Annotated in this window: 53 protein-coding genes, 5 tRNA genes and 1 pseudogene (2 of these 59 cut by a window edge); 31 read left to right on the top strand and 28 right to left on the bottom strand. The window is 52.8% G+C overall.

The window, feature by feature from the left end:
* The 6 genes from rlmKL to rmf form a co-directional block, all read left to right on the top strand.
* Positions 1-1,356 carry the 3' portion of a bifunctional 23S rRNA (guanine(2069)-N(7))-methyltransferase RlmK/23S rRNA (guanine(2445)-N(2))-methyltransferase RlmL gene (gene rlmKL, locus FHW71_RS07940; RefSeq protein ID WP_061717099.1) on the top strand. Its footprint begins 762 nt before the window's first position, so only the last 1,356 of its 2,118 coding nucleotides appear in the window; the start codon falls outside the window, past its left edge; its stop codon occupies positions 1,354-1,356.
* 5 nt (positions 1,357-1,361) lie between these two features.
* A complete protein-coding gene (locus FHW71_RS07935; RefSeq protein ID WP_179451348.1) occupies positions 1,362-3,272 on the top strand; it encodes an ABC transporter ATP-binding protein in 1,911 nt (636 codons plus the stop codon).
* 15 nt (positions 3,273-3,287) lie between these two features.
* Positions 3,288-4,571 carry a membrane integrity-associated transporter subunit PqiA gene (gene pqiA / locus FHW71_RS07930; RefSeq protein ID WP_061717095.1) on the top strand — a complete coding sequence of 428 codons (1,284 nt, stop codon included), beginning with the start codon at positions 3,288-3,290 and terminating at the stop codon, positions 4,569-4,571.
* Positions 4,543-6,186: an intermembrane transport protein PqiB gene (gene pqiB / locus FHW71_RS07925; RefSeq protein ID WP_008101450.1), complete on the top strand. Its 1,644-nt coding sequence runs from the start codon at positions 4,543-4,545 to the stop codon at positions 6,184-6,186. Before pqiA ends, pqiB begins: the two co-directional genes overlap by 29 nt.
* Positions 6,183-6,749 (top strand): membrane integrity-associated transporter subunit PqiC, encoded by a 567-nt coding sequence (gene pqiC / locus FHW71_RS07920; RefSeq protein ID WP_179451346.1) that lies wholly within the window; start codon positions 6,183-6,185, stop codon positions 6,747-6,749. The genes pqiB and pqiC overlap by 4 nt, the downstream gene beginning before the upstream one ends.
* A 271-nt stretch (positions 6,750-7,020) precedes the next feature.
* A complete protein-coding gene (rmf, locus tag FHW71_RS07915) occupies positions 7,021-7,188 on the top strand; it encodes a ribosome modulation factor (RefSeq protein ID WP_071531634.1) in 168 nt (55 codons plus the stop codon).
* A 66-nt stretch (positions 7,189-7,254) separates the two neighbouring features.
* On the opposite strand, the gene fabA is transcribed toward rmf, so the two are convergent.
* Positions 7,255-7,773, bottom strand: coding sequence for a bifunctional 3-hydroxydecanoyl-ACP dehydratase/trans-2-decenoyl-ACP isomerase (gene fabA, locus FHW71_RS07910; RefSeq protein ID WP_007887361.1), 519 nt, complete (start codon positions 7,771-7,773; stop codon positions 7,255-7,257).
* 67 nt (positions 7,774-7,840) lie between these two features.
* A complete protein-coding gene (locus FHW71_RS07905) occupies positions 7,841-9,703 on the bottom strand; it encodes a Lon protease family protein (protein WP_154192151.1) in 1,863 nt (620 codons plus the stop codon).
* Positions 9,704-9,756: 53 nt separating this feature from the next.
* On the opposite strand from FHW71_RS07905, the gene matP reads away from it, so the two are divergent.
* Complete coding sequence (gene matP, locus FHW71_RS07900; RefSeq protein ID WP_008101445.1) at positions 9,757-10,224, top strand: macrodomain Ter protein MatP; 468 nt, start codon at positions 9,757-9,759, stop codon at positions 10,222-10,224.
* A 73-nt stretch (positions 10,225-10,297) separates the two neighbouring features.
* Here matP and ompA read toward each other — a convergent pair whose 3' ends face one another.
* Positions 10,298-11,368, bottom strand: a complete 1,071-nt coding sequence (gene ompA / locus FHW71_RS07895; RefSeq protein ID WP_008101442.1) for a porin OmpA — start codon at positions 11,366-11,368, stop codon at positions 10,298-10,300.
* A 350-nt stretch (positions 11,369-11,718) separates the two neighbouring features.
* Positions 11,719-12,210, bottom strand: a complete 492-nt coding sequence (gene sulA, locus FHW71_RS07890; protein WP_008101440.1) for an SOS-induced cell division inhibitor SulA — start codon at positions 12,208-12,210, stop codon at positions 11,719-11,721.
* 222 nt (positions 12,211-12,432) lie between these two features.
* On the opposite strand from sulA, the gene FHW71_RS07885 reads away from it, so the two are divergent.
* Positions 12,433-13,059: a TfoX/Sxy family DNA transformation protein gene (locus FHW71_RS07885; RefSeq protein ID WP_179451790.1), complete on the top strand. Its 627-nt coding sequence runs from the start codon at positions 12,433-12,435 to the stop codon at positions 13,057-13,059.
* On the opposite strand, the gene yccS is transcribed toward FHW71_RS07885, so the two are convergent.
* Both yccS and FHW71_RS07875 read right to left on the bottom strand, forming a co-directional pair.
* On the bottom strand, positions 13,056-15,194 hold the full coding sequence (gene yccS, locus FHW71_RS07880; protein ID WP_179451343.1) for a YccS family putative transporter: 2,139 nt from the start codon (positions 15,192-15,194) through the stop codon (positions 13,056-13,058). The two genes, FHW71_RS07885 and yccS, sit on opposite strands and share 4 nt — an antisense overlap.
* Positions 15,195-15,203: 9 nt before the next feature.
* The gene (locus tag FHW71_RS07875) at positions 15,204-15,647 is read right to left on the bottom strand and encodes a YccF domain-containing protein (RefSeq protein ID WP_008101434.1); all 444 of its coding nucleotides are present in this window, start codon (positions 15,645-15,647) and stop codon (positions 15,204-15,206) included.
* 123 nt (positions 15,648-15,770) lie between these two features.
* On the opposite strand from FHW71_RS07875, the gene helD reads away from it, so the two are divergent.
* Positions 15,771-17,825 carry a DNA helicase IV gene (gene helD, locus FHW71_RS07870; protein ID WP_179451341.1) on the top strand — a complete coding sequence of 685 codons (2,055 nt, stop codon included), beginning with the start codon at positions 15,771-15,773 and terminating at the stop codon, positions 17,823-17,825.
* 3 nt (positions 17,826-17,828) lie between these two features.
* Here helD and FHW71_RS07865 read toward each other — a convergent pair whose 3' ends face one another.
* Positions 17,829-18,290 carry a methylglyoxal synthase gene (locus tag FHW71_RS07865; RefSeq protein WP_008101429.1) on the bottom strand — a complete coding sequence of 154 codons (462 nt, stop codon included), beginning with the start codon at positions 18,288-18,290 and terminating at the stop codon, positions 17,829-17,831.
* 68 nt (positions 18,291-18,358) lie between these two features.
* On the bottom strand, positions 18,359-18,985 hold the full coding sequence (locus FHW71_RS07860) for a DUF2057 family protein (RefSeq protein WP_154192157.1): 627 nt from the start codon (positions 18,983-18,985) through the stop codon (positions 18,359-18,361).
* A 177-nt stretch (positions 18,986-19,162) separates the two neighbouring features.
* Here FHW71_RS07860 and FHW71_RS07855 point away from each other — a divergent pair, with 177 nt between their 5' ends.
* On the top strand, positions 19,163-19,576 hold the full coding sequence (locus FHW71_RS07855; protein WP_179451339.1) for a CoA-binding protein: 414 nt from the start codon (positions 19,163-19,165) through the stop codon (positions 19,574-19,576).
* A gap of 32 nt (positions 19,577-19,608) precedes the next feature.
* On the opposite strand, the gene hspQ is transcribed toward FHW71_RS07855, so the two are convergent.
* Both hspQ and rlmI read right to left on the bottom strand, forming a co-directional pair.
* The gene (hspQ, locus tag FHW71_RS07850) at positions 19,609-19,926 is read right to left on the bottom strand and encodes a heat shock protein HspQ (protein ID WP_008101422.1); all 318 of its coding nucleotides are present in this window, start codon (positions 19,924-19,926) and stop codon (positions 19,609-19,611) included.
* Between the two features lie 59 nt (positions 19,927-19,985).
* Positions 19,986-21,176 carry a 23S rRNA (cytosine(1962)-C(5))-methyltransferase RlmI gene (gene rlmI / locus FHW71_RS07845; RefSeq protein WP_179451337.1) on the bottom strand — a complete coding sequence of 397 codons (1,191 nt, stop codon included), beginning with the start codon at positions 21,174-21,176 and terminating at the stop codon, positions 19,986-19,988.
* An 85-nt stretch (positions 21,177-21,261) separates the two neighbouring features.
* On the opposite strand from rlmI, the gene yccX reads away from it, so the two are divergent.
* Complete coding sequence (gene yccX, locus FHW71_RS07840; RefSeq protein WP_008101418.1) at positions 21,262-21,540, top strand: acylphosphatase; 279 nt, start codon at positions 21,262-21,264, stop codon at positions 21,538-21,540.
* On the opposite strand, the gene tusE is transcribed toward yccX, so the two are convergent.
* Together tusE and yccA are read right to left on the bottom strand one after the other, a co-directional pair.
* A complete protein-coding gene (gene tusE, locus FHW71_RS07835) occupies positions 21,541-21,873 on the bottom strand; it encodes a sulfurtransferase TusE (protein WP_154181459.1) in 333 nt (110 codons plus the stop codon).
* Between the two features lie 92 nt (positions 21,874-21,965).
* Positions 21,966-22,619 (bottom strand): FtsH protease modulator YccA, encoded by a 654-nt coding sequence (gene yccA, locus FHW71_RS07830; protein ID WP_008101414.1) that lies wholly within the window; start codon positions 22,617-22,619, stop codon positions 21,966-21,968.
* Positions 22,620-22,841: 222 nt separating this feature from the next.
* On the opposite strand from yccA, the gene FHW71_RS07825 reads away from it, so the two are divergent.
* From FHW71_RS07825 to agp, 3 genes are all read left to right on the top strand, one after another.
* Positions 22,842-22,929: transfer RNA gene (locus FHW71_RS07825), tRNA-Ser, on the top strand.
* A gap of 36 nt (positions 22,930-22,965) precedes the next feature.
* Positions 22,966-23,053: transfer RNA gene (locus tag FHW71_RS07820), tRNA-Ser, on the top strand.
* A gap of 257 nt (positions 23,054-23,310) precedes the next feature.
* Positions 23,311-24,927, top strand: a complete 1,617-nt coding sequence (gene agp / locus FHW71_RS07815; RefSeq protein ID WP_179451335.1) for a bifunctional glucose-1-phosphatase/inositol phosphatase — start codon at positions 23,311-23,313, stop codon at positions 24,925-24,927.
* Positions 24,928-24,981: 54 nt separating this feature from the next.
* Here the strand turns inward: agp and FHW71_RS07810 are convergent, their stop codons facing one another.
* The 3 genes from FHW71_RS07810 to wrbA are packed head-to-tail and all read right to left on the bottom strand — an operon-like array spanning position 24,982 to position 27,263.
* Positions 24,982-26,355 carry an NAD-dependent succinate-semialdehyde dehydrogenase gene (locus FHW71_RS07810; RefSeq protein WP_008109425.1) on the bottom strand — a complete coding sequence of 458 codons (1,374 nt, stop codon included), beginning with the start codon at positions 26,353-26,355 and terminating at the stop codon, positions 24,982-24,984.
* A 56-nt stretch (positions 26,356-26,411) separates the two neighbouring features.
* Positions 26,412-26,642, bottom strand: coding sequence for a YccJ family protein (locus FHW71_RS07805; protein ID WP_007887329.1), 231 nt, complete (start codon positions 26,640-26,642; stop codon positions 26,412-26,414).
* Positions 26,643-26,663: 21 nt separating this feature from the next.
* Positions 26,664-27,263 carry an NAD(P)H:quinone oxidoreductase gene (wrbA, locus tag FHW71_RS07800; protein WP_179451332.1) on the bottom strand — a complete coding sequence of 200 codons (600 nt, stop codon included), beginning with the start codon at positions 27,261-27,263 and terminating at the stop codon, positions 26,664-26,666.
* Between the two features lie 297 nt (positions 27,264-27,560).
* On the opposite strand from wrbA, the gene FHW71_RS07795 reads away from it, so the two are divergent.
* Together FHW71_RS07795 and FHW71_RS07790 are read left to right on the top strand one after the other, a co-directional pair.
* Positions 27,561-27,725, top strand: coding sequence for a general stress protein (locus FHW71_RS07795; RefSeq protein ID WP_061717065.1), 165 nt, complete (start codon positions 27,561-27,563; stop codon positions 27,723-27,725).
* Between the two features lie 109 nt (positions 27,726-27,834).
* On the top strand, positions 27,835-28,749 hold the full coding sequence (locus FHW71_RS07790; RefSeq protein WP_008109428.1) for a DMT family transporter: 915 nt from the start codon (positions 27,835-27,837) through the stop codon (positions 28,747-28,749).
* Here FHW71_RS07790 and rutG read toward each other — a convergent pair.
* From rutG to rutA, 6 genes are read right to left on the bottom strand one after another with little or no spacing between them, the layout of a single operon-like run.
* Positions 28,746-30,071, bottom strand: coding sequence for a pyrimidine utilization transport protein G (gene rutG, locus FHW71_RS07785; protein WP_179451330.1), 1,326 nt, complete (start codon positions 30,069-30,071; stop codon positions 28,746-28,748). The genes FHW71_RS07790 and rutG overlap by 4 nt on opposite strands.
* Before the next feature lie 45 nt (positions 30,072-30,116).
* A complete protein-coding gene (rutF, locus tag FHW71_RS07780; RefSeq protein ID WP_061717059.1) occupies positions 30,117-30,638 on the bottom strand; it encodes an NADH-dependent FMN reductase RutF in 522 nt (173 codons plus the stop codon).
* Between the two features lie 15 nt (positions 30,639-30,653).
* Positions 30,654-31,457 carry a pyrimidine utilization protein D gene (gene rutD, locus FHW71_RS07775; protein ID WP_179451328.1) on the bottom strand — a complete coding sequence of 268 codons (804 nt, stop codon included), beginning with the start codon at positions 31,455-31,457 and terminating at the stop codon, positions 30,654-30,656.
* Positions 31,457-31,852: a pyrimidine utilization protein C gene (gene rutC / locus FHW71_RS07770; protein WP_008109435.1), complete on the bottom strand. Its 396-nt coding sequence runs from the start codon at positions 31,850-31,852 to the stop codon at positions 31,457-31,459. The genes rutD and rutC overlap by 1 nt, the downstream gene beginning before the upstream one ends.
* A gap of 42 nt (positions 31,853-31,894) precedes the next feature.
* On the bottom strand, positions 31,895-32,605 hold the full coding sequence (gene rutB / locus FHW71_RS07765; protein ID WP_179451326.1) for a pyrimidine utilization protein B: 711 nt from the start codon (positions 32,603-32,605) through the stop codon (positions 31,895-31,897).
* The gene (rutA, locus tag FHW71_RS07760; RefSeq protein WP_179451324.1) at positions 32,605-33,696 is read right to left on the bottom strand and encodes a pyrimidine utilization protein A; all 1,092 of its coding nucleotides are present in this window, start codon (positions 33,694-33,696) and stop codon (positions 32,605-32,607) included. Before rutA ends, rutB begins: the two co-directional genes overlap by 1 nt.
* Positions 33,697-34,003: 307 nt before the next feature.
* Between rutA and rutR the strand changes: the two genes are divergently transcribed.
* Positions 34,004-34,639, top strand: a complete 636-nt coding sequence (rutR, locus tag FHW71_RS07755; protein WP_036649823.1) for an HTH-type transcriptional regulator RutR — start codon at positions 34,004-34,006, stop codon at positions 34,637-34,639.
* Positions 34,640-34,662: 23 nt separating this feature from the next.
* On the top strand, positions 34,663-35,637 hold the full coding sequence (locus tag FHW71_RS07750; protein WP_179451321.1) for a metal-dependent hydrolase: 975 nt from the start codon (positions 34,663-34,665) through the stop codon (positions 35,635-35,637).
* Between the two features lie 320 nt (positions 35,638-35,957).
* Here the strand turns inward: FHW71_RS07750 and cycA are convergent, their stop codons facing one another.
* Positions 35,958-37,349 carry a D-serine/D-alanine/glycine transporter gene (gene cycA, locus FHW71_RS07745; RefSeq protein ID WP_008102329.1) on the bottom strand — a complete coding sequence of 464 codons (1,392 nt, stop codon included), beginning with the start codon at positions 37,347-37,349 and terminating at the stop codon, positions 35,958-35,960.
* 408 nt (positions 37,350-37,757) lie between these two features.
* Here cycA and FHW71_RS07740 point away from each other — a divergent pair, with 408 nt between their 5' ends.
* Positions 37,758-38,456: an extensin family protein gene (locus FHW71_RS07740; protein WP_061717047.1), complete on the top strand. Its 699-nt coding sequence runs from the start codon at positions 37,758-37,760 to the stop codon at positions 38,454-38,456.
* On the opposite strand, the gene FHW71_RS07735 is transcribed toward FHW71_RS07740, so the two are convergent.
* The gene (locus FHW71_RS07735; RefSeq protein WP_008102325.1) at positions 38,457-39,131 is read right to left on the bottom strand and encodes a DUF4396 domain-containing protein; all 675 of its coding nucleotides are present in this window, start codon (positions 39,129-39,131) and stop codon (positions 38,457-38,459) included.
* Positions 39,132-39,696: 565 nt separating this feature from the next.
* On the opposite strand from FHW71_RS07735, the gene sdiA reads away from it, so the two are divergent.
* Both sdiA and FHW71_RS07725 read left to right on the top strand, forming a co-directional pair.
* Positions 39,697-40,419, top strand: coding sequence for a transcriptional regulator SdiA (gene sdiA, locus FHW71_RS07730; protein ID WP_179451319.1), 723 nt, complete (start codon positions 39,697-39,699; stop codon positions 40,417-40,419).
* Positions 40,420-40,540: 121 nt separating this feature from the next.
* On the top strand, positions 40,541-41,152 hold the full coding sequence (locus tag FHW71_RS07725) for an acyl-homoserine-lactone synthase (protein WP_179451789.1): 612 nt from the start codon (positions 40,541-40,543) through the stop codon (positions 41,150-41,152).
* A gap of 32 nt (positions 41,153-41,184) precedes the next feature.
* Here FHW71_RS07725 and FHW71_RS07720 read toward each other — a convergent pair whose 3' ends face one another.
* Positions 41,185-41,412 (bottom strand): DUF2594 family protein, encoded by a 228-nt coding sequence (locus FHW71_RS07720; protein WP_007887303.1) that lies wholly within the window; start codon positions 41,410-41,412, stop codon positions 41,185-41,187.
* Positions 41,413-41,843: 431 nt separating this feature from the next.
* Here FHW71_RS07720 and uvrY point away from each other — a divergent pair, with 431 nt between their 5' ends.
* From uvrY to FHW71_RS07680, 8 genes and pseudogenes are all read left to right on the top strand, one after another.
* Positions 41,844-42,503: a UvrY/SirA/GacA family response regulator transcription factor gene (uvrY, locus tag FHW71_RS07715; RefSeq protein WP_008102320.1), complete on the top strand. Its 660-nt coding sequence runs from the start codon at positions 41,844-41,846 to the stop codon at positions 42,501-42,503.
* Positions 42,496-44,328, top strand: a complete 1,833-nt coding sequence (uvrC, locus tag FHW71_RS07710) for an excinuclease ABC subunit UvrC (protein ID WP_179451317.1) — start codon at positions 42,496-42,498, stop codon at positions 44,326-44,328. Before uvrY ends, uvrC begins: the two co-directional genes overlap by 8 nt.
* A gap of 68 nt (positions 44,329-44,396) precedes the next feature.
* Positions 44,397-44,945 (top strand): CDP-diacylglycerol--glycerol-3-phosphate 3-phosphatidyltransferase, encoded by a 549-nt coding sequence (gene pgsA, locus FHW71_RS07705; RefSeq protein WP_008102316.1) that lies wholly within the window; start codon positions 44,397-44,399, stop codon positions 44,943-44,945.
* A 204-nt stretch (positions 44,946-45,149) separates the two neighbouring features.
* Positions 45,150-45,225: transfer RNA gene (locus FHW71_RS07700), tRNA-Gly, on the top strand.
* A gap of 42 nt (positions 45,226-45,267) precedes the next feature.
* Positions 45,268-45,341: transfer RNA gene (locus FHW71_RS07695), tRNA-Cys, on the top strand.
* An 11-nt stretch (positions 45,342-45,352) separates the two neighbouring features.
* Positions 45,353-45,438, top strand: a tRNA-Leu gene (locus FHW71_RS07690).
* A 318-nt stretch (positions 45,439-45,756) separates the two neighbouring features.
* Positions 45,757-48,006: pseudogene (locus FHW71_RS07685) on the top strand (M23 family metallopeptidase).
* On the top strand, positions 48,006-48,659 hold the full coding sequence (locus FHW71_RS07680) for a hypothetical protein (RefSeq protein WP_179451315.1): 654 nt from the start codon (positions 48,006-48,008) through the stop codon (positions 48,657-48,659). Before FHW71_RS07685 ends, FHW71_RS07680 begins: the two are co-directional and overlap by 1 nt.
* 150 nt (positions 48,660-48,809) lie before the next feature.
* On the opposite strand, the gene FHW71_RS07675 is transcribed toward FHW71_RS07680, so the two are convergent.
* The 4 genes from FHW71_RS07675 to FHW71_RS07660 form a co-directional block, all read right to left on the bottom strand.
* Entirely contained in the window at positions 48,810-50,396 is a 1,587-nt protein-coding gene (locus FHW71_RS07675) for a DUF262 domain-containing protein (protein WP_179451313.1), read from the bottom strand.
* A gap of 1,411 nt (positions 50,397-51,807) precedes the next feature.
* Complete coding sequence (locus tag FHW71_RS07670; RefSeq protein WP_008102314.1) at positions 51,808-51,978, bottom strand: hypothetical protein; 171 nt, start codon at positions 51,976-51,978, stop codon at positions 51,808-51,810.
* Between the two features lie 166 nt (positions 51,979-52,144).
* Positions 52,145-53,644, bottom strand: coding sequence for a SulP family inorganic anion transporter (locus FHW71_RS07665; protein ID WP_179451311.1), 1,500 nt, complete (start codon positions 53,642-53,644; stop codon positions 52,145-52,147).
* Between the two features lie 151 nt (positions 53,645-53,795).
* Positions 53,796-54,053, bottom strand: a complete 258-nt coding sequence (locus FHW71_RS07660; RefSeq protein ID WP_179451309.1) for a biofilm/acid-resistance regulator YmgB/AriR — start codon at positions 54,051-54,053, stop codon at positions 53,796-53,798.
* 484 nt (positions 54,054-54,537) lie between these two features.
* On the opposite strand from FHW71_RS07660, the gene FHW71_RS07655 reads away from it, so the two are divergent.
* Positions 54,538-54,969, top strand: a complete 432-nt coding sequence (locus tag FHW71_RS07655) for a MarR family transcriptional regulator (protein WP_008102308.1) — start codon at positions 54,538-54,540, stop codon at positions 54,967-54,969.
* A 2-nt stretch (positions 54,970-54,971) separates the two neighbouring features.
* On the top strand, positions 54,972-56,480 hold the 5' portion of the coding sequence (locus FHW71_RS07650) for an MFS transporter (RefSeq protein ID WP_008102306.1). Its footprint extends 159 nt past the window's final position; only the first 1,509 of its 1,668 coding nucleotides appear in the window; it begins with the start codon at positions 54,972-54,974; the stop codon falls past the right edge of the window.

The following is a 56,480-nucleotide window of genomic DNA, read 5'->3' as shown; positions in this document are numbered from 1 at the left end:
ACCGCCCGTTTCTTTGGCTACGATAATGACAGCCGCGTGCTGGAATCGGCGCGCGCCAACGCCCGTCGTGCAGGCGTGTTCGAGCTGTTCACCTTCGCGCAGCAGGATGTGATCAAGCTGAAGAACCCGCTGGCGGGCAAAGAGATTACTGGCACGGTATTGAGCAACCCGCCGTACGGTGAGCGTCTGGAAAGCGAACCGGCGCTGATTGCGCTGCACAGCCAGTTGGGCCGCATCATGAAGCAGAATTTCGGCGGCTGGAATCTGTCGCTGTTCAGCGCCTCGCCAGAGTTGCTGAGCTGCTTGCAACTGCGTGCCGATCGCCAGTTCAAAGCCAAAAACGGCCCGCTCGAGTGCGTACAGAAAAACTATCAGCTGGCTGCGACCAGCGCAGAAGGCGGCGCGCAGATCGCGGAAGATTTTGCTAACCGCCTGCGCAAAAACCTGAAGAAGCTGGATAAATGGGCGCGTCAGTCGAATATCGACTGCTATCGCCTGTATGACGCCGATCTGCCTGAGTACAACGTGGCGGTCGATCGTTACGCTGATTGGGTGGTGATTCAGGAGTATGCGCCGCCGAAAACCGTGGACGCCAACAAAGCGCGTCAGCGTCTGTTCGATGTGATCAGCGCCACGCTGAGCGTGCTGGAGATCCCGGCGAATCGTCTGGTGATGAAAACCCGCGAGCGTCAGAAAGGTAAAAGCCAGTATCAAAAGCTGGGCGAGAAGGGCGATTTCTTCGAAGTGCAGGAATTTGATGCGCGCCTGCTGGTGAATCTCACCGATTATCTGGATACTGGTTTGTTCCTCGATCACCGTATCGCGCGCCAGATGCTCGGCAAGATGAGTGCAGGCAAAGATTTCCTCAACCTGTTTGCCTATACCGGCACCGCCAGCGTGCACGCCGGTTTGGGTGGCGCGAAAACCACCACCACCGTAGATATGTCGCGTACCTATCTCGAGTGGGCCGAGCGCAACTTGCGTCTTAACGGTTTAACCGGCCGTCAGCACCGCCTGATGCATGCGGATTGCCTGAGCTGGCTGCGCGAGAGTGATGAGCAGTTCGATTTGATCTTTATTGATCCACCGACGTTCTCTAACTCAAAGCGCATGGAAGACGATTTCGACGTGCAGCGCGATCACATGATGCTGATGCAGAACCTGAAACGTCTGCTGCGTCGCGGTGGCACCATTATGTTCTCCAACAATAAGCGCGGCTTCAAAATGGATCTCGACGGCTTAGAACGTCTGGGTCTGCAGGCGCAGGAAATTACCCAAAAAACGCTGTCGCAGGATTTCGCGCGCAACCGTCAAATTCACAACTGCTGGCTGGTTAGCCACGCCGGTAAGGAATAAGTTTTATGTCACTGATCAGTATCCATGGCGCTTACCTCTCGTTCAGCGATGCGCCGCTGTTGGATAACACCGAACTGCATATCGAAGAGGGCGAACGCGTCTGTCTGGTTGGCCGTAATGGCGCCGGTAAATCGACGCTGATGAAAATCATCAACGGCGAACAGCCGCTGGATGATGGCCGCATCATTTATGAGCAGGATTTGGTGGTGGCGCGTCTGCAACAGGATCCGCCACGCAACATTACCGGTTCCGTATACGACTTCGTTGCCGAAGGCGTGGCCGAGCAGGCTGAGCATCTTAAGGCTTATCACGCGATTTCCCATCTGGTGATGGAAGATCCAAGCGAGAAGAACCTCAACGAGATGGGCCGTCTGCAAACCATTCTTGACCATCAAAACCTATGGCAGCTGGATAGCCGTATCAACGACGTGCTGCTGCAGATTGGTCTGGATGCGGATACCGAACTCTCTTCGCTTTCCGGCGGCTGGCTGCGTAAAGCGGCATTGGGCCGCGCGTTGGTGAGCAACCCGCGCGTGCTGATGCTTGACGAACCAACGAACCACCTCGATATCGAAACCATCGACTGGCTGGAAACGTTCCTTAAGACTTTTAGCGGCAGCATCGTGTTCATCTCGCATGACCGTTCATTTATCCGCAACATGGCAACGCGTATTGTCGATCTCGATCGCGGCAAGCTGGTTTCCTGGCCGGGCAACTACGATCTGTTCCTGACCGGTAAAGAAGAAGCGCTGCGCGTCGAAGAGATGCAAAACGCCGAGTTCGACCGCAAGCTGGCGCAGGAAGAAGTGTGGATCCGTCAGGGCATCAAAGCGCGCCGCACGCGTAACGAAGGCCGCGTACGTGCCTTGAAAGCGCTGCGTAACGAGCGCTCTGCACGCCGTGAAGTGATGGGCAAAGCCAATATGCAGGTCGGCGAAGCGGCACGTTCCGGCAAAATCGTGTTTGAGATGGAAGATGTCAATTACAGCGTGGGTGGCAAAACCCTGGTGAAAGACCTCTCTACTCAGGTACAGCGCGGTGACAAAATCGCCCTGATTGGCCCGAACGGTTGCGGTAAAACCACCTTGCTGCGTTTGATGCTGGATCAGCTGAAAGCCGACAGCGGCCGCGTACACTGCGGTACCAAGCTGGAAATCGCTTACTTCGATCAGCACCGCGCCGAGCTGGATCCGGATCGTACCGTGATGGATAACCTCGCAGAAGGTAAGCAGGAAGTGATGGTTAACGGCAAACCGCGCCATGTGCTCGGTTACCTGCAGGACTTCTTGTTCCATCCGAAACGCGCCATGACGCCAGTGCGCGCCTTGTCCGGCGGTGAGCGTAACCGCCTGCTGCTGGCGCGTTTGTTCCTCAAGCCAAGCAACCTGCTGATTCTCGATGAACCAACCAACGACCTCGACGTCGAAACGTTGGAACTGCTGGAAGAGCTGGTGGATGGTTATCAGGGCACCGTGATGCTGGTGAGCCACGATCGTCAATTTGTCGACAACACCGTGACGGAGTGCTGGATCTTCGAAGGCAACGGCGAAATCGGTACCTTTGTTGGTGGCTATCACGATGCACAGCAGCAGCGCGCCGCTTATAAGCAGGGTAAAGCCACTCAGGCCAAATCGGCTGCACCGACGAAAACTGCAGAGAAAAGTGACGCCGCCAAACGTCCAGCCAACAAGCTAAGCTATAACCTGGCACGTGAGCTGGAACAGCTGCCGCAAAAACTGGAACAGTTGGAAACCCGCATCGGTGAGTTGCAGGCAAAAATGAGTCATCCGGACTTCTTCAGCCAGCCACACGATAAAACCCAGCCGGTTCTGGATGCGTTAGCGCAAACCGAACAGGAACTGGAAGTGGCATTTGAACGTTGGGAAGAGCTGGAAGCGCTGAAAAACGGCGCGTAATCCGAAGGAGTCAGCATGTGTGCAGCGGATCAAGCGCATCAGTGGAGTCTTTGTCCACAGTGTGATTTAACAGTAAAGCTGCCCGCTGTACCGGTCGGCAGCCGTGCGCGTTGCCCGCGTTGTCACACCACGCTGCAAGCCAACTGGCAGGAGCCGCGTCGACGTCCGACCGGCTACGCCCTTTCGGCGCTGTTTATGCTGGTGCTAGCCAATCTGTTTCCTTTCATCAATATGCACGTCGCGGGATTGAGCAGCCAGATATCGCTGCTCGAAATCCCGCAGGTGATGGATCGTGAAGATTACCGCAGCCTGGCAACGCTGTTTCTGCTGTTCGTGCAGGGCATTCCCGCCTTCTGCATGATCACCATTATCCTGCTGGTCAATAACGTTCGCATGCCGCATAACCTGCGGCTTGGGTTGGCGCGCGTGCTGTTTCAGCTGCGTAGCTGGGGCATGGCGGAAATCTTTATGGCCGGCGTGCTGGTCAGTTTCGTTAAGCTGATGGCGTACGGTGAAATTGGACTCGGCAGCAGCTTCTGGCCGTGGTGTCTGTTCTGCGTGCTGCATCTGCGGGCGTTTCAATGTGTTGATCGCCGCTGGGTATGGCAACGTATCGATCCGTTACCGCCGCTGCCGAAAGTGCCGCTGGCCGGTGTTAGCGGCTTAAAGCAGGGTTTGCGTAGCTGTCCTTGTTGCACCGCTATTCTGCCCGCCGACCAACTGGCGTGTCCGCGTTGTGGTGTGAAGGCGCATGCGCGCCGCAAGAACAGTCTGCAATGGACGCTGGCGCTGCTGATCACCTCGGTGATGCTCTACATTCCCTCCAATATCATGCCGATCATGGTGACCGAAACGCTCGGATCGCAATATCCCTCGAACATTATGGCCGGGGTGATTTTGCTGTGGAGCGACGGTTCGTGGCCGGTAGCGCTGGTGATCTTCGTCGCCAGCATCATGGTGCCTTCGCTGAAAATGCTGGCGATTGCCTGGCTGTGCTGGCACGGCAGCGGACGCGGCGGGCGCGATGATGAAAAGATGCACGTGATTTATGAGGTGGTTGAGTTCGTTGGCCGCTGGTCAATGATTGATGTGTTTGTCATCGCCGTTCTCTCTGCGCTGGTGCGGATGGGAAGGCTGATGAGTGTGTATCCTGCGCCGGGTGCGCTGCTGTTTGCCATGGTGGTGATTCTCACGATGTTCGCCGCCATGACCTTTGATCCGCGCCTGCTGTGGGATCGACAACGAGAAACTGAACGTAAGGAGCCGCGTCTTGACGGACAACCATCACGGGACTGCTAAGGTCGACCAGATTAAACGCTGGTCACCGGTCTGGATTGTACCCATCGTCACGCTGTTAATCGGCGGATGGATTCTTTTTTATCACTTCAGCCATCAGGGCCCGGAAGTCACGCTGATTACCGAGAATGCTGAAGGCATTGAAGCCGGTAAAACCACCATTAAAAGCCGCAGCGTTAACGTCGGCGTGGTGGAAAGCGCGGTTCTGACCGACGATCTACATCACGTAGAGATTAAAGCGCGTCTTAATTCCGGCATGGAAAAGTTGCTGCAAGGCGATAGCGCATTCTGGGTGGTAAAACCGCAAATTGGCCGCGAAGGTATTTCCGGTTTAGGTACCTTGTTGTCGGGTGCTTACATCGAACTGCAGCCGGGCGCGAAGGGCGATAAGCCAGAGAGATACCAACTGCTGGATGCGCCTCCGTTAGCGCCGCCGGATGCCAAAGGCATTCGTGTCACGCTTGACAGTAAAAAAGCGGGACAGTTGAATCCGGGCGATCCGGTGCTGTTCCGTGGTTATCGTGTCGGCTCGGTAGAAACCAGCACCTTTGATACCGATAAACGCATGATGGCTTACCAGCTGTTTATCTCGGCGCCTTATGATCGCCTGATCACCACCAATGTGCGCTTCTGGAAAGACAGCGGCATTGCGGTGGATATGTCGGCATCTGGCATGCGCGTAGAGATGGGATCGCTCACTACGCTGTTCAGCGGTGGCGTCAGTTTTGACGTGCCGGATGGCGCTGAATTGGGCCGTGCTGCGGAGAACAAAGCGGAATACCATCTGTACGACGATCAGCGCAGCATCCAGGATTCGCTCTACAGCGCTCACACCGATTTCCTGCTGTTCTTCACCGATTCGATTCGTGGATTGCAGGTTGGCGCACCGGTTGAGTTCCGTGGCATTCGTCTGGGTACGGTTTCACAAGTGCCTTACATGATTCCAGGCGTGAACCAGGCGCTGAATACTGACTATCGTGTGCCAGTGCTGATCCGCATTGAGCCGGATCGTTTTGTTAATCGTCTGGGCGGGGATTTCAATCTTGAGCAGCATCTACAGGAAGGCAAAAAACGCGGTCTGCGTGCGACGCTGAAGACCGGCAATCTGCTGTCTGGCGCGCTGTTTATCGACCTTGATTTCTATGACAACGCACCGGCATATAAAGGCCCGAATGAAGTGGCTGGCCTGGAAGTGATTCCAACCGTCAGCGGCGGCCTGGCGCAGATTCAGCAGAAATTGATGGCGGCGCTGGATAAGATCAACGGCTTGCCACTCAATCCTGTGCTGAACGAAGCCACCGGTACCTTGAAAGAGAGTCAGCGCACGCTGCAGCAACTACAGAAGACGCTGGATAACCTCAATCAGGTCACGGCGAATCCGGCGATGAAAACGCTGCCTTCAGATATGCAGCAAACCCTGCGCGAACTGAATCGTAGTATGAAAGGGCTGCAGCCAGGTTCGCCGGCTTACAGCAAGCTGGTGGGCGATATGCAGCGGCTTGATCAGGTTTTACGTGAACTGCAGCCGGTGCTGAAAACGCTGAATAGCAAAAGTAACGCGCTGGTGTTTGAAGCCAAGCCGGGCCAGGATCCACAGCCAAAGAGGGCGAAACAGTGAAAAAAGGGCTAATTATCGGGGCGCTGTTGCTGCTGTCAGGCTGCAGCAGCACCATTGAAAATACCTATTATCAGCTGCCGGCGGGCAATAATGTGGCGCGCGTTGAAAGTGCCGCGGGCACTGGACAGCCGATGATTTGGGTCGAGCAGGTGACGGTGCCGGATTATATGGCGGGCAATGGCCTGGTGTATCAGACCAGCGATGTGAAGTACGTGATTGCGGCCAATAACCTGTGGGCCAGTCCGCTTGATCAACAGCTGCAGCAAACGCTGATCAGTAATCTCAGCAAAGCGCTGCCTGGTCGTTTGGTTGCTGGTGCTCCGCTGGGCGATAGCCACGACACGCTCTCCGTCAATGTCACCGGTTTCCAGGGACGTTACGATGGGCAAGTGGTGGTAAGTGGCGAATGGTTACTGCAGCATCAAGGGCGCCTAATCAAACATGGCTTTAATCTGACGCTGCCGCAAACTGAAGATGGCTATGATGCGTTGGTGCGTACTCTGGCTCTCGGCTGGCAGCAAACGGCGCAACAAATCGCAAATAGTGTCGTTTCGCTAAATTAAGATTTGTTCGATGCTTATGCTAAGTCCTTGATTTGCTGTAGTGTGATCGCAGTCAAATCAGGGGCTTTTTTTATTGCCTAATCAGCCAGATAGACATTCCACTGACAATTCTACATGGCACTTTAACGTCAAAAACATGACATTGGCGTGAATTTTGCGCATTGACCTTTCTTCTGCATCGGGTTAGAACATTACTGTGGTTGAACATTATATCGCCACTCTTTCTTTCCACCCAGATTCCACCAGACCTGAAAAATGAGGGAAACGAGGCATGAAGAGACAGAAGAGAGACCGCCTGGAACGAGCACATTCACGAGGCTACCAAGCCGGGATTACAGGGCGTTCAAAAGAGATATGCCCTTATCAATTGATCGATGCACGGTCTCACTGGTTGGGAGGTTGGCGTCAAGCCATGGAGGACAGGTCAGCGGTGGCCTAGCACTGCTGGATGTCTATCATTATGGAAGAAACCTCCGCTGCGTGCGGAGGTTTTCGTTTGGAAGCATTAGAAAGCGGAAGTGTCTTTGAACAGACCCACTTTCAAATCAGTCGCAGAGTAAATCAGGTTCCCGTCAACGAAGACTTCACCATCTGCCACGCCCATCACCAGTTTACGGTTGATCACTCGCTTGAAGTGAATTTTGTAGGTCACTTTCTTCGCGGTAGGCAGGACTTGTCCAGTGAACTTCACTTCACCCACGCCCAATGCGCGGCCTTTACCTTCTGCGCCCAGCCAGCCGAGGTAGAAACCAACCAGCTGCCACATCGCATCAAGGCCAAGACAACCCGGCATCACCGGATCGCCAATGAAGTGGCAGTCAAAGAACCACAGGTCAGGGCGGATATCCAGTTCGGCTTCTACGAAACCTTTATCGAATTTACCGCCGTCTTCGGTCATTTTGACCACGCGGTCCATCATCAACATGTTGTTGGATGGAAGCGGCGGTCCATTTTCGCCAAACAGTTCGCCGCGACCCGAGGCAACCAGGTCTTCTTTACTATAGGATTCGCGTTTATCTACCATGTTCTCAATATGCCTTCTTTTAGTGAAGCCCGAATATTAGCGAACAGTTGTACGCTGAGCAATCTTATCAGCTGTGGTTGAACCAGTTGAGCCAACGTAATGGCCATGGACGCAGGCGAGCTTCCTGCTGGTTCAACTGGGTAATGCGTTCCTGAATGGTGCTAAGCAATGATTCGCCGCTTTCACTCTGCCAGGCAATGCCGGTCAGCAGCGGCAGCGCTTCATCGACGCTCTCAATGGCCCAGAGATGGAATTGGCCAGCTTTAACCGCTTCCACTACATCCTGATTCAGACTGAGATGGCGCGCGTTACTGGCTGGGAAAATCACACCTTGCTTGCCGGTCAGTTCACGTGAGTTACAGATGTGGAAGAAGCCTTCAATTTTTTCGTTCAGGCCACCGACGGGCTGAACGTTACCAAACTGATCCACTGAACCGGTCACCGCAATCTGCTGGTTAACCGGCTGATTAGCCAGCGCACTGATTAACGCACACAGCTCGGCCAGCGAGGCGCTGTCGCCATCCACTTCGGAATAGGATTGTTCAAACACCAGTGAAGCCGAGAAGGGCAGCTGTTGCTCCAGTTCCAGCTCGGCAATCAGGTAGGCTTGCATAATCATCATGCCTTTCGCATGAATGTTGCCACCCAATTCGGCTTTACGCTCCACATCGGTGAACTCGCCATCGCCCGGATGAACCACACAGGTAATGCGCGAAGGTTCGCCCCACGGACGCGGATGACCAGGGAACTCAACCACCGAAAGGCCATTGATTTGGCCGACCACTTCGCCTTCGGTCTCAATCATGATCTGATTAAGCAGGATTTCATCGCGCATGCGATCGGCGAGGAAGCCTTCACGCCACTGGCGTGCTTCCAGCGCTTCTTTTAACGCTTCGCCATTGATGCTGTCGCCATGCAACGCCGTTTCCTGCAGTTGACGACGAAGCCAGCGCGGGCAAAGCGGTAAGGTGTCTTGATCACCGGTCATGCGTGCCGCTTCGGTGATCAACAATGGCCAGAAATCCGCTTCAGGTTGCGCTAATCCAGCCTGTTCCGCCTGAGTCAGCGTCCACTGACACCATGACGTCATGTCGTCTTCGTCGAGAATCTGTAAGCTCTCTTCAAATTCGCTATACAGCGCCATCTCATGAACTTCGACGTCCATTTCCTGGAAGGCGGCCAGTGCATCACGATCGCCACACAGAACCAGACGCAGTTGCAGCGGTAGCGAGGGAATGGCGACGGGCAGCGGTTGACGCTCATCCTGTGAATACCAATCGAAGCGACCTTGCTCAATGCACTTGCGTAGACGTAGCCACAACAGCGGCTGTGCCAGCAAAGTATTGACCGCAAGTATTAACGTGCCGCCATTGGCACGATGCAGTAAGCCTGGTTCAGGCTGCACACGGTCTTTATATTGACGTACACATCCGAACAGTTGCTCAGCTTCAATCCAGTCGGCGAAATGCACGCCGCCCTGGCTGGTGAACGGACGATTGATATCGGTGGGCGCGAGTAGGCTAACGTTGTCGCCCATCACATGATAGTCACCACCGTAGAGAGCAATCTCATCCGGCTGGAAACGCTGCGCTGCATCGGCGATGCAGGCCAGGTAATCGCTATTTTCCTGACTGCGCAATAACAGCAGTGGAAAACCCAGGGTTTGATGATGTAAATGCGCCAGCGCATTCAGCAGACGCGGCTGAACCGCGGCAAGACTATCGCAATCTTCCAGTGAGACGTTCGAGAAAATGGATTGGTAGCGGTCGCTATCCGGCTGCAGGGCTTGCCACGTAATTTGAGTGCTGGTCAAAATATTCGCATTAGTCTGATTTAGGAAAAGTGCGATTATACAGGAATCAACCCGGTTAATCACGGCGGAGTTCCGGCCCGGATTGTGACGGCTGCAACATGTTTTTCCTTGCTGCATCCAGGAAAAAAGCTGTTATTCTTAGTTTGTTACGTGATCACGATGAGATTCCGATGAAATACCAGCAACTCGAAAATCTTGAAAGTGGATGGAAGTGGAAATACCTGGTGAAAAAGCATCGGGAGGGTGAACTGATCACCCGTCATCTTGAGCTTAGCGCGGCGCAAGCTGCGGTTGATACGCTGCTATCGATGGAAAATAGCCCGGTTGAGGTTAACGAGTGGATCGCCCAGCACATTCATCCTGATTTGGAGAATCGTCTCAAGCAGACGATACGTGCGCGCCGTAAGCGTCACTTTAATGCCGAGCATCAACATACGCGTAAGAAATCGATCGATCTGGAATATCTGGTGTGGCAGCGACTAGCGGGATTGGCGCAGCGTCGCAGTAATACGCTGTCAGAAACCATCGTCCAGTTGATTGAAGATGCCGAACGCAAAGAGAAGTATGCCAGCCAGATGTCTACGCTGAAGCAAGATCTGCAGGCGATCCTTGGGAATGGTGGCTCGGAAAAAGAGTAGAATTCTTTTCGTTCTCATTACATTCAGCCATAAAAAAACCCCGCCTTAGCGGGGTTTTTTACTGCGTGATAACTTAAGCCTGTGGCTGAGTTACAACGTCTTTGATACCTTTCACGTCGATTTCAACGCGACGGTCTGGCGCCAGGCAGTCGATCAGGGCATTGCGGCCTTTCACGCTGTCACAGGTGTTGCCAGTAACTGGGTTAGATTTGCCCATACCGCGTGCAGAGATCTTGTTAGAAGGGATACCTTTAGATACCAGGTAATCAACTACAGACTGAGCGCGTTTCTCAGACAGTTTCTGGTTGTACTGCTCTGAACCGATGCGATCGGTGAAGCCCAGTACTACAACAGAACCGTCTTTCGGATCCATTGAGCTCAGCTGGCTGTACAGCTGATCCAGAGCCTGCTGACCTTCTGGCTTCAGAGTTGCCTTATTGAAGGTGAACAGAACGTCAGACTTCAGAGTGAAACGCTTGGTTTCAACAACTGGTGCTGGAGCTGGAGCCGGAGCTACAACTGGCGCTGCATCTTCTTCCTGACCGAAACGGTAAGAAACGCCGACGCTCAGCATGCTGTTGTCTGGACGCGCACCAACGGTACCTGCGTCACCGATGTTGTTAACCCACTGATAGTCCAGGCGAGTCGCCCAGTTTTTGGTCAGTGCGTATTCAACACCAACAGCAGCCAGCGGAGAAACGCCGGTGTCGTGGTCGCTGATGCGGCCAGTAGTTGGGTTGGTCTGAGTAGAGTCAGCACGCCATACCATACCACCCAGACGGGTGTAGACATCGAAGTCTTCGGTGATTGGGTAGCTCAGTTTAGCAGCCAGCTGAACGCCTTGTGCTTTGAACGCGCCATTGGTCACGCTGCCTTTGTTAGGCATACGGCCTAACCAGTCGTAGCCCAGTTCGAAGCCCAGGTACGGATTAGCCTGGTAACCCATGAATGCACCAGCACCCAGCTGAGATTCGTGAGTTGGACCGTTGTTGTTCTCGTAACCGTTACCGTAGTAACCAGTATCGTGATACTGAGACCAGCCCAGTTTAGCACCGGTGTACCAGGTGTTATCTTTAGGTGCGGCCTGCGCTACGGTAGCGAAGCCAGCCAGTGCCACTGCAATTGCGATAGCTGTCTTTTTCATTTTTGCGCCTCGTTATCATCCAAATAGGCAATGAGCAAAAAGGTTGCTCTTTGTGTTAATCCTTCGCCGGGTCTAAACGCTCGCTTTTGACTCTACCGAAAAAACGGAGGTTATTGAGCACCCTGGCGAGCTAAAGTCTACAACGAGATTGGAAACTTACAAGTATGATGTGACGCCGGGCAGCAAAAAAACAGCGATTTATACACACATTTTAACAAATCACATGGCTAAATCTTCGGTATTAGAAAACAAAAAAGCGTCTAAGCCATTGTCATAGCTGGCGGGAAAAGAATCAGTAGCTTAGATGCAACTTATGCAAAAAAAATGCTGAGAAAATTCCTGGAATTTACTTAATGAAACAATTCAGACGGAATTTTTGCTGAGTTAGGTTGTCTGGAAGGGGCATATTGACGTCCCTGCGGACGCAAAATCAGACCGAGTGCTTCACCTTCCGCCGCTGCCTGTTCCAATTCTAAACGCTCTTCATCACTCAATTCGTACGGAATCCAGGCAAGAACGACGCTGTAATTACCCGTACGTAATGCTTTCACCATACTTTCCACGGTGTTAAAACGTTCAGATTCGGTGATATGCATACTCTTTTCTAACGGCAATCCCGACTGCTGCATCCAGTTACGATTCAGCTTATGCGCTGGAGTGAGCCACAGCTGCCAGCGTGATTGCTCGCTCAGCTGTTTTAGTACCGGCAGCAGCATAAGTTGCATCATTCCAGGTTGTTCGCTGGAACGCAGTTCAGTTATTCCACCCAGCGAAGGTTGCGCTAAGCTGGATGAAGCGAAACGATTTGAACGGTCAGCAGAGCCAGAGAAATGAGTACGCATAATTTAATCACTCAGTAATGAACTGTATGGATGTACAGTAATGGCTTCCTGGATAAAGATCAACCTCAATTTCTGAAAACGCCTCGCAATTTCTGCACAAGATCCCGCCCGCCTGCTTTTATTCATTGAACAGCTAAATCGTTTTTTTTATCTTCTAACCAGATGAATCTGCGAGCTTTTATAGGAAATTTCCCGCGCATGGAATCCATTGAAGGGGGCGTTATGAAGAGATATAACCCGGTAGTTGAGCAATCGAAAGCGCAGTTGGCAGCATTAGGTAAAATTGAATCGCGCACACAATTTGGTGGTTATGCACTGACTGTTGAGAAGGTAATTTTTGCGTATATCAATGAGGATGCACTCTATCTTCGAGCCAGCGAGGCGCTTCACGTCTATAACACACAGCGTTCACTGGAACCGCTGGTGTACCGTAAGCGTGGCGTGCCGGTGACACTGAGCTACTTCAAAGTGGATACGCAATTGTGGCAAAACCCTGAACAGTTATTGCAGCTGTCAGCATGTTCTCTGCGTGCCGCACAGGACGAAGCGGCTACCAGACTTGTCTCGCTGCGTCTGAAAGATCTGCCGAATTTAAGCCTGCGATTGGAGCTGATGCTGCATAAGGTGGGGATCAGTTCGGTGCAATTGCTGTGTGAAACAGGGTCGCGACAAAGCTGGCTGAAACTACGCGCGGTGAATAAGCACATTGGGTTAAAAACGCTGTTGGCGCTGGAAGGTGCAATATCAGGACATCATGAAGCGGCGTTACCTAGCGCAATCAGGCAAGAGCTTTATACCTGGTATCTAAAAATGCTCCGCCAGCACGCGGCGGAGCATCAACCGCTTTAATCGTTAACGAGGGTACGGCGTAGACGGGCGATTTCAGGCAGCAGCGCGACTAACAAGCCCAATTGCTGAATCACTAGTGGTGCGCGTGTATCCGGGCTGTTTTTCATCTCGCTCATGCGCTGCATTAGCGCCTGCTGCATCTCAGTGGCTTGAACATCCGTAACCCGGTCGATCTGCAGCACATCCTCAATGAAGCAGACGGCGTCATCCAGTAAGGTAAGCAAGGTGCTATCCGCGAGATGTTCGCGGTGCGCTCCCAATGCGGAGATATAGCTGAGGAAGGAGTGGTTCAGGCACAGCAGTCGAAACGCATTCTCACGTAGCGGTTGTTGTAGCTTGAGTTCACCACTGATGTTTGACACCACTGACGCTAGCTCGGCATCGGCGTTATGCGCATCGCGACGTGCCACGCGATAAGCAAGACGATTGTCCTTGCCTTGATGGTATTGCTCCATAATCGCATCCAGATAGCGGCAGTTCGCATTCAGTGTACGATCGGCAACAGCGGTGATTTTGCGAAAACGCCAGTCTGGCCAGACAAAGGCCACGGCCAGCCACGCCAGTCCGCAGCCCAGTAAGGTATCCACCACGCGCGGCAGCGCCACTTCAAAACCTTCGCCGAGCAAATTGAAGCACAGTAGAACCAGCAAAGTGATAAACAAGGTGGCTTGCGCATACTGAATCTGGCGGAAGGCGAAGAACAGCACGCCGCTCAGTACAATCAGCACCAGCTGGCCTTCAATCGAGGGCACCAGCCACAATACCGGCAGGCCGATAGCGATGCCGGCTAAGGTGCCGCCAATACGCAATGCCAGGCGTCGTCGGGTGGCGTTGTAGTTGGGCTGGCAGACAAACAGGCTGGTCAGCAAGATCCAGTAACCGCGATCGACGCCGGTGATTTTAATGAAGGCGTAGCCAACGCACAGCACCAGCGACATACGCACCGCATGGCGGAACAGGGCAGATTGCGGGCTAAGATGGCGACTGAGCCGCAAGCGGATATCCGCCCAGCCGCTGAGTCCTTCCCGTGACAGATGATGATCGCTCTGCGGGGACGGTTCGGCCAGCATCTGTTCTGATTCAATCGACGCCAGTTGCGCATCAATAGCACGCAGATTACGCAGCAGCCAAAACAGCGCGTGAATGTGTGGATCCTGCGGCTCATTCTGCTGAAGACGTTGCAGTGCGGTTTCCAGACGTTCGAAGGTGCGTTCAAAATGGCTGTCGTGATGCCACGACTGACGCAGCAAAATGGTCTCCGCCAGCTGCCGACAGGCACGCGCTTGCATATTCATCAGGCGCTGGAAACGGAACAGCACTTCGTTGTAACGCCAGTTATCACGCAGCAAATGGTATTGTAGATGCGAGGAGCTGGCGCGCTCATGAATATCCTGCGCGACAAAATAGTAGTGCAGGCTGCGACGCGTGCTACGTGAACCGCGGTCGCCGCGCAAACGACTTTGAATGGTGCTTTTGGTGAGATTCAGCTGTGCCACCAACTGGCTGTTAACCATCGCCGTGGCAACCAGCGTGGCGTCATCCTGATCGCCGCCATCGGGATCAAACAGGTTCGCTTTGGCTTCCAGATAACGCGCCAGCTGGGAAAAACTGCCTGCCAGCTGCTCCTGTACCGGGCGCACCGGGAACATCAAATGACCGATAAAGGTCAGTAAGTTGTACCAAAGGGCACCGATCAATAGCAGCGCGGGCTGCATCCACCATTGTGGGAATAAGCCGATGCCCAGCATGGTGTAAACCGCAATCAGCAGCGCACCGAAGGCGATGGTGGCATAACGCTGTCCCAACGCACCGAGCAAAATAAAGCCCCAGCTGGAAAGCGCCAGGCCCAAACCGAATGCCCACGGATGGGGGAACAACAGTTCCACCGACACCGAAGCAATACAGAAACACACCAGCGTGATCAACAGATTGCGCACACGCCCAATCCAGCGATCGTCGAGATCCGCCAGCGCCGCAGCGACTACACCCAGCGTCAGCGGAATGGTCCACTCGATTTGGTGCAGCCACCACGGCACCGCCGCGCATCCGGTTAAGGCAAAGAAGATGCGCAGCAAATAGCGCAGGCTGCTGTTAAACAGATAACGTCGCCAGCCTGGCAAGGCGTCATGAATCATTGAACGGCCTCAGTAGCGGCGACGCGCATTGGCTTCACGCGCGGCCTGGGCTTCTTCAACGGAGACCACGCGACGGCCCACCGGCCACAGCGCAATTGCGGCGATTTTGAAGTTGGCGATGCCAACTGGAATGCCGATGATAGTCAGACACTGCACGATACCAGCCGAGATATGCGCCAGGCACAGCCACCAGCCAAACAGAATCAGCCAGAAGATGTTGAGGAAGGTGCCGCCAGTATTCATCACATGGCTTTTGCTGTCGGGGCGCAGCACATCGACATGCACCGCTTCGTTGCCAAAAGGCAGCAGAGACAGCTTGGTGATTTCCCAGCAGGAACGCGTCAACGGCAGCGTGAAAATCAGTACGATGCTCACCAGCGTGGCGAACAGCCAGCTGAGGGTGGTGAAGAAGCCGCCGAGAATGAAATTAAGAATATTAAGTACGGTACGCATAAACGTGATTTTCCTTTTGCAATCCGCAATATGTGGCGCCAAGTTTAGCTCTTTTTAAGGCTGGAGCGCCAAGAGTCTGACAGGTAAACTGCGCGATATCGAATTCCACATGACGGTGCGGACATGGAACTGAAAGCAACATCAATGGGTAAACGTCTGGCACAGCATCCCTATAATCGGGTGCGCTTGCTGGCCGCCGGCGTGGAAGTCAGTGGCGATCGCCATGAATATCTGATTCCGTTTAACCAGTTGCTCAACATTGCCTGCAAGCGCGGCATGGTGTGGGGCGAACTGGAGTTTCTGCTGCCAGATGAGAAAGTGGTGCGCCTGCATGGCACCGAATGGCAGGAAACGCAGCGTTTTTTCCACTACTTGCAGCACGCCTGGCAGCAGTGGAGCCAGGAGATGAGCGAGGTGAGCGCCGAGGTACTCGCCGCGCTGGAGCAGGAAATCCTCGCCTTTACGCAGCAGGATCGCTGGTTGAAACGCAGTGAGCTGAGCGCGGTGAAAGAGAGCATTACGCGCCAGTTTTCTGCCTTGCCGTTGCCCCTCGCGCGTATTGCCGAGTTTGAAAACTGCCGTGAACGCTGGGAATTCTGCCAGCAATGGCTGGAGCAGGGTGAAACGGCCATTCGCCAACGCAATCGTGAATGGACCAGCAAGATCCTCAGCGATTATCACGAATTCTTCTCCAGGGTTGAAACCACGCCGCTCAATCCATCGCAATGTGAAGCTGTAGTGAATGGCGAAGATGCGCTGCTGGTGCTGGCAGGTGCTGGCAGCGGCAAAACCTCGGTGCTGGTGGCGCGCGCGGGTTGGCTGCTGAAACGCAAACTGGCGCAACCGGATCAAATTCTGCTGCTGGCGTTTGGTCGTCAGGCGGCAGAAGAGATGAATGACCGCATTCAAACGCGTCTTGGCGAGAGCGCGATTCAGGCGCGTACCTTCCATGCGCTGGCGCTGCATATCATCCGCGAAGGCAGTAACAAACAACCGGTTATCAGCAAACTGGAGAGTGACAGCAAGGCGCGGCGACAGCTGCTGATTGAGACGTGGCGCGAGCAGTGCAACAGCAAAAAAGCGCAGGCCAGCGGCTGGCGTCAGTGGTTGCAGGATGAGTTGGAGTGGGAAATCCCCGAAGGTCCGTTTTGGCAGGATGACAAACTGGCGCAGCGAATCGCATCGCGCATGGAGCGCTGGCTGGGTCTGATGCGCATGCACGGCGGCGCGCAGGCGGCAATGATCGCGGATGTGGCAGAAGCGCAGCGCGATAACTTCAGCAAACGCGTCAAACTGATGGCGCCGCTGCTTAAAGCGTGGAAAAGCGCGCTGAAAGAGGAAGGCGCGGTCGATTTCTCCGGGCTGATTCATCAGGCGATTGCCATTCTGGAGAAAGGACGCTTTATCAGTCCGTGGAAGCATATTCTGGTCGATGAATTCCAGGATATCTCACCGCAGCGAGCCGCACTGCTGACGGCGCTGCGTCAGCAAAACAAGCGAACCAGCCTTTACGCGGTGGGCGATGACTGGCAGGCAATCTATCGCTTCAGCGGTGCCGAAATGAGTCTGACCACTGCGTTCCATCACTATTTCGGTGATGGCGATCGCTGCGTGCTGGATACCACCTATCGCTTTAACGATCGCATTGGTGAGATTGCCAATCGCTTCGTGCAGCAAAACCCGCATCAGCTGCGCAAGCCGCTAAATAGCTTGAGCAAGGGCAATAAAAAATCGGTGACTTTGCTGCCGCAGGAGCAACTGGAAGCGCTGTTCGATAAACTGAGCGGCTATGCCAAACCCGATGAGCGCGTGCTGCTGCTGGCGCGTTACCACCATTTGCGCCCCGCAATCCTCGATAAAGCCAAAACGCGCTGGCCAAAGTTAAAGCTGGATTTTATGACGATTCATGCCAGCAAAGGCCAACAGGCGGATTTCGTCATTGTGTTGGGGCTGCATCAGGGACGCGACGGTTTTCCGGCAGAAGCGCGTGAATCCATCATGGAAGAGGGTTTGCTGCCGCAGCCGGAAGATTTCCCGGATGCGGAGGAGCGGCGGCTGGCGTATGTGGCGATGACGCGCGCGCGCCAGCAGGTATGGCTAATGTTTGATAAAGATCGGCCTTCGATATTTGTCGAACACCTGCGCGAGTTAGGTGTGCCGCAAAGCCGTAAGGCCTGATGATTAGGGTTTCAGACGTTCGGCGAGATATCGCTGATAGTCTGGAATCTGAATTTCAATCTGCTGGGCAAACTTCGGTGACTGAATAATAAAATCTGCGGTGGTGCGGTTATTGGCCACCGGGATATTCCACACTGTGGCGAGGCGCAGCAGCGCTTTGACATCCGGATCGTGCGGCACCGCATTCAGCGGATCCCAGAAGAAAATCAGCACATCAATTTTGCCTTCCGAAATCAACGCGCCCACTTGCTGATCGCCGCCCATCGGGCCGCTCAGCATGGCGTTAACGTCTAATCCAGTATGACGATTAATCAGATTGCCGGTGGTGCCGGTAGCGTAAAGCACATGCTTTTGCAGCGTGCTTTGGTTGATTTGCACCCATTCAAGCAGCGAGGCTTTGCAGTGATCGTGTGCAACGAGGGCGATATGTTTCTGAACCTGAAGGGTACGAACGGTCTGCTCCATAGGGCTTCCTGTTTCTTCTCATGCATTATGTGTTAATGCAGGAGTTTACCCCTGGCGTTTCATCACTATCAACTTGTGCGTAAGGTTTTCATCCAGCTAATAAAACGCAGACGTGTGGCTGCATCAAAACGCTTGAACCAGCCTTGCAAAGAGGGGAGATCGCTGACGTCCTGCCACGCGTAATCCATATTCAACTGTGCCTCGCTGGCACTCAGCGAATGTAAGGCAAAACGCGGAACCGAAGCGGCGTGGGCATCACGATTATAATTCACCATCGCCTTTTCGAAATCGTTATCACTTTCCTTCGGCAAATGGTCGCGCAGGCTGGTGATCTCCATGCCGCGTTCATCAATCAGCTGGAAGTTGAGCGTTTTGTCGAAGGTAGTGCGTTCGCGACGATTATTGAGCGCGGGCAAGCGAATCGCCACCGAATGGGCGTTGGCGTTAAAAGTGACAATCATCGGCACGGATTGAAAGTGCGCGGCGTCAGCGCCCGGTTTTTCCACACGAAACAGAAACTGATGCTGCCCACGCTCCAGCTCAAGGCTGCCAGCACCTTTCAGCAGCGAGCCAGAGATTTTACGCCCGTCCAGCACCAGCAGTTCGATCTCGGGATCGAGCTTGAGAGTGATGGCATGGCATGAGGCTGATACGAGCAACAGCAGTAAACCCGTAGCAGTTAAAGACAGCTTCATTTCAACTCCCGGCAGAAGGGGGTAAATCGATTATGTGTAGCAAAGTATTACATTATGGCAGTAAATTTACATTTTTACATATTTATTCGTGCTGCTGCGCAAAGTTCTCGTGCCTGGCAGTTGCAGGCTAATGCGCAATGCCATCTACACTTAAGCGAATGAACCAGGAGAAAAAAGATGAATGATCAAACGATTCGCGATGTGCTGATTAAAACCAAACGTATCGCGTTAGTGGGCGCCAGCGATCGTCCCGATCGCCCAAGCTATGGCGTGATGAAATACTTGCTCGATCAGGGTTACGACGTGATTCCGGTGAGCCCTAAACTGGCGGGCCAACAACTTCTTGGCCAAACGGCCTATGCCACGCTGGCGGATGTTCCCGGAAAAGTGGATATGGTGGATGTGTTTCGCAATGCCGAAGCGGCGTGGGGCGTAGCGCAGGAAGCGATTGCCATTGGTGCAGACACGTTGTGGTTACAGTTGGGCGTGATTAATGAGCAGGCGGCGGTGCTGGCGCAAGATGCGGGTATGACCGTGATAATGGATCGTTGTCCAAAGATTGAAATTCCACGGCTGGGTATCATGTGCTAAAACAAAAACGGCGACCTGAGTCGCCGTTGTCATTAATGTCGCAGGCTGGGTGCCTGCAGCTGCTGCCGAATTGACGCGGCCAGCTCATCCATTGAAGGTTGTTCGGGATGTTCAAAGGAGGTTTCTCCCGCCAGCTGAACTTCCGCCACGTAGGTATGCACCTGATCGCCTTCTTCATCTTCCATCACCACATGATACCAGGGCGCGGCGCGCAGCGTTTCGCTGGCAGCGACATCATCAACTTCTGGCTCATCAAGCGAAAACTCCGGATCGACATCCACGATAACGCCGAGCACCCCGGAGAGACGATGTCGGACCTGCTGTCCAATTCCAAATTTAGTCGTAATCATTGTGACCTCCCAAAAGACTGCCCTGTTACCAATATGGAGGCAGGGACAGCGTTTTCAAGTCACAGCACGCGGCAGGCAAAACCTTTCAGATAAAGCCCTTCAGGATAGCTGGCGATCACTGGATGGTCGGCTGCCTGACGGAACTGCTCTATAAATTGTACATCACGCCCGGCATCAACGGCGGCATCAGCGATGATTTTCTGGAACAAATCGGTCGGCATCAGGCCAGAACAGGAGAAGGTCAGCAACACGCCGCCGGGATTCAACAGCTGAATGGCCAGCATGTTGATGTCTTTATAGCCGCGACACGCGCCCATCAACTGGTTCTTGTTCTCAACGAATTTCGGCGGATCCATCACGATCAGGTCGAACTTCTCGCCGCTGTCGCGATAACGACGCAGCAGTTTGAACACATCGTCACGCACGAACTGGGCGCGCGACACATCCAGACTATTGAGCTCAACGTTCTGTTTCGCCACGTCGAGTGCGTCCTGCGAAGTATCAACGCTGATCACTTCACGGCAGCCGCCCATCAAGGCCGAAACCGCAAATCCACCGGTGTAAGAGAAGCAGTTCAGCACGCGTGCATTCTCTGAGTAGCCACGCGTGGCAAAACGGCTGTCACGCTGATCAAGATAATAACCGGTTTTATGGCCGCCCTGAATATCCACCAACAGCTTCATGCCGTGTTCAGTAATCGGCAGCAGCGGTGGCGGCAGTTCACCCGAAACCGGGCCTTGTGCCAGCTCCAGTCCCTCTTTTTTACGCACCGCGACGTCTGAGCGATCGTAAATAGCGCATTCCGGGAAGCACTGCTGCAAAGCTGAAACGATGGCTGGACGTTGATACTCGGCACCCGCAGATAACAGCTGCAGCACCAGGAAGTTGCCGAAGCGATCGATGGTGACGCCCGGCATGCCATCGGACTCACCGGCAATTAGACGATAGCTGTCCAGCCCGTCACGTTTTGCCAGCCAGTCACGCCACAGCTGCGCTTGCTCAAAGCGGCGCACGAAGAAGGTGATGTCGATTGACTCATCCTGTTGCCAGCTCCAGACGCGTGCGCGAATTTGTGATTGCGGAGAATACGCGGCGCGAGCCAGCCATTTGCCATTGCTGTCACAGACATCAATGGTTTCACCAGACTGGGCTTTACCTTCCATACGTGCAACGGCACCAGAGAACACCCACGGATGGCGGCGGAGCAGGGATTTTTCACGTCCCTTTGCGAGAATCAATCGAACGGTCATAGTTTGCTATGCTTACCTGAAAAAATGAGGCGCCATTTTCCGGCGGATGGCGGCAAATTGCAACGCAAGGTGATGGGAGAACGTAATGGCAACCACATGCTGCAAAATTTGGGTGCATGGCATCGTGCAGGGCGTGGGATTTCGCTACCACACGCAAGCGCAGGCCAGAGAGTTGAATCTAAACGGTTATGCGCACAATCTGGCGGACGGCAGCGTTGAAGTGCTGGCGTCCGGTGAAGCGCAGCAGGTCGATGCATTGATCAGTTGGCTAAAAGCGGGCGGGCCGCGTAGCGCGCGGGTGGACAAAGTGCTGGTGGAGCCGCATCAGCCTAGGGAAGTGCCTACGCGATTCACCACCGGCTGATTACAGGCACTTGGCTGGTTTTGGCAATCCGGCAATTTTGGTCGCTTGCTTCGCCGGGCCCTCCGGAAACAGGCGGAACAGATAGCGGCTGTTGCCTTTCTCCTCGCCATACTTTTGCGCCATGGCTTTCACCAGCATGCGCACCGCCGGCGAGGTATTAAATTCCTGATAAAACGTGCGTACAAAGCGCACCACTTCCCAGTGCGCTTCACTCATTACGATCGCCTCTTGCTCCGCAATGGCGGCGGCCAGCGGTTCGCTCCAGTCAGCGCTATTTTTCAGATAGCCTTCCGCATCGGTGGCAATCTCTTTACCGGCAAAATTCACAGTCATTCCTCATTGCGTTAATCGACACATTGTAAATTCGCCCGGCCATAAAAAGCAAAAACCCCGCCGAAGCGGGGTTTAATAACGGTTACGGCATCTTAATCGCGGTTAGCGAAGCCCAGCAGGCTCAACAGGCTAACAAAGATGTTATACAGCGAGACATACAGACTCACGGTGGCGCGAATGTAGTTAGTTTCGCCGCCATGAATGATGTTGCTGGTTTCCCACAGAATGGCACCGGCAGAGAACAGAATGAACAGGGCGCTAATCGCCAGATGCAGCGCAGGCAGTTGCAGGAAGATGTTAGCAACCACCGCCACCAGCAGCACCACAAAGCCGGCCATCATCATGCCGCTCAGGAATGACATATCGCGGCGCGTGGTCAGCACATAGGCAGAACAACCGAAGAACACCAGCGCTGTGCCGCCTAATGCCATGGCGATCACATCACCCATGCCCGCAGTCAGGAACGAACTGAGGATTGGGCCAAGGCAGTAACCGAGGAAACCGGTAAAGGCGAAGGCGGCCAGAATACCTGCTGGGCTGTTAGCCAGTTTATGCGTCAGGAACATCAAACCATAAAAGCCCACCAGCATCAGAATCAGTCCCGGTGAAGGTAACGCAAACACGGTGCTAAGTGTTGCGGTAACCGCCGAGAAGGCCAGCGTAAAGCCAAGTAACAGATAAGTATTGCGCAGCACCTTGTGGGTGCTGACTAACGATTGCTGCGACGAGCTAAAAACTCTTTCCATCACGCGCTCCTTAAAGAGAGAAACACCAAATATGGCAAGAGGATACGCAGCGCCTGAAAGACAGAAAAGGCGTTTTACCCATCTTTACGCGATAAATTGCTGTTTCGCTGAGCAGAATGGCGAAATTGACGCCAAAAAAATAGAATTTGGCTGTTTTTCAGCCGAACGATTCATTGCAGGCTTTACATCGTTATGGGGGATGTTTATAGTGCGCCTCATTGCGGAGGGGTGGCCGAGTGGCTTAAGGCAACGGTCTTGAAAACCGTCGATGGGAAACCATCCGAGAGTTCGAATCTCTCCTCCTCCGCCATTCACTCTCGCTGAGTGACGCAACAAAAAAATCCCCGGAGGGATGGCCGAGTGGCTTAAGGCAACGGTCTTGAAAACCGTCGATGGGAAACCATCCCAGAGTTCGAATCTCTGTTCCTCCGCCATATTAAAGAAGCCCGCAGAAATGCGGGCTTTTTGCTTTTCTGCGTTCACAGATTCCGAAAAACATCGCGTTGCTTTTCAATCTGCTGCCATTGCCCAACGCCACGCGCGTTTACTGCTATATTCCATGCACGGTTTTTTGCAAACATCTGGCGATTTTCCGATGCAAGCTGAGTTACACTGTGCGGTAATTCGCTCTTTGGCGGGCTAATCGTTTGAAAGCCAGAGTGTTTCACTGATGAATTATGGAATAGGCACAATGATCAAGAAACTGAGTCTTTGCGCGTTGTCAGTCATCGCTGCGCTCCCGATGGGCATGTCCGCATATGCTGCGGATGGAGATATGCAACTCCAGCAGGTGCTGATGTTAAGCCGTCATAACCTGCGTGCGCCGCTCGCCAATAACGGCAGCGTACTGGAACAATCCACCAAAAAGAGCTGGCCGCAGTGGGATGTCGCGGGCGGTGAGCTCACCACCAAAGGTGGCGTGCTGGAAGTCTACATGGGTAATTACACCCGTCAGTGGCTGGCACAGCAGGGCTTAGTCCAGAATGGTACTTGCCCGGATAGCAGCAACATCTTTGTCTACGCCAACAGCCTGCAGCGCACCGTGGCGACCGCGCAGTACTTTATCACTGGCGCCTTCCCTGGCTGTGATATTGCGGTAACGCATCAGGATGCGATGGGCACCATGGATCCTATCTTCAATCCGGTCGTCACTGACGGCAGCGATGAATTCAACAAGAAAGCGTTGGCTGCCATGACCGCCGCCAATGAAAAGCTGGCACTGAAACCTGCCTTCCAGCATCTGGAAAAAATCGTCGATTACAAATCTGCCCCGGCCTGTAACGGCAAAAAGCAGTGTGATTTGAGCAGCGGCGATAACACCTTCAGCGCGGATAACGGTAAAGAGCCAAACGTAAGCGGTCCGCTGAAAATCGGCAACTCGCTGGTGGATGCGTTTACGCTGCAATATTACGAAGGTTTCCCGGCCGATCAGGTTGCCTGGGGCCAGATCAAAACGCCTGAGCAGTGGAAAGAGCTGGCGTCGATCAAAAACGGTTATCAGGATGCGCTGTTCGCCTCTCCTGAAGTGGCGCGCGAAGTGGCCGCACCGCTGGTGGATTACATCCGCAGCCAGTTAGTCGATCAGGACAAAGCCAACGCGCCAAAAGTGACGTTGATGGTCGGTCATGATTCCAACATCGCATCGTTACTCAGCGCACTGCAGGTTAAGCCTTATGAGTTGCCGGGCAACGATGAGAAAACGCCAATTGGCGGCCAGGTGGTATTCGAACGCTGGCACGATGTGAAGAACAACAAAGATTTGTTGAAAATTGAGTACGTCTATCAAACGGCCGATCAGCTGCGCGATGCCGATGTGCTGAGCCTGAAAAATCCGCCGAAGCGCGTCACGCTGCAACTGGCAGGCTGTGAAACGGATGCCAACGGCTACTGCAGCTGGGATCAATTCACCGGCGCGCTGAATGGCGCTCTGCAAGGTACGCCACTGCAGCCTGCTGTTGCACCAGCTCCGGCAGAACAGCCAGCACCAGCGGCGGCCGCACCGGCCGCAGATGATGCCAAGCAGAAAGCCGATCAGGCCGCTGCCGATAAAGCGGCTGCAGACAAAGCAGCAGCAGATAAAGCCGCAGCACAGAAGGCTGCAGACGCGAAAGCGGCTGAAGAGAAAGTGAAGGCGGATAAAGCGGCTGCGCAGAAAGCCGCTGACGAGAAAGCTAAAGCCGAGAAAGCCACTGCCCAAAAAGCAGCGGATGACAAAGCCAAGGCCGATGCGGCAGCTGCACAGAAAGCACAAGCCGATGCCACGCCAGCCAAGCCAGAAGAGCCGGCCAAAGCGGCGACCAACAACTGAATTTGCTGAAAAAACAAAACCCCGCCGAAGCGGGGTTTTTTTATGCCGGTGAACTTAACCGGCAACCACAACCAATTTTTGGTTAGCGAACTCTTTAATACCCAAATCCGACAGCTCACGTCCGTAACCGGAACGTTTTACGCCACCAAACGGCAGCTCTGCTGAGGTATCGCTCTGCGAATTGATGAACACCATGCCGGTTTCAATCTGCGACGCCATCTTACGGCCGCGCGCAATGTCTTTGGTCCAGACCGAACCGCCCAAGCCGTAATTTGAATCATTCGCCAGCGCCACAGCGGCACGATCGTCGGCCACCACATACACCTGTGCCACCGGACCAAAGAACTCCTGATAATAAGCCGGATTATCTGGCGTTAGACCGGTAAGCACCGTTGGCTGGTAATAGCAGCCGACGCCATCAATGGCGCGTCCACCAAATTCCACGCGCGCGCCATTTTTTACCGCTTCATCAACCTGCTTCACTAAACGATCGCGCGCATCTTTCGAAGAGAGCGGACCGAGCGTGGTTTTCTCGTCGAGCGGATCGCCCGGCGTGGCCGATTGCAGAGCCGCGCTGAATTTGGCCATAAACGTATCGGCAATTTTCTCGTGCAGAATAAAGCGCTTGGCAGCGGTACACACCTGGCCGCAGTTGCTGAGGCGAGCTTGCGCGCCCTGACGTACCGCTTCATCGATATCGGCATCGTCCAGCACCACAAACACATCGTTACCGCCCAATTCCAGCGTCGATTTCTTCAGATGTTTACCGGCCTGTTCCGCCACGGCGCTACCGGCACGTTCGGAACCGGTCAGCGCCACACCTTGCACACGTGGATCGGCGATCAGATCCGCAACCTGATCGGTAGAGATAAACAAGTTGGTCCACGCGCCTTTTGGCGCACCGGCTTCTTCCACCAGCTTTTCAAATACATCGGCGCAGTGCGGCACAATGTTGGCGTGTTTTGCCAGTACCGGATTGCCCAGGGCCAGGTTTGGCGCCAGCACGCGCATCAGCTGATAGTAAGGGAAGTTCCACGGTTCAACCGCGACAATCACGCCAATCGGATGGTACTCAAGCCAGGCATCGCCCACATCGCTGGCGTAGGGCTGCGGCTGTAAAAATGTCGCGGCATGTTCAGCGTAGTAGCGGGCGATCTGCGAACAGATTTTCACTTCACCACGGCTTTGCCCAATTAGCTTGCCCATCTCTTTACTGGCGATAGTCGCCAGCTCTTCGACACGTTGGTCGATCAGGTCGGCTAAACGGTGCAGCACCTGCAGACGCGGTTGAATATCGCCTTTACTCCACGCGGAATGATAAAGCGCATCTGCGGTTTTCAGTGCCTGTTGTGCATAGGCATCATCGTGCTCGTTCCACGCTTTTAGCAGTTGGTTATTGGCTGGATTGATACTTTGATAGGCAGACATACAAGGCTCCTTGGTGATGTAAAGGTAACAAAGGCGGGACAGTGCCCGCCTGTCACTCAAACGTTTTTGCGTTCGACCGTTTTATCGTCCCAGGTCAGAACATCCTGGTCGGTCTTTTTGAAGGCGCGAATCAGCACTTCATCGCTGCCTTGCTGGCTCCAGATCTGCTCGGCTAAGCGTTCGTCGTAGTTGGCTACCTCAAAAATGGCTTCAGCGATTTCGCGTGAAGTGTGGCGAAGTGATGCCCATTCGCCCACGTGATGCTCTTTCGACTGTTCTGTTGTCATGAAGATCTCCTGTTGTGGATTTTATCCCTGCAGCTTAACCGCCAGTCCGGCGACGTGTTGGCCCTGATAACGGGCAATATCCAGTTCTTCCGCCGAAGGTTGACGTGATCCATCTCCGCCCGCCAGCGTAGTCGCGCCGTAAGGCGTTCCGCCGCGTACGTGAGAAATGTCGAAAAGTTCTTTAGTGCCATAACCGATAGGAACGATCACCATTCCGTGGTGGGCGAGGGTGGTCCAAACGGAGGTGATGGTTTGCTCCTGGCCGCCGCCGGTGCCGGTGGAGGCAAAGACGCTGGCGATTTTGCCGTACAGCGCGCCTGAAGCCCACAGACCGCCGGTGCGATCCCAGAAGTTGCGCATCTGACCCGCCATATTGCCGAAGCGCGTGGGTGTGCCAACGATGATGGCATCGTACTGCGGCAAATCTTCCGGTTTCGCTTCAGGCGCGGCCTGATTCACTTTGCCGCCCACCTGGGCGAAACGCTCTGCATCCATGCTTTCCGGCACGCGTAATATCGTGACTTCCGCACCATTCACGCTCTTTGCACCTTCGGCCACGGCTTGCGCCATGGTTTCAATATGTCCGTACATCGAATAATAGAGCACCAAAATCTTTGCCATAGTTTTCATCCTGCTGGGGTGATGAGTAATCAGAAGTATAGAAGAGCCTGCGCAGGCTGCTGTACAGAGGTCAAGCAGGTGCCAATAAGTGTCGACTAACTGCTTGTAACGCGGCGGTAAATTTGGTTTTTCGCAGATAAATGAGTGAATTATCTGTTTCAAATTATGAATATCAGGCCGATCTCACCGTTGCGTTGTCTATTATTTAATCAGGCGTGCGGAATGTCCGCCGCCGTGCTTTTCACGGCAGCATCGTGATCAGCCCCTAATCTGAACGCTCAATCCCTGGAGGAAATGATGGCCGAACATCGTGGAGGATCAGGCAATTTCGCAGAGGACCGTGAAAGGGCCGCAGAAGCGGGTCGCAAAGGCGGCAAAAACAGCGGGGGTAATTTCAGAAACGACCCACAGCGCGCTTCTGTAGCTGGTGAAAAAGGGGGACGCAGCCGCGGCAAGAAATAGCGCGCCTGTCCGTTAATCCCCGGCCGCCGGGTTCGCCCGGCGGTAACAAGCATTGCAATTTCCCCGCTCTCTGAGCAAACTGACCGCCAACTGATTATTCTGGTGCGTTATGTCCGCTTCCTCTTCTCGTCTCAGCCTGCGTATTTCGCGTCAAGAGCTGGTGCTCATTTTTATTACCATGGTTTGGGGTGGCACCTTTTTGGTGGTGCACCGGGCGATGGCACATTCTGGTCCGTTCTTCTTTGTCGGATTACGTTTTGCCACGGCATCGCTGCTGCTGGCCTTTTTCTTCCGTCGATATCTTAAGCAGGTGACCTGGCTGGAAATCAAAGCCGGCGCGCTGATCGGTCTGTCGATTGCCGGCGGCTACGGTCTGCAAACCTGGGGCATGCAAACCATTTCCAGCAGCCAGTCGGCATTTATTACCGCACTGTATGTGCCGGTGGTGCCGTTGCTGCAGTGGTTATTCCTGCGCCGTCCGCCGGGATTAATGGCGTGGCTGGGTATTCTTCTGGCGTTTACCGGTTTAGTACTGGTGGCCGGACCGCAGGATGGCAGTTTGACGCTGAACGCCGGTGAAATTGCTACCTTGCTGAGTACGCTGGCGATTGCGGCGGAGATTATCCTGATCAGCCGCTATGCCGGACAAGTTGATGTGCGGCGCGTAACGCTGATTCAGCTGATGGTGGCATCGGCCTGCGCTTTTGTTCTGATGATCCCCAATGGCGAATCGGTTCCCGCTATGTCAACGCCGCTGCTGTTGAGCGCGTTGGGTTTGGGCGCAGCCAGTGCCTTAATTCAGGTGACGATGAACTGGGCGCAACGCAGTGTTTCACCGACGCGCGCCACGGTGATTTACGCCGGTGAACCGGTATGGGCGGGCGTGGTGGGACGTTTGGCGGGTGAGCGTTTACCTGCGGCGGCGCTGCTGGGCGCGGCATTGATTGTTTGTGGGGTGATCGTCAGCGAGCTGCGTATTCGTCGCAAGAAAGCGGTGCCCGATCAGGCACCGCTCGAACCTTAAGGATGTTGCCGTGCCGCCTGGTTCGCCAGCGCGGCGCCGCGACGTTGTAAAATGGCGTTGAGGATGATGGCGCCAAAAGTCGCCGTGCCAATGCCGCCAATGGTGAAGCTGCCAATCTTCAGAGCAAAATCACCGGCGCCCAGCACCAGCGTGGTCGCTACCATGATCAAATTGCCATTCTGATTAAAATCCACGTGGTTCTGCACCCAAATGCGTGCGCCTGCCACCGCAATCAACCCAAACACCACAATCGATGCGCCACCAATCACCGGACCGGGAATGGTGTGAATCAGCGCGCCAAATTTCGGTGAGAAGCCGAGCACCAGAGCGATCACTGCGGCGGCCACGAAGGCCAGCGTGGAATAGACTTTGGTTACCGCCATCACGCCGATATTTTCCGCGTAGGTGGTGACGCCGCTGCCGCCGATAGATCCCGACAGCATGGTTGCCAAACCATCGCCAACAAAGGCACGCCCCATCCAGGGATCGAGGTTGCGTCCGGTCATGCCCGCTACGGCTTTAATGTGTCCGAGGTTTTCCGCCACCAGAATGATCGCTACAGGCGCAATCATCACGATGGCCTGCATATCAAAGATCGGTGCGGTGGTGTGCGGCAGACCAAACCACGGCGCGCTGGCAAGGTCGCTGAAATCCACCGGTTTGCCAAAGCCCATCACGTTGGTCAGCAGCGCGTAGATCGCCCATGCGACAATTAGACCGACCAGAATCAGCAGGCGCTGGATCATACCGCGCGTGAAAACCGCGACCAGACCAATGCACAATACCGTCATCACCGCCATCCAGCTGTCGAACATCGAGCCGGAAACGCCGTGCACCGCAATCGGTGCCAGGTTCAGACCAATTGCCATCACCACCGCGCCCGTGACCACCGGCGGCATCAGGCGCTCAATCCAACCGGTGCCGACTTTCATCACGATCAGGCCAATCAAGGTATAGAGCGCGCCGCAGGCGATAACGCCGCCCAAAGCCAGCGCCAGATTAGGGTTGAGTCCCTGGCCGTTAAAGCCGGTTACCGCGATGATCACGCCGACAAACGCCGCGCTGGATCCGAGATAGCTGGGTACGCGCCCGCCAGTGATCAGGAAGAACAGCAGCGTACCGATGCCCGAAACCAGAATCGCCAGATTGGGATCCAGTCCCATCAGCAACGGCATCAGCACCGTTGCGCCAAACATTGCCACAGCATGCTGCAGTCCAAGGACGACCGTCTGCGCAAACGGCAGCGTTTCGTCCGGCGCAATCAGCCCATCATCGGTCAAGGCTGACTTTTTCTGCCAGCGGGGGAACCAGGAACTCGCCATCGTCATCTCCAGGGTGTCAGTGAAAGCGGGCCGCACAAGGCGGCGTTAGCGGGCGTCCTGCCGTAAAAGGTGATGATAGCCACGGTCAAACCATGCCAGACCGTGGGTTTCATCATTGCGTACCAGCGCCTGCACTTCACAAAACAGAATGTCGTGCGTGCCCACGCTGACCACTTGCGCCACTTTGCAATCAAACGACACCAGTGCGCCGTCTAATAGCGGTGAACCGCTGGCCAGCGTGTGCCAGTCAGCGGCGGCAAAGCGTTCTGCCATTGGCGTTTTGCCGCCAAACAGCGTCGAGAGTTCTTCATGCCCAGCGGCAAGTGTGTTGACGCACAGATAACCGTTGTCGCGGAAAATCGGCCACACCGACGCTGAGCGATTAAGACAAACCAACAGCGTCGGCGGCGAATCGGTGACGCTGCACACCGCCGAGGCGGTAAAACCGGCACGTCCGGCGGGGCCGTCGGTGGTGATGATATTTACCGCTGCGCCTAAGCACGCCATCGCGTTGCGAAACGCATCGCGTTCTACAGCGGGTAAAACCGGCAGTTCATGCACGCTCATTGGCTGCTCCTGTGATTAGCTGGCCGCACGCTGAGCAGGCGCAGCCGTGTCGGCCAGCCAGCGCAGCAGCAGCGCATTAAAGTTGTCGGCATCGGTAACGCTCATCGCGTGTCCGCCCCAGGCCATCTCAATCAGGCTGCCGTTGGGCAGCGCCTGCGCCAGCTGCGGTGAGCAGCTCCACGGCACCAGCAGATCGTCCTGGCTGCAAATCGCTAATACCGGCTGGATAATGCGCGCCACATGTGGACGGAAATCCGCGCTTTTCAGCGCATGCAAGCGGCGCAGCAGATTTTCCATGCCCTGGAAATGGGCGACATGGTGGGCATCTTCCGCGTTAATGCGCTCCTGATTGCGCGCCAGCCATTCGGCGGGATAGAGGAACAGCGGCTGCGCACGCACAAAGGCTTCGACGCCGACGTTCATCAGCAGATCCTGACGCACCTGGAAGCAGCGCTGCGTGTGTGCATCCAGCGAAAGCCAGCCGTTGATCACCACCACGCGGCCCACGCGCTGCGGGAAGTCCAGCGCCAGCTGCAGGCCGATTAAGCCGCCCAGCGCATGGCCGATAATGTCGTAATGCTCAATGCCGTGCTGTTCCAGCACCTCCGCCAGTTCCGCCGCCATCATCGTCATGCTGTAGCCGTCCGGCAGCGTATCTGCGCTGCGGCCGGTGCCGCGCTGATCGTAGGTCACCACGCGATAATGCGGCGTCAGCGCCGCCAGCTGCGGCTGCCAGAAACCGGCGACGCCGCCTAAACCAGAGGCGAGCACCAGCGTCGGCGCATCTTCAGCGGTTAAACCCTGAATCTCCAGATGCATCACGCCTCCTGTTTGCCAATATGCGCAACGGTGGCTATTTCAATCAGCGCATCCGGTTTCACTAAGCCGCACTGAATGCAGAAGCGCGCCGGTTTATCGCCGGGGAAGTACTCGGCATAGATCTGGTTAATCGCCGCGTAGTTGCTCCAGTCGGTGAGAAAAATCGAGTTGAAGGTCACGTCGTCCATGGTGCCGCCAGCGGTTTCGATCACCTTTTTGATGGTTTCCAGCACGTGACGCGTTTGCGCGGCGGCATCACCGACGTGCACCACGTTGTTGTTGGCATCGAACGGCAAGGTGCCGGAGACGTACACAATGCCGTCAGCTAAGGTGCCGGGCACGAATGGTGCGATTGGCGTACCGCTGCCGGGCGGAATAATCACACTTTTAGGCATGGCGAAATCCTCTTGTTATTGATGTGCAGGTGAATCGAGGCGTTAGCTTTTCAGCGTTTCGCAGAAAGTGTCGGTATCACTGACCCAGCCAAAAAACGTTTCAATGTTGAAAATGGCCGCCTGCTGCGCAAACGCCGGTCCTGCCTGATAGGTCGCGTCCTCCAGCACCACGCCGAAATACTCCAGGAAGAAGCCGTCTCGCAGCGTCGATTCCACGCAGACGTTGGTAGCAATGCCGGTAAACACCAGATGGCGGATGCCACGGCTGCGCAGCATGCTGTCGAGCGAAGTGTTGAAGAAGCCGCTGTAGCGTGGTTTCGGCAGCACGATATCACCTTCCTGCGGCACCAGTTCATCGACCAGCGCATAATCCCAGCCGCCTTTCGACAGCAGCGTGCCCTGTAACTCCGGGCGTTTGCGCATGGTTTTGAGCGCGTTGGATTTGTGGAAGTTGGGGGATCCGGCGTCACCGGCTTCAACGTATTGGTCGTCCCAACCGTTCTGGAACCAGATGATCTGCATCCCTGCGGCACGCGCTGCGGTGACCGCCTGATGAATTTTGGCAATCACCGGTTTGGTGGCGGAGACATCAAAGCCCGCCAGATCGAGGTAGCCGCCTTGCGTGGCATAAGCGTTCTGCATATCCACCACAATCAGCGCACTTTGCGCGGGCGGCAGCGCGATGGCTTCCGGGCGCGCCGGTAAGGTGACATTGGGTAAAGTTGAGGTGTGGGCGCAAACAACGGTACTCATCAGGCAACCTCCTGCTGGGATGCGATTAAATCGTGGCGACACTGCATTAATGGCTGAATACGTTCACCGAAATCTTCGATGCCTTGCAGGAAGTCGTCGAAGGTGAGCAACACGCCTTGCGTGCCATCTACTAAAGCAACCTCATCCAACATTCGTGCCACATTGGCGTAAGAACCCACCAGCGTGCCCATGTTGATGTTGACGGCGGAGGTTGGATCGGCCATCTGGCGCACGTTGGTGTCGCTGCCGGATTTGGTATCCTGCTGACTTTGCGTGGTGAGCCATGCGAGCGCCTCTTCATCGGCACCCGCTTTGTAGTGCTCCCATTTGGCGCGAGCGGCTTCGTCGCTCTCGGCGGCAATGATCATAAACAGCACATAAGAACCGACGTCGCGGCCCGCTTTATCGGCAGCTTGTTTCATACGCGCGGCGGTTGGCGCGAAGGCGGTTGGCGTGTTGACGCCTTTGCCAAAGCAGAAGTTGTAATCGGCATGCTGCGCCGAGAACGCCATGCCCGCATCGCTCTGGCCGGCGCAGATCACTTTCATCGGTTTCTGCGGCTGCGGGCTGACGCGGCAATCGTTCATGGTAAAGAACTCGCCTTTGAAGTCGCTCTGGCCGGTGCCCCACAGATCGCGCAGCACGGTGACGTATTCGGTCAGGTATTCATAACGACTGGAGAAGTAGGCATCGCCCGGCCACAAGCCCATCTGCTCGTACTCGGGTTTCTGCCAGCCGGTGACGAGGTTTACGCCGAAGCGGCCATTGGAGATGGAATCAATGGTGGAAGCCATACGCGCCACAATCGCGGGCGGTAAGGTGAGCGTGGCGGCGGTGGCGTAGATCTTAATGCGTGAGGTCACCGCCGCGAGTCCCGCCATCAGCGTGAAGGATTCGAGGTTGTGATCCCAAAACTCGGTTTTACCGCCAAAGCCGCGCAGCTTGATCATCGAAAGGGCAAAGTCGAAATGATAGTGCTCTGCTTTCAGCACGATCTCTTTGTTCAGTTCAAAGGTCGGTTTGTATTGCGGCGCATGGGTGGAGATCAGCCAACCGTTATTACCAATCGGGATAAAGACGCCAATTTTCATGTGAAACCTCTCTGCATTAGACGGGGACTGCTTCACGCGCTGCGCTGCTTCCTGCACGCATCCTGCGGGCGGCGCTCCATCACAAAATTGCAAAGGCTGTGCCACATTTTCAAAAGACTTAAATAACAATGTGTTAAAAGTAGCGATGTTTGTAAACTGGAGTAATTGGTCCAATTTAGACCGTTTGGTCAAAACGTTCTGCACGTTTTTCATGCGCGACATGGTCAAAAAAGGTGCAGGCAGGCGATTAGGCAGGAAAGAAGGCCTTTGTTATGATGCGTTCACGCAGGACGGAAGAGGTAACAGTGTGAAAAGCGATGAAAAAAAACCGGGACGCCGTTCGCGTGCGGTCGCCGCAAAGCGGGCAGCCATTCTGGAAGCGGCATTAGCCTTCTTCTCGCAATACGGCATTCACGGCACCAGCCTGGATAAAGTGGCGGAGCGCGCCGATGTCTCGAAAACCAATCTGCTGTATTACTATCCGTCTAAAGAAGTGCTGTATGTGGCGGTTTTAAAAGAGATTCTTGATGTGTGGTTGGCACCATTGCGTGCGCTGCAGCACGATCACGATCCGCTGACGGCCATTCGTCAATACATTCGCCTCAAACTGGAAGTCTCACGCGATCATCCCCAAGCTTCACGGTTGTTCTGCCTTGAGATGTTGCAGGGCGCGCCGCTGCTGAAAGGTGAACTGGCCGGCGATTTAAAAGCGCTGGTGGATGAGAAAGCGGCGATTATCGAGCAGTGGATCGCCGAAGGGCGGCTGGCGGGCGTGCAGCCGCAGCACCTGTTTTTCCTGCTGTGGGCGACCACGCAGCACTATGCGGATTTCGCCTCGCAGGTGGAAGCGATTACCGGCCAGACGTTGAACGATGCGGCGTTCTTTGAACAGACGCTGGAAAATGTGCAACGCATGATTATTGAAGGGATCCGCGTGCGCTGATCCCGCTGGTTCAAGGAGAGTGCATGGATTCGTTATCACAATTGACGTTAGGCGCGGCGGTCACCGTTGCGGTGATGGGCAAACGCGTTCCGCTGTGGCAAGCGGCGCTGGTGGGCGCGGTGGCGGGCACCTTGCCGGATCTCGATGTGTTTATCGATCACGGCGACGCCATCCGCAATATGACGCTGCATCGTACCGAAAGTCATGCGCTGATATTCCTCACCTTATTTGCACCGCTGCTCGGCTGGCTGGTGGCCGGTGCGACACGCAGTCGCGCGCACTGGCGCGGCTGGACGCTGGCGATGTGGCTGGCGCTGATAACGCATCCGCTGCTGGATCTCACCACCGTTTACGGTACGCAGCTGGGCCTGCCGCTCACTGATTTCCCCTATGCCATTGGCAGCATGTACATCATCGATCCGCTGTATACCTTGCCGTTGCTAATTGCGCTTTTGGTCGCTCTATGGCGGCGCGATGCGGTGGGTTTGCGCTGGAATCAGGCGGGATTGCTGGTGAGTACGCTCTATCTCGGCTGGAGCATGGTGGCACAAAGCATCGCGACTCAGCACATTGAGCAAGCGCTGACGCAGCAATCGGTGCAGCCCGAGCAATTGCTGGTGACGCCTACCGCCTTTAATACGCTGGTGTGGCGCACGGTGATCATGATGCCGGATCGTTATGGCGAAGCCTATTGGTCGCTATTTTCGCCGGGGCTTCCGCTGCAGATAAGCTGGCACGACCGTCAACCCGCGCTGTTTGCGCCGTTCAAAGGACAATGGCATGCCGAGCGTGTGGCGTGGTTTAGTCATGGTTTTTACGCGATGAAGCAGCAGGGCGATCGTACGTTGATCAGCGATTTGCGCATGGGTGAAGAGCCGGATTACACCTTTACCTTTAATCTGGGATCGCCGCAGTCGCCGGAAGTGGCTCCTCAGCGTGAACCTTCGATGCGGCCCTCGCTGGCGCAGGCATGGCACAAACTCCGCGAACGACTCTGATTTGTAGGGTCGCCATTTATGGCGACCTGGTTGCATTATTCTTAAGGATTGCTATTAGTGCGGGCGCTGACACATCTGCTGCGTCACGGGCCGTCCTCGCGCCGCTAGCGCGGTACCTTCGGCTTTCACATTGTGCCGACGGACCGTTCGGGGATCGGCCGTCCTGGCCGGCCCCGAACTGCCTCACGCATCCATGCGTGAGGCTCCTGGCCCAACGTAAAAGCCTCAGCGCTGCGAATAGCCCTTTTGCCGCAGCAGACGCGCCAGCGCCTCTGGCAAAAGTGTCCCCGGCCAGCGCACGCGCCTTTGCCTTTAACGTTTTACGCTTTACGACGACGTAACAACCAGCCCATGGTCAACATCACAAACCACAGCGGCGTCACCATCAGCGCCTGGCGGGTATCTTCCTGCAGCGTCAGCAGCACAAGCACAAAGGCGAAGAACGCCATGCATGCCCAGCACATAAACTTACCCAGCGGCATTTTGAACGTCGATTCGGCATGACGTTGTGGATGCTGCTTACGGTACGCCAGATAGCTGCACAGGATGATGGTCCAGACGAACATAAACAGAATCGCCGATACCGTGGTTACCATGGTGAACACCGTCATCACATCCGGAATCAGGTAGATCAGCGCCACGCCAGCCAGCAGACACAGGCAGGAGAAGAACAGGCCGGTGGTGGGCACCGCACGCGCTGAAAGGCGGCCAAAGGCTTTGTGCGCCACGCCTTGTTCCGCCAAACCATACAACATGCGGCTGGTGGAGAAGATACCGCTATTAGCGGAAGAGGCGGCGGAGGTCAGCACCACGAAGTTGACGATGCTAGCAGCAGCAGGCAAGCCAATCAGCACAAACATCTCAACGAACGGGCTGCGATTCGGCAGCACCTGATTCCACGGCGTTACCGCCATGATCACCATCAGCGCCAGCACGTAAAACATAATGATACGCAGCGGAATGGCGTTGATCGCGCGTGGCAGAACTTTGTGCGGATCTTTGGTTTCTGCTGCCGCAGTGCCAACCAGCTCAATGCCGACAAAGGCGAAAACCGCAATCTGGAAGCCGGCAAAGAAGCCGCTCAGTCCTTTCGGGAACATGCCGCCGTGATCCCAGATATTGCTCAGGGACGCGGTGCCACCGTTCGGCGACGGATAATGCATGCTCACCAGCACAATGCCGGTAATGATCAGCGCCACAATGGCGACGATTTTGATAATCGCGAACCAAAACTCCATCTCACCAAACAGTTTCACCGTGGCGATGTTCAATGCCAGGAAGACAAAGACGCACAGCAGGGCGCTCATCCAGATGGAGAAGTCCGGGAACCACAACTGAAAATAGGCGCTGATGGCGACCACGTCGGCAATGCCGGTCACCACCCAACAGAACCAGTAAGTCCAGCCGGTAAAATAGCCCGCCCATGGACCAAGTAAGTCAGCGGCGAAATCGCTAAAGGATTTGTATTCGAGGTTGGATAAAAGCAGTTCGCCCATGGCGCGCATGACGAAGAACAGCATAAAGCCAATGATCATATAGACGAAAATGATCGACGGACCCGCCAGACTGATGGTTTTACCCGAGCCCATAAACAGCCCGGTGCCGATGGCGCCACCGATGGCAATCAGCTGGATGTGACGATTATGCAGGCTACGCTGGAGCTTATCCGGCTGTTCGGCCTCAACGAGCGCCTCTTTTGATTGATCAACCATAAATTATTCTTTCCTGTCGGGATGTTGTGTCAGCTCTAATGGCTGTTTTGCCCGTCATACTTCAAGCCGCAGATGCGTTGGCTAAGCGTGTTCGCCCCAGTCACTTACTAAAGTAAGCTCCTGAGGATTCACACACTTGCCGCCTTCCTGCGGCTCGAATTATTTAGGGCAATCGTTATGAGCCGTTGTATAGGCAAGTGGCATAAGATAGTGGAAAGCTAAGCAGTTTCGGTAATGGTTTTTCCCCCTTTGTGACCTTTTACGCGCTTTGCTGTGTCAGTAATTATTTACATAGTTTAAAGCGCAGTCATTTTGCGTAAATCTTCAACAATTAAGCGATTTACGTCACTTTCCGCACGCATGACTTCTACACTTGTTAGTTCATTTCATCAGGAAAAGTGAGGCATTGTGCGCGCTCTGTTCGCCGTCGCGTTGCTGGCTGTTTGCGGCTGGCTCAGTTTGCCGTGGTTGAAAACCCATTTGCCGCCTCAGTGGAATCCCTTCACGCCGCTTAAGGTCACCGATCCGCCCGGTTGGATGACGCGCTACAAGTTGAAAAAGCTGAGTGGCGATCCTGCCGCCTGCATGGCGGTGATGCGGCAAGCCAGTGAACAGCGGCTGGTGCAGTTTCGCGCCGTGCCGCCGATGCAGGGTGATTGTCCGATCGAACAGCCGCTACGCATCAGCGGCTATGGCGATGTTTCTCTTAGCAGCAGTTTTCTCGCCAGCTGTCCAATGGCGGTGACCAGCACCATGTTCGTGATTAACAGCGACAGCGCGTTGCGCCAGGCCGGTTTTGACAGCCCGCTGAAACGCATTGCCCATGTTGGCAGCTACGCTTGTCGCAATATCTATCATCGTCAGGAAGGGCGTTTGAGTGAGCACGCCAGCGCTGATGCCTGGGATATCACCGGATTTCAGCTGGCGAATGGACGTTGGTTACAGGTAGGGAAAAACTGGCAACAGCCGGAGGATGCGGCGGCAGGACTGCATGCGCTGTGGCGTAACGGCTGCGCCACATTCGGTAATGCGCTGGGGCCTGATTACAACGCTGCGCATGCCAGCCATTTTCATCTCGGCATGCGCGGTTCAGGTTACTGTCGTTAGCTATACCGCAGGATTAAGTCCACGTTTTATCAGGAAATGATTAGCCGGCCAGGAGAAAATAAAGCCAATCATTATTGCCAGCTGCAGCATAAACCAGAATGCCACCAGCAGCGGATTGACTTGCTCGTGCAGCACAAACTTTAGGGCCAATGCCATAAAGATAAAAATACCTAATTGATAAATCAGCAGTGGGAAAATCTCGGTTTTCAACGCCAATAATAATGCGCCGCCAAATGAATGTTTTTCACGTTGACGAATCGCCAGGAATTGAAATAGTAATCCGATGAACAATGAAACGATAATGCAAATAAGCGCCTGCATCCCAATCGTTGGATTAAAGGCAAATTGTTTTAGTAATGTGACTATCGGGATTGTCATTATATCGCCGAATATACAGGCCGCTGCTGATAAAGAAGTGGAAATAAATATGGTTTGCCAGCTGGCATTACTGCGTATTTTTTGTGGTACCAGCAGCGCAAGTTTTTGCTGTTGTGATGGTTTACGACCTAAGTACCACCAGGCTATCCAGCCAATAAAAGGCATATACAAGCCAGTAATAGGCCAAATGATATTCATCACCGCGACAGGATGCGGATGGCGGAACAGGTCTTTTAGAATCATCAGGGCAGTACAGCCGCCCAGAACAAGGAAAGGTAATGCCAACTGGTTCAACATAGTCGGTTCCGCTAAGTTTCCCACCTACCTGCGACAATGCGCATGAGCCGGTCTGTCGCATTGTCCCCCATTGCCTCATTACCTTCATTTCTCATGCCGCGAGTATTAAGCGTAGCCGTGAATCAGCATGAGAGAAATCACATCATTACTAAAAGCATCATCTTAACCGCAGAAATAGGTGGGATTAAGATTAAGTAAAAACTAATTCACCGTAGAAATGGCGTTGATAGCAAAAGAATATGCTTTGCCATGCGTTAATTTTAGTTAATGACGATGCTAAAAATTTATCAATCTAACGTTCATTTTCAATCAAACGGGTGATTGAAACTACTTCAGAAAAATCCTATTCTAATCTGCTGAGGAATTAAAGTTGTGAACCTGTTAACAAATAGCGTGAACTTACACATTTCCATTACGTTAAAGCATTGACATTAGAAGAGTTATGCCCGCCGCTGGAAAATATGCTCTCTTTTCAATCAATATTTTTTGTCTGGCTAATTTATTTTTTTGCGATAACACGAATCAATTTCAGAATGTAAAAGCGTGAAACAGCGCTAAGGCAATAATGACGACCGATAATTATTTCGTCTGGCGAGACGAAATGGAAAATGAATTTCTGGCGCTAACGCAAGTGGCGCATTTGAAATCGCTATTGCAACAGCAGATTGAAAAGCTGGGTTTTGATTACTTCGCTTTTTTGGTTCAGCATCCGGTACCTTTTACCCGGCCGCGCCTGTTTTTGTTCAGTACGTACCCGGAAAGTTGGGTAAAACGCTACGAAAGTGAGAACTATTATGCAGTCGATCCGGTGCTATTACTCTGTCAACGGCCGGGACGCGGGGTGGAATGGACGCGCGATTTATTTACCGGTGCGGGTAATTTATGGACGGAAGCTAACGCCGCAGGATTAATGAGCGGCTTTTCCTGCTCAGCAATGGCACCAAATCGTACCATTGGTATATTATCAATTGCATCGACGCTTCACAGTAAGACCCAACACTTACGTGTACAGTTAGAGGTGAAACTGCATCTTCTGGCGGAACTGAGTTTGCGCGTGCTGGAGCGTTTGAATGACGATTCTATGGTCGTTTTATCTAACGATTTTAGTCAGCGTGAATTAGAAATTCTGAAATGGACGGCAGAAGGAAAAACGTCTGCGGAAATTTCACTTATTTTAGCCATATCTGAACATACGGTGAATTTTCACCAAAAGAATATGCAAAAGCGTTTTAATGTTTCCAATAAAACGCAGATTGCCTGTTATGCCGCAGCGGTTGGCCTGATATAACGAAAACGCAACTACTAATTTTAGTAGTTCCTTCTCCAGTGTCAGTTGTCTACCCTGCGCGCAATGTTGCCAGGCTGGCTCAAAGAAATCATTGCATACATGGGGATGTCAGAGGCGCATGATGAAAGTAATTCAAACACAGCTTAAGGATATGCCGTCCTCACTGTTGGCAGAACTGGGAACGTATCGCTATAGCGTGTTTGCGCGCGGCGAAGGGTGGTCGATTCCACCGCGATTGAGTACGCCAGGACAAGAGTACGATCGATTTGATCGTTCGGATGTCACCTGGTTGATTGCCTGGAACGCACGTCAGGGCATTTGTGGTTGTGCACGTCTGTTGCCATGGCATGAACCTGAAGTGCCTGAAGGTTTTGTTCTGCCTTTCGATCAGGAAAAGGTTTGGGAAATGTCGCGCTTCTCGGCGCGCCTTGAAGTCGATGTAGAGCTACCACTGAGTATTTTGTGGCACTCGGTGCAATTAGCAGAACTGAGCGGCATGGAGTATTTGATCAGTTCGGCGACGCCGATGCTTGAGAAGATGTTTGAACAGCATCAGGTGGTCTACGAGCCGCTCTCACCGGGCTTGATCCAATCTGAAGACAATCTGTTTGCCATTCGCATTCCGGTTGATCAACCGGCGCTGGCGGAGAAGTATCGTGGTACGCGACGCTTTAGCCCGGAAGAGGTGCTGCCATCGCTGGGTGTTTCAGTGAACTGGCAATCACACAGCTAAACACCCCGCGCATCGCGCGCGGGGCATATCGCTTATTGACGGTAAGCGGTTTTTATCTGACGAATCGTATTGTTAAACACTTCCGCCTGCGGCTTATCGCCTAACGAAGCTTGCACATAACGCTCCATGTTGATGATCACCTTACCGGCATCGGCTTGACCCATTCCTTTCAGAATCAGCGTCACCATCATTTTCAGACAGGCGACTTCGTCTGCCAGCGCCTGCGTGTCTCGTGAAGTTGCGAAATCTTCATCACTCATAATTGACTCCTTGGTGGTGTTACTCAATGTAGACACATTCTTCCTGTGCGTAAAAAAGAGAGTATATCATATGGTTGTCAGACGAATTTTAATGCAGGCGAAGCGGTAAAAGCCAGACCGCGATTTAATTGCCTATTGCGCTATTTGTCAGCAATCAGAATTAGCGTTTAGCTGTTATTTACCCGGCAAACAGAGTGCGATAACAAAATCGAGCTATAAATTATAACTTAATGATATTAGTCACAATTTTACTTCTCTAATTTTGCATGTTATTGCCCGGTGCTGTAAAAGCAAGATCAAAAGAATGTTATTGATTTGCATCATTTCATTTGAGATTTATCTGTGGCGATAGATGTTTTTTCCACCTGAAAACCGGTAAGATAGCCGCTCTGAAATATATTTCACTTTCTTAACCTGCGGAGTACGTCCCGTTGATCAGCCTGCTTCTTGTTGATGACCATGAACTGGTCCGCGCCGGTATTCGCCGCATTCTGGAAGATATGAAAGGACTCGTCATAGCCGGTGAAGCGGCCTGCGGTGAAGACGCCGTGAAATGGTGCCGCAGCAATCCGGTTGACGTGGTGCTGATGGACATGAACATGCCCGGTATTGGCGGCCTGGAAGCAACACGCAAAATTGTGCGCTTTAACCCCGACATTCGCATCATCATGCTCACCATTCATACCGAAAATCCACTGCCGGCAAAAGTGATGCAGGCGGGCGCAGCAGGTTATCTCAGCAAAGGTGCCGCGCCGCAGGAAGTGGTAAGTGCGATTCGCTCGGTGCATTCGGGGCAACGCTACATCGCCTCGGATATTGCTCAGCAAATGGCACTCAGCCAGATCGAACCGCAAAAAGCCGAATCACCGTTCAGCTGTTTGTCGGAAAGGGAATTGCAGATTATGCTGATGATCACGCGCGGGCAGAAAGTGACGGAAATCTCCGAACAACTCAGTCTTAGCCCGAAAACCGTTAACAGTTACCGCTATCGCATGTTCAGTAAGCTGAATATCAGTGGCGACGTCGAGTTAACGCATTTGGCCATTCGACATGGCCTGTTCAATGCGGAGCCATTAATCAGTAGTGAGTGACGTCTTCAATTCCAAAGCCTTTCTCAGCACCGTGACCAGCCAACCCGGCGTCTACCGTATGTACGATGCGACCGGCACGGTGATCTATGTTGGTAAAGCCAAAGACCTCAAAAAGCGCCTGACCAGCTACTTCCGTACGCAGGTGGGCAGTCGCAAAACTGAAGTGTTGGTCAGCAACATCCAGAACATCGACGTCACCGTGACGCACACTGAAACGGAAGCGCTGCTGCTGGAGCATAACTACATCAAGCTCTACCAGCCGCGCTATAACGTGCTGCTGCGCGATGACAAATCCTATCCTTACATTTTCCTTAGCAGCGATAGCCATCCGCGCCTGGCGATGCACCGTGGCGCGAAGCATGCTAAAGGCGAATATTTTGGGCCGTTTCCAAATGGCTATGCGGTGCGTGAAACCCTCGCGTTGTTGCAGAAGGTGTTCCCGATTCGTCAGTGTGAAAACAGCGTGTATCGCAACCGTTCGCGCCCGTGTTTGCAGTATCAGATTGGCCGCTGCCTTGGGCCTTGCGTTTCGGGGCTGGTCAGCGAAGAGGAGTATGCGCAGCAAACCGATTATGTGCGTCTGTTCCTTGCAGGCAAAGATGATCAGGTGATCAATCAGCTGGTCAAGCGCATGGAAAAGGCCAGTGAGGAGCTGCGCTTCGAAGAGGCGGGGATCTTACGCGACCAGATTCAGGCGGTAAGGCGTGTTACCGAGCGGCAGTTTGTCTCCAATCAGGGTGAAGACCTGGATGTGATGGGCGTGGCCTTTGATGCCGGCATGGCTTGTTTGCACGTGCTGTTTATTCGTCAGGGCAAAGTGCTCGGCAGCCGCAGCTACTTCCCGAAAGTGCCCGCTGATACCGAACTGACCGAAGTGGTGCAAACCTTTGTCGGCCAGTTCTATCTGCAAGGGAGTGAAGCGCGCACTTTGCCGGCGGAAATCCTGCTGGACTTTAATCTGCCAGAACGCGAGCTGCTGGCCGAATCGCTTAGCGTACTGGCGGGGCGCAAGGTGAATATTCAAAGTAAGCCGCGTGGCGACCGCGCGCGCTACCTGAAACTGGCGCGCACCAATGCGGCAACGGCACTGATTACCAAGCTGTCGCAGCACTCGACCATTCAACAGCGTCTGGCAGCGCTGGCGACGTTCCTCGAGCTCGACACCATCCATCGCATGGAGTGCTTCGACATCAGCCACACCATGGGCGAGCAGACTATTGCATCGTGCGTGGTGTTCAACCGTGATGGCCCACTGCGTTCTGATTACCGTCGCTACAACATTGAAGGCATCACGCCGGGCGATGATTACGCGGCGATGAATCAGGTGCTGCGTCGTCGTTATGGCAAAGCGCTGGAAGAGGACAAAATCCCCGACGTGATCATTATCGACGGCGGTAAAGGCCAGTTAGCGCAGGCGAAACAGGTGTTCGCCGAGCTGAATGTGCCGTGGGATAAAGATCGTCCGATTTTACTCGGCGTGGCGAAGGGTAGCGATCGTAAAGCCGGGCTGGAAACGCTGTTCTTTGAAGCGGAAGGTGAGGGCGTTTCCTTGCCGCCGGACTCGCCTGCACTGCATGTGATCCAGCATATTCGTGATGACTCTCACAATCATGCGATTTCAGGTCACCGGAAAAAACGCGCCAAAGTGAAGAACACCAGCGCACTGGAAAGCATTGAAGGCGTGGGGCCAAAACGGCGCCAACAGCTGCTCAAGTATATGGGCGGCCTGCAACCGTTGATGAATGCCAGCGTCGATGAGATCGCCAAAGTGCCGGGAATTTCTACCGCGCTGGCGGAAAAAATCTACTACTCACTGAAACACTAACGTTGAAAGAGGGGGGGCAATGTAGGAACATACATGAAACCCTACTCACACCAGACAGTTACTGGCATATGCAATTTAACATTCCGACGTGTCTTACCCTGTTTCGAGTCGTACTTATTCCCTTCTTTGTCCTGGCGTTTTATCTGCCATTTCAATGGGCTCCTTTTGCTACTGCACTGATCTTTGTGATTGCTGCGGTCACTGACTGGTTTGACGGGTTTTTAGCGCGTCGCTGGAAGCAGACCACGCGTTTTGGCGCGTTCCTCGATCCGGTGGCGGATAAAGTGCTGGTGGCGATTGCGCTGGTACTGGTAGCGGAGCATTTCCATGCATGGTGGATTACGCTGCCTGCGGCAACCATGATCGCCCGCGAGATCATTATCTCTGCGCTGCGTGAGTGGATGGCGGAAATTGGCAAACGCAGCAGCGTAGCGGTGTCGTGGATCGGCAAGGTGAAAACCACCGCACAGATGTTCTCTCTGTTTGCCTTGCTGTGGCGTCCTGAAGCCACGGTGGTAGGCGTGGGTGTGGTTGCGCTGTACATCGCCGCGGTGCTGACTTTCTGGTCAATGTTCCAGTATTTGAGCGCGGCGCGCGGCGATTTGCTCGATAGCTGATCGATGCGATTTAAAAAGCAGCAAACGGACGCAGTGTGTGGATAATTATATTGACTCACTGCGTCAGATAAGTAGAATGCATCGCATCGAACAGCAGCGAGTCTGCAAGAAGCTGAGTTAAATCAGTAAGTTCGATGATGAAATACAGAATCTCCTTTGTAAATTTGCAGGTAATACGGCAGCAAATAAGCAGGCGAAGATTATGCGGGAATAGCTCAGTTGGTAGAGCACGACCTTGCCAAGGTCGGGGTCGCGAGTTCGAGTCTCGTTTCCCGCTCCAAATTTAGTGATTCGTATTCAACGGATTACATATCAGATTAAAGGCGCGTTGGCAGAGTGGCCATGCAACGGATTGCAAATCCGTCTACCTCGGTTCGACTCCGGGACGCGCCTCCAATTTACACCCTGCCCGGGTGGTGAAATCGGTAGACACAAGGGATTTAAAATCCCTCGGCTTATGGCTGTGCGGGTTCAAGTCCCGCCCCGGGCACCATATTCGCAGTTGATAAAACGAATAAAATAAAGCAATAAGCAGTAATGTCGTAACCGCCTAAGGGCGGTTTTTTTGTTTTTGCAGCTTCTTTCCTAATATCACTTCCTAATATCAGATGCTCCTAAGCTGTCCGCCGATAACTGGAACTACAACAATCCTGCAGCAGTAAGCAATCATCTGTTCCAAATAAAGTCTTTAATATTCTTCACTAAGTATAATGATTTGCTCCTTTCCTTGCCCGCAATCAATGTATGCACAAATAAAAGTACGTTAGCCTGCTGGTCTCTTAAATTTAAGAATCGACAGGGAGTCTTCAGAATGATAATAAGCCCGCCTTTTATACGTAACAAGAACCCCGAGGACAGTGACCGTGTCTGGATAAATAGCATGCTTCCTATCGATGCAAGACGTGGTTTTCCGCTAAATGTTCATGGTTCATGGTTCATGGCATGGTGGTGTACATGTTACCCACACCGACGCAACCAGCCGCCCTGAGATGGTGCGGGCTATTGCCGATGGGGTTGTGGTCTCTTTCCGCCAACCATCCGGTTTGGAAAGACGTGACGCGTTTCCACTGAACTATAACGGGAAAACCGATGACGGGTATGTGTTGCTAAAACATGAAACCGATATTGGTGAAAACTGTAATGTCGTGTATTACTCACTTTACATGCATCTCCGTGACAGACTGGATCCTGCCATCAGTGACGGTGCCAAAATATGGCGTAAGGATCCCATAGGACAGAGTGGCATGGTAGACGGAACCAATGCTTTCCACTTTCAGGTGTTTTGTGACAACTCGAATATGCTGAAACTGGTTGGGCGCACCACACCCGAACTTGATATCACTCGTAACGGCAGAACCGATAGCGTTTACGGTGATATTCATTTTTATTTGCCGGTAGGAACGCTTTTGTATGAGCGCGTGACTGACGCAAGCTCACCAGTCACAGAACACCTTAGTGCTGTCCATACCACTACAGAGCCGTTGTACGTAAGTATGACCTTCGAAAAGGTGATTGTACGATGGTCACTCGAAGGCAGAATATCTCCGCGGCAGCATTCTTCGACTTAGTGGGGGATCCACTGGTCAATACTGATGCTAATCCTCTTGATAACAGCCGGAACACACCGGAAAAGTATGAATACAATCTGTCCCGAACTGCTCGTCGACTTTACCCGCAGAATCCGTCTGCGGGGTTCGAGCTGCTCCGCTTCGGACGGGTCATCAGTACAGGACATGAAATCCTGACACCGGCCGGCGCTCCACTCTGGCGTACCATCAACTTTCCCGGAGGGACAGGCATTGCCAATCTGGCCTCTTCTGACATCAAAAAATATAGCGATGCTGACTTCCCGCACTGGACGGGGTGGAGAATGGTGGACGATGACACAGACAATAACAGTCAGTGTAATTCCCCCTTTATTGCTGGATTGCATGAAAGCGGACACCTCAGTGACCTGAGCAGCCGTCTGGTCTGTCATTTCCCGCTAGAATGGTCTGTCGCCATCTTTGAACAGCGCTATTCCTGGCTAAAAATCGGATCCGACGATGTCCCAGCAAAGTCTGAAGAGGATTACGACAGGCTGAAAAGCCATGCTTCAGCGCTATTTTTTGACACTGGCGAATTCGGCACCGAAAGGCAGTGGCATTTTCATCCGGTAGCGTTTATCAATCACTTCCGTAAGTGCTGCTGGCTTAGTAAACAGGAGCTGAAGCAGCTTGTACCCCGTAACGTGTTAAGAATGGCCGGCCGGAATGATTACCGCTGGGAGGCCATCACCTATCGGGACGGCGCTGGCAGCATCGCGGACAATATTCACACGCACATGAACAGGATGATGCAGAAATACCTGATAACCAATCCGCTGCGGATTGCCTGTTTTATGGGGAACGGGATTCAGGAAACTGGCTGGCTAGGCTCTATGGAGGAAGGGTACCGCTACACGGAAAGGGATCCACGCACGCATCAGGTTATCCGCCGCTATAACATTTGGTATTACCCTTGGTACGGTCGCGGCCTATTACAACTTACCAGTCCAGTAAATTACTTTGATTACTTCAGCTTCAGGGGACGAACCTGCCCTGAAAATATCAAGAACACCTTGATAAATGAATACAATCGCTTGTATTCAAATCGGGGAATTCGTTACACCGACAATCACCTATCTGATACTGAAAATAATGTCGCTGAAGATATTATCCAGTGGCGAAATAACGTTAGCAGTGACAGCTATGAGGCGACCAGCAGCGCCGGATTTTACTGGATTGAAAGAGGTATGGCACCTTACGCTGACAATGAACATGTACTGGAGCGGTGCAGTGTTAACACTCGGGTTAGCGGAATAAAAATTTACTATCGCAGTCAAGCTTTCTGGCAGGCCAGCGCCGCTGTTAACCTGCCTGGTCAGATCAATAACGAACAATATCAAGGGCTTAATGGCTTTGATGCCCGCTGCTGTGTTTATGGCAGTGTTATAGCCGTCCTCACCGAGCAGAAATTCCCGGACAGCCATAACACACCCGTTAACGAGAAACCCGAATCAAACCAGCTAAGGAGAGCGTGATGAAAAAATTATTACTGCTGGCGGCAATCCCGTTTTTTTCCTTTGGAAAAATAATCCCGGAAATTGCCACTCCAGACAGTTTCAATGAGCAGTCTTTTGAGCATCAAACTTTACATCGAGGTAATTACCTGGCAGATACGGCTAGCTGCGGAATTGTTCAATTGAAATTGTTCTATCCACCTGAGCATAAAGGCTATCCACCATCAGGGCCGTGGCTTTGCTTGTTCCCTGTTGATGTCATCAGAGATGGATATGGTCCAGGAAGATCGCTTTCTGAAAAAATCTATTTTGATAAAAGAACAGGTCTGTGGAAAAAGAGAAAATATAACCGTAACAGAGAAGAAACCCAGCAAACTATGAAAGTCTATGGCATCAAAAGCCTGAGAGAATTACAGCCTTTGGAGCTGTATAATATTCATTCTGTGAATGGACATGGCTTTGCGGTTGTCGATAGTAATATTCCTCTCATGGAAAAACAGAAAGGGGTGAAAAAAAATCTCGCATTTTGCCTGATACAAAACCAAAGCTATTCAGCCTTATGTGGCTCAGGATCAATTATTGATGAAGAAAACGGAAAAGAAGTCGATTTCACTCCCTTCATGCTCAAGTCCCTTGAGACCGTCGAGATAGGGCTGGAGGAAAAAATCAAATAACTTAAAGTTATTTTATTTGGAATGAACTCATGTCAGAGTAATGTACATAACTAACTTTTTTAGAATAAAAGGGGGCAATAAAAGCTTTTTATATTGAGTTATCATGATTTATTACTGTAAAAAACATTATGGCCCCGAAGGGCCATTTTTTTAATTGGCTAAAAAATTAGCGGTCTGAGCAAGTAGTTTTGCTCGCGCATGAATGAAATCTTCAAACTTCATATTTAATCCATCGTTAGGGATGAATGTTGATTCGAATATTTCATTAATATGTGTAGGTGAGATTCTCTTAACGTAATCATGAGGTGCTGCATCTTTAATGCTACGATTATCTGTCTTTGATAAAAATGTGAAATTAGCCAAATTAAACTGAATTGATTTATCAATAATTCCTAGTTTAGTTTTTAAATGATTTTTGGGGAAGATGTGATGGAATTCATTTCGATTGCAGTTACTCAAAACTTTTTCAAGATCAACTTTAGCACCTGATATTAAGGAAAGAGGATTCTGATGGGCTAAAAGAAGTATGAAAATTTTAGTGTTTACCGAACCAATATTGAATGAGTTGTCAATAAAAAAGTTGTCTGGTATTTCGATAGTTCTCGAAGTAATTGGTGTGCAATCACCAGCTATTAACTTTACCATTGCTTTAATATCTTGAGAAATAGCATTGTCAACGCTATTAGAATAGCGCCTTGAAAAGCAACTATGCCAAAACCATTTTACTAAAGCTGATCTTTGATTTGCATCTGGATGAAAGCTCTTATTTCCAGCTGTATAAAAACATCTGGAAAGTGGAATTAACATCGATTTATAAGGTATGTTTTTAAAGCTATTAACACCGCAGTCACGCCTCAAGAAGTCAATTGCGCCCAATAAAGCATTAGTAAAACCTTCAAAACCATTTCTAACTTCAGTGCCGTCAAGTTCTACCACTGCTTTGGATGAAGCATCATCTCTTAACACAGCAGCACAGCATTTCAATAATAAATCTGGGTCGTCTACAAGATCGTTATAATCATGCTCGTCTAATTCAACACCTAATTCCTCAAATTTTGACCTTAAGTCGAATTCACCACTCCAGGTCCAAGCCGAAAGAAGTTGGTACGTATCAAGTGGCACACCCCCTCGATTTACACGTTCAAAAATTATAGCAATTTTTGAGTGTTCCTCAGTTTCAACTATATCAATATTGATTTGCTTATCGATGAAATTTGCTTGAAGAGCGTATATTTCATCTACTCTTGATGGGTCCGGATAGCTGTGAACGAATCTTCCAAATTCTTTATAGTCAAATAATAGTTTTAATGGGATATGCCTTGTCTCAACATCTTCAGGTTTTAATGCAATAAATTGAGAGTTTTGCACATCCTCTTTTGCATCTAAATCAAAGTAAATATCTAACCACTTTATTTCTTCATCTTCTTCTGGTTTGAGCACTGTTTGGAATGCTGAAAATATAGAAGTTATTCGTTGCTGGCCATCTAAAATATAGTCAATAGGATAATCTTTTTGAGGTTCAGGAAGAGTGAATGCTCCAAGCTTTCTATCATGTTCTAATTTTTCTCTTGTTCTCCATACTAAAATAGTACCAATAGGATAGCCTTTATATAAACTATCCATGAGGAATTGGACTCTGTCTGGATTCCAGACAAAATTTCTTTGGAAAGCAGGCACTCTAAGCTCACCGTCAATAACACGGCGCAAAATATTTTTGATGCTTATAGTCGTGGTCATAGGCAATCCTTGCAGTTAATGTACGATATTTATAGGATGTTTTTAAGAAGAACTCCATCGGCATTAGATCTACTAGAGAGCACTATAAATTGTCAAATAATATTTATGAAATCAAGATATGATTTTACAGTTTATTTAGTGTCATATTTACATTTGATCTTCTCAACTTAGATTCTTGTGCCGCGATACTAATGACGAACTTATTAGCAATGTAAGGGCACCATCATGGAAGCGTTTTCTTTAAGACATTTCACCACTGTCCTCCGTTAGGACGAAGCCGGTTTTTAAGCCAGGGAGCCCTGCCGCAAGCATGCTATTTACGGCGCTACCATCTGCACCTTGAGCAAGAAGTTTGGATGCATAGAAGTACCTAAGGTGATATGGCTTAAGTCACTTCAAGAAGGAGAACTGCCACCTCAAGATAATCCTCGTCAAAGCCATGCTGGATAACGAGGCGCTTGAGATGGCTTTAGTTCGAATATTCTCAAGATAGACTATAAGTGCGGATGCCTTGTCTATCATTTGTAAAGTTAAGGGGCTGTCGCAGCTTTAACACCTGTCTGCACTCTGGTAGATTTTTTTCACTGCCAACCTGCTGTTATAAAGAAAGATGTAGGATCGGCGACGCTCAGTTATTGGTGCGAATTACTAAGTTGGCGTTTGAACAACGGGGCTTGGATTATCGGTTGCAACGGGCCGCTACTGCGTTTGGAGAGCTTTCACGTTAATTAAAAACGAGGAACCCTTAACGGCTTTGGTTTAAAAGGTTGACGGCGTCATTAAGGGATTGGCAAATTATTGACTTCCGGTTCGGCACCCGGATATGGATGATTTCACAAAGGAGTGCCCGACGATCATAACCGCCGTTGGGATTTCTTTCGAACACGCATTACGCATTACGTAAAGCATTGCACTGTTTCGTGGCTATTTGGCGATGATAACAACCAGCATAGCCCTAGATTTACCTATCGTATGCTTGAAAAATGGGTTTGAGGCATTGTATGGAGCTACGTTTAATCCTGCTGTACAAGCCCACTCAAAACTGATTTATTTAGGGATTTAATAGCCGATTTTGTGATGAAATTCTGAATCCAAACAATTTCCTTTTAGGAGTGGATATGGTGATTATTGGTAACTATAAGCAGACGTTTAAACCTAAATAAAATTATTTATAGCGGCTGCAGATCATGTGTTTATCTTAAATACATGATTTATAACTCTTTGGGAAACTTTTAAATCCCTCGGCTTATGGCTGCGCGGGTTTAAGTCCCGCCCCGGGCACCATATTCGCAGTTGATAAAACGAATAAAATAAAGCAATAAGCAGTAATGTCGTAACCGCCTAAGGGCGGTTTTTTTGTTTTTATCTTTTACTAAAATCAATAAAAAACCCGGCAAAGCCGGGCAAATCATTACGATTGTGGTTGTCCCACCGGACCGGCACCTTCGCTGGCGCCTGGCACTGGTTGGTTACTTGGCGCATGTGGACGCCCATCGCCGCCGACCGCATCACTTTTGTGCATACAGCCCGCCAGCGAGACCAACGTTAACGTCACCAATGCTGCTTTTGCTAAAACTTTCATCTATTGCTCCTCATAAATGAGCGATTGAGTAACCAATCTCAAAGAGATCAAAGGATTGACCTTGAGGTAAGCAAAGTCAGTAACAGCACATTACGCAAGCGAAGCGCGGTGATAAGCATAAAAAACGCCGGGTTTCCGGCGTTTTTCGTCTCAATCCTAATAATTGCTATCCCAGGTTCCCACTCAGCCGCTCGCGGAAATCGCTGCTGCGGTTATCCAGCCCGATAAAGGTAACTTTCGCGCCATGGCGCTGATAGCGATATTCGATGGCATCAAGGGCCGCCACGCTGGAGGCGTCCCAAATCTGGGCATGGGTTAAATCGATAGTGACAGATTTAGGATCGTGGCCGTAATTGAAGTGTTCAAACAAATCATTGCTGCTGCCGAAGAACAGCGGGCCGCGCACGATGTAATTGACCTGTTGCCCATCGTCGCTCAAGTGGCGTTCAGCGTGAATCACGTGAGCGATGCGGCGGGCAAACAGCATCATTGCCAGAATTACACCAACCAGTACGCCAATCGCAAGGTTGCCGGTCCACACGGTAACCGCCACCGTCAGCACCATTACAAAGGTTTCAGACCACGGCATGCGTTTCAACGTTGCCGGTTGCAGGCTGTGCCAGTTCACGGTTTTCACCGCCACCACCATCATAATGCCCGCCAGCACCACCATTGGGATCTGCGCCATAATCTGGCTCAGTCCGGTCACTAATAACAGCAGCACGATACCCGCCGCGATGGTCGAAACACGCGTACGCGCTTTGCCCAGCTCGACGTTAACGATGGTTTGACCAATCATCGCGCAACCGGCGATGCCGCCATAAAAGCCGGCCAGAATGTTGCCAACGCCGAGCGCCCAGGATTCGCGGCGTTTACCGGAAGGCGTATCAGTGATGTCATCCACCAGTTTGGCGGTCAGCAGTGATTCCATCAGGCCAACAAAGGCGATGCTCAAGGCGGTTGGCCAGATGATTTGCAGGGTGTGCAGATTAATTGGCACCAATAAGGTGGTGAAGCCAGGCAGACCAGCGGTCATTGGCCCTTCATCGCCGACGTTCGGTACACGATAGCCGAGCAGCAACGCTACAGCCGTCACCACCACAATGGCGACCAGCGGCGAGGGGACGCTTTTCAGCACTTTCGGTAGCAGCAGCACAATCGCCAACGTCACGGCAAACAGAGCCCACACCAAAGTGGATTGCCCCCAAACGTGCGGGACTTGCGCAAAGAAGATCAGGATGCCGAGGGCGTTGACGAAGCCGATCATCACCGAGCGCGGGATATAGCGCATCATGCGCGACAACCCAGCGAGTCCGAAAATAATCTGGATAACGCCACCCATAATCACCGCCGGCAGAATGTATTCGACGCCGTGCGCATGCACCATCGGGCCGATCACCAGCGCCACCGAACCGGCTGCAGCGGTAACCATCGCCGGACGGCCGCCCAGAATCGACAGCGTCAGGCACAGCACCACCGAGGCCACAAGGCTGACTTTGGGATCGACACCGGCAATCACGGAGAAGGAGATCACTTCAGGGATCAGCGCCAGCGCGGTAATAATGCCGGCCAGACACTCGCGGGTTAGCAGGGCAGGCGAACGTAATACACGCCCCACGGTGATATCGCTCTCTACCGCAGTGGCGCGCTCAGTTGGTTGGCTCATAGATTGTGCAGGCTCTTTTATTATTGTGCGCATACCGTCACGGTACGGCAGTAACCAGTTAGAATTTTCGAGAGAGAATGTTACCGGGCAAAGGGAGCAGACGCTAGCGCGTTGGGGCAGGTGAGGGTGATTCCATCCCTGGAATCCGGCTTTAGACCGCGAGATCGTCAGGTGTTTTATTCACAACCAATTCAAGCAGGTGGCGATAAATATCCAGCTGAATCACATCGCTTTCCATCTCAAGACGGTTAATCAGCGATGCAATAATCGCTTTATTGGAAACCGGCATACCGGCATGCAGGATTTCGGCGATGATCTGCCCGAAAACTTCCATCTCACTGCTGTCGCTGTTTCCGGCCAGTTTGAAGTAGTCAGCGATGGCAGCGCTACTGTTTGCGGCGTTTTGCATATGTGAAGCCCTTAAGATCGGCCTGATGGCAATGTGCCTTCAGCTCCATGATGAAAAAACGTGCACGCGGACAGGCGCGCACCACCCAACTCATCAACCAACGCAAAAAGACACCTCTGAAGGTGGAAATCCACAACACCTTCAGAGGCGACGCAAAGTGCATCATTCGTTACGGAGCCATCAGCTGGCTCGCGGGATGTAAACTTATACAATCTGGATTAACTTGTACAACAAGGATCTTAAGCAATTTGTGCTAATGTATATTTAACAAAGAGTTATAATTTGTAATGTTTTCTAAAATCTATACAAACCTATGCAGGAACAGCAAAAAAATCCGCGAGTTGTACAACTGATACAGAAAGCTGGAGATTTTTTGCCGTGACAACTACGTTTGCTAATGTAAGCAAGGTTTTCATTGGTGAGCGGCTTCGCCTATAATAACGCTCCCGTTTAGTTAGATACCTAACCATTAGGCCACTACGTTTTGAGCGACTATCCGCAACCCTTTTCTCGTTTGCTGCATCTCACCGCGCACGCGTGGCGTTTGGCCGTTGATCGTCGGCTCAAAGAGAGCGGATTAAGTATGAGTAGCTGGATGGCGATTGCCAGCGTCGCTACCGCCGCCGAGCCGCCAACGCAAAAAGCTCTGGCGCAATTGCTCGGTCTGGAAGAGGCCAGCGTCGTGCCCTTGGTCGATCGCCTGGTGAAACAGCAGCTGTTGGCGCGCGTGCAGCCGCCGGAAGATCGCCGCAAGCGCCTGCTGATTTTGACGGAGCAAGGCAGCGTGGCCTTTGCCGAAGTGAAAACCCAGGCCGATGCGCTACGTGCGCAGTTGCTGGCGGATATCGATCCCGAATCGCTGGCGATAACGGAACAGGTGCTGAAACAACTACTGGCGCGTCTGGGAAGCGTTTAACTGTGGCGAAACGTAATCCTTATGCCCCACGCGAATGGCTGCCACATGAAAAGCCGATGTTGCCGGGCTCGCCCTCAACGCCGCTGCATTCGCCATCAAAGCGCATCGCATTTGGCATCATCGGCTTACTGATCTCAATTACCGGCGCGCTGAGTAATGCGTTGGTCTCTGCCAACCTCACCAATCTGCAAGGCACTTTTGGCGCCTACAGCAATGAGATCGCCTGGCTGCCTGCGGTGTATGTGATGGGCAACATTTCTATCAACCTGCTGTTGGTGAAGTTCCGCCAGCAGTTTGGTCTGCGGCTGTTCACCGAAGCGTTTCTGGTGCTGTATGTGATCGTGGCGTTTTTCCACCTGCTGGCCAACGATCTCAGCTCGGCCATCATTGTGCGCACCGCGCACGGCATGGTTGGTGCGGCGCTCAGTTCGCTCGGCATCTATTACCAAATTCAGGCGTGGCCGGCGAAGCATCGGCTTAAAGCGTTGGTGATTGGTATCACCGCGTCGCAGCTGGCGATTCCGCTGGCTAGATTGTTCTCCACTGAACTGCTGCAGCTGCAAGAGTGGCGCGGTTTGTACCTGTTTGAACTCGGTCTGGCGCTGATCTCGCTGGGCTGCGTGCTGGTGGTGAAACTGCCGCCCGGCGACCGCATCAAAGCGTTTGAAAAGATGGATTTCCTCACCTTTATGCTGATGGCACCGGGCATGGCGCTGTTGTGTGCGGTGCTGTCGCTGGGACGTATCGAATGGTGGTTCAGCACGCCATGGCTCGGTGTGGCATTGGCGCTGGCGCTGGTATTAATCGTGGCGGCGATCGTCGTCGAGCACAATCGCAAGAATCCGTTGATCAACACGCGCTGGCTCAGCAACGGCATGATTGTACGGCTCGGCATTGTGATGATCATGATGCGTATTCTGCTGGCCGAACAAAACACCGGCGCGGTGGGTTTCCTGCAGCAACTCGGTTTACTCAACGATCAGATGCGCGGTCTGGCGTTAGCGATCATCGCCGGGGTAATTTGCGGCATGATCGCCAGCGCGTTAACCATCAAACCTACGCATCTGAGCTGGCCGATTGTTGCCTCGCTGGTGGTGATGATCGTCGCCTCACTCATGGATGCGCAATCCAGCCCGCTGACGCGAGCCAATAATCTCTACTTTAGCCAGTTTTTACTCGGCTTCGGCAGCGCCTTCTTCCTCGGGCCCGCCATGCTATTGGGGATTGGCGGCGTGGTCACGCAGCCGAAGAACTTGGTGAGCTTCTCGGTGCTGTTTGGCATGAGCCAGAACTTAGGCGGTTTGATCGGCGCGGCCATTCTTGGCACCTTCCAGACGTGGCGCGAAAAATATCACTCCAGCTTGTTGGGCGATCAGCTGTCGCAGCTCGATCCCAACGTCACCGAACGCCTCAGCCAGTACAGCTCGCTGTTCAGCAGCCAGTTGCCGGATAGCGTGCTGCTCAGCGCGCAAAGCAGCAGCCAGCTGCAAATTGTGGCGACGCTGCAAGCC

Origin of the sequence: Enterobacter sp. Sphag1F (genome assembly GCF_014193275.1) — a bacterium.
In the GTDB taxonomy this organism is placed as follows: Bacteria; Pseudomonadota; Gammaproteobacteria; order Enterobacterales; family Enterobacteriaceae; genus Pantoea; species Pantoea symbiotica.
Note: the sequence above shows the minus strand (reverse complement) of the source record. Positions and strands in the feature narration are given on the sequence as shown.

What these genes read in the sequence shown, in the direction of transcription:
- FHW71_RS07935 (WP_179451348.1), top strand. Translation starts at nt 1,362, where the DNA reads ATGTCACTGATCAGTATCCATGGCGCTTACCTCTCGTTCAGCGATGCG.
- pqiA (WP_061717095.1), top strand. Translation starts at nt 3,288, where the DNA reads ATGTGTGCAGCGGATCAAGCGCATCAGTGGAGTCTTTGTCCACAGTGT.
- rmf (WP_071531634.1), top strand. Translation starts at nt 7,021, where the DNA reads ATGAAGAGACAGAAGAGAGACCGCCTGGAACGAGCACATTCACGAGGC.
- fabA (WP_007887361.1), bottom strand. Translation starts at nt 7,773, where the DNA reads ATGGTAGATAAACGCGAATCCTATAGTAAAGAAGACCTGGTTGCCTCG.
- FHW71_RS07905 (WP_154192151.1), bottom strand. Translation starts at nt 9,703, where the DNA reads ATGCAGCAAGGAAAAACATGTTGCAGCCGTCACAATCCGGGCCGGAAC.
- matP (WP_008101445.1), top strand. Translation starts at nt 9,757, where the DNA reads ATGAAATACCAGCAACTCGAAAATCTTGAAAGTGGATGGAAGTGGAAA.
- ompA (WP_008101442.1), bottom strand. Translation starts at nt 11,368, where the DNA reads ATGAAAAAGACAGCTATCGCAATTGCAGTGGCACTGGCTGGCTTCGCT.
- sulA (WP_008101440.1), bottom strand. Translation starts at nt 12,210, where the DNA reads ATGCGTACTCATTTCTCTGGCTCTGCTGACCGTTCAAATCGTTTCGCT.
- FHW71_RS07885 (WP_179451790.1), top strand. Translation starts at nt 12,433, where the DNA reads ATGAAGAGATATAACCCGGTAGTTGAGCAATCGAAAGCGCAGTTGGCA.
- yccS (WP_179451343.1), bottom strand. Translation starts at nt 15,194, where the DNA reads ATGATTCATGACGCCTTGCCAGGCTGGCGACGTTATCTGTTTAACAGC.
- FHW71_RS07875 (WP_008101434.1), bottom strand. Translation starts at nt 15,647, where the DNA reads ATGCGTACCGTACTTAATATTCTTAATTTCATTCTCGGCGGCTTCTTC.
- helD (WP_179451341.1), top strand. Translation starts at nt 15,771, where the DNA reads ATGGAACTGAAAGCAACATCAATGGGTAAACGTCTGGCACAGCATCCC.
- FHW71_RS07865 (WP_008101429.1), bottom strand. Translation starts at nt 18,290, where the DNA reads ATGGAGCAGACCGTTCGTACCCTTCAGGTTCAGAAACATATCGCCCTC.
- FHW71_RS07860 (WP_154192157.1), bottom strand. Translation starts at nt 18,985, where the DNA reads ATGAAGCTGTCTTTAACTGCTACGGGTTTACTGCTGTTGCTCGTATCA.
- FHW71_RS07855 (WP_179451339.1), top strand. Translation starts at nt 19,163, where the DNA reads ATGAATGATCAAACGATTCGCGATGTGCTGATTAAAACCAAACGTATC.
- hspQ (WP_008101422.1), bottom strand. Translation starts at nt 19,926, where the DNA reads ATGATTACGACTAAATTTGGAATTGGACAGCAGGTCCGACATCGTCTC.
- rlmI (WP_179451337.1), bottom strand. Translation starts at nt 21,176, where the DNA reads ATGACCGTTCGATTGATTCTCGCAAAGGGACGTGAAAAATCCCTGCTC.
- yccX (WP_008101418.1), top strand. Translation starts at nt 21,262, where the DNA reads ATGGCAACCACATGCTGCAAAATTTGGGTGCATGGCATCGTGCAGGGC.
- tusE (WP_154181459.1), bottom strand. Translation starts at nt 21,873, where the DNA reads ATGACTGTGAATTTTGCCGGTAAAGAGATTGCCACCGATGCGGAAGGC.
- yccA (WP_008101414.1), bottom strand. Translation starts at nt 22,619, where the DNA reads ATGGAAAGAGTTTTTAGCTCGTCGCAGCAATCGTTAGTCAGCACCCAC.
- agp (WP_179451335.1), top strand. Translation starts at nt 23,311, where the DNA reads ATGATCAAGAAACTGAGTCTTTGCGCGTTGTCAGTCATCGCTGCGCTC.
- FHW71_RS07810 (WP_008109425.1), bottom strand. Translation starts at nt 26,355, where the DNA reads ATGTCTGCCTATCAAAGTATCAATCCAGCCAATAACCAACTGCTAAAA.
- FHW71_RS07805 (WP_007887329.1), bottom strand. Translation starts at nt 26,642, where the DNA reads ATGACAACAGAACAGTCGAAAGAGCATCACGTGGGCGAATGGGCATCA.
- wrbA (WP_179451332.1), bottom strand. Translation starts at nt 27,263, where the DNA reads ATGGCAAAGATTTTGGTGCTCTATTATTCGATGTACGGACATATTGAA.
- FHW71_RS07795 (WP_061717065.1), top strand. Translation starts at nt 27,561, where the DNA reads ATGGCCGAACATCGTGGAGGATCAGGCAATTTCGCAGAGGACCGTGAA.
- FHW71_RS07790 (WP_008109428.1), top strand. Translation starts at nt 27,835, where the DNA reads ATGTCCGCTTCCTCTTCTCGTCTCAGCCTGCGTATTTCGCGTCAAGAG.
- rutG (WP_179451330.1), bottom strand. Translation starts at nt 30,071, where the DNA reads ATGGCGAGTTCCTGGTTCCCCCGCTGGCAGAAAAAGTCAGCCTTGACC.
- rutF (WP_061717059.1), bottom strand. Translation starts at nt 30,638, where the DNA reads ATGAGCGTGCATGAACTGCCGGTTTTACCCGCTGTAGAACGCGATGCG.
- rutD (WP_179451328.1), bottom strand. Translation starts at nt 31,457, where the DNA reads ATGCATCTGGAGATTCAGGGTTTAACCGCTGAAGATGCGCCGACGCTG.
- rutC (WP_008109435.1), bottom strand. Translation starts at nt 31,852, where the DNA reads ATGCCTAAAAGTGTGATTATTCCGCCCGGCAGCGGTACGCCAATCGCA.
- rutB (WP_179451326.1), bottom strand. Translation starts at nt 32,605, where the DNA reads ATGAGTACCGTTGTTTGCGCCCACACCTCAACTTTACCCAATGTCACC.
- rutA (WP_179451324.1), bottom strand. Translation starts at nt 33,696, where the DNA reads ATGAAAATTGGCGTCTTTATCCCGATTGGTAATAACGGTTGGCTGATC.
- FHW71_RS07750 (WP_179451321.1), top strand. Translation starts at nt 34,663, where the DNA reads ATGGATTCGTTATCACAATTGACGTTAGGCGCGGCGGTCACCGTTGCG.
- cycA (WP_008102329.1), bottom strand. Translation starts at nt 37,349, where the DNA reads ATGGTTGATCAATCAAAAGAGGCGCTCGTTGAGGCCGAACAGCCGGAT.
- FHW71_RS07735 (WP_008102325.1), bottom strand. Translation starts at nt 39,131, where the DNA reads ATGTTGAACCAGTTGGCATTACCTTTCCTTGTTCTGGGCGGCTGTACT.
- sdiA (WP_179451319.1), top strand. Translation starts at nt 39,697, where the DNA reads ATGACGACCGATAATTATTTCGTCTGGCGAGACGAAATGGAAAATGAA.
- FHW71_RS07725 (WP_179451789.1), top strand. Translation starts at nt 40,541, where the DNA reads ATGAAAGTAATTCAAACACAGCTTAAGGATATGCCGTCCTCACTGTTG.
- FHW71_RS07720 (WP_007887303.1), bottom strand. Translation starts at nt 41,412, where the DNA reads ATGAGTGATGAAGATTTCGCAACTTCACGAGACACGCAGGCGCTGGCA.
- pgsA (WP_008102316.1), top strand. Translation starts at nt 44,397, where the DNA reads ATGCAATTTAACATTCCGACGTGTCTTACCCTGTTTCGAGTCGTACTT.
- FHW71_RS07680 (WP_179451315.1), top strand. Translation starts at nt 48,006, where the DNA reads ATGAAAAAATTATTACTGCTGGCGGCAATCCCGTTTTTTTCCTTTGGA.
- FHW71_RS07675 (WP_179451313.1), bottom strand. Translation starts at nt 50,396, where the DNA reads ATGACCACGACTATAAGCATCAAAAATATTTTGCGCCGTGTTATTGAC.
- FHW71_RS07670 (WP_008102314.1), bottom strand. Translation starts at nt 51,978, where the DNA reads ATGAAAGTTTTAGCAAAAGCAGCATTGGTGACGTTAACGTTGGTCTCG.
- FHW71_RS07665 (WP_179451311.1), bottom strand. Translation starts at nt 53,644, where the DNA reads ATGAGCCAACCAACTGAGCGCGCCACTGCGGTAGAGAGCGATATCACC.
- FHW71_RS07660 (WP_179451309.1), bottom strand. Translation starts at nt 54,053, where the DNA reads ATGCAAAACGCCGCAAACAGTAGCGCTGCCATCGCTGACTACTTCAAA.